The sequence below is a fragment of the Nocardia rosealba genome, assembly GCF_020216065.1.
Classification (GTDB): domain Bacteria; phylum Actinomycetota; class Actinomycetes; order Mycobacteriales; family Mycobacteriaceae; genus Nocardia; species Nocardia rosealba.
In genome coordinates, this window is the sequence record NZ_JAIWNA010000001.1 from 1,199,938 (window position 1) to 1,256,133 (window position 56,196).

Consider the following 56,196-nt stretch of genomic DNA (forward strand, 5'->3'; position numbering starts at 1 on the left):
ACGGAAATGCCGGAACCACAACAACTCCCGGACGACTTGATCGCCGAGGGCCACACCATCCCGGTCGCCCGGGTGCAGGCCATGCACGAGGGCAAACGACGCGCCCGCGCCCGTCGCGCGGAATGAGAATCAGACCGGAGTGAGCGTCGCCGCACCGAAGGACACGTGGAACCGCTCGCACCAGATGCTGACCGACCGCACCGAGGACAGATCGGTCCCGGCGGGCACCTCGTAGTTCTGGTTGCCCTCGTTGCCCTTCAACGCGCCGAGATCGATGTGGGCGCCGTCGTCGAAATTGTGCCAATCGTCAGGGACCACCGGTTGGTCTGTGAGCCAGACCCGCAGGGCGGGACCGTCGGATGTGCGCAGGTCGGCGATTCGCACCACCAGCGTGCCGTCGGCGGCTCGTTGCAACGCGACGGTGCCCGAGGTGTCGTGTTCGTGGGAGAGGAACGTGCCCTGAGCGAGCAGTGGCGGCGGAGCGCCGTCGGCGGCGACCACCGGCGCCTCGTCGACGGTGACCGTGGTAAACAACCGCCACGGCTGGAACAGATACAGCCCGACCGCCACAACTGTGACCAGGCCGATGGTGAGGACACTGAACAGAACCCGGCGTGCGGACATGATGCCTCCTTCGAGGTCCATCATTCTCCGTCCGCCCGCCGGGCGCAGCCTTCGATCAGTTACCGAGCGCGGCCACGCCGGCCTGCGCGAACTTCTCGTCGAGATCACCGCTCGGTGCGCCCGCCACGCCGATGCCCGCGATGGGCGCGCCCTTCGACTTCACCGGGGCACCGCCACCGAGGAACAGGGTGCCGTCGATGTCGGCGAGGTGGGGTGCGGACTCGAGTCGCTTGGTGAGCTCGCTGGTCGGTGCGTTCCACGACACGGAGGTGAACGCCTTCTGCTGGGCGGCGTCGTAGGACTGCGGGCCCGCGCCGTCACCACGCAGGGTGACGATCACATTGCCGTTGCGGTCGACCACGGCCACGCTCACCCGCTGGTTCTCCTTGGCGGCCGCGTCGAGCGCGGTCTGGGCGGCCTTGGTCGCGGCGGCGACCGACAGATGCGTGCTGGTGGCCAGATTGTTGTCGGCCGTCTCGACGACGACGGGGGTGCGGGTGGCAGGGTCGGGATCGGCGGCCTGCACGGTGACCACACCGACGACGCCCGCGCCGACGACGGCGGCGGTGGCACCGGCGACGATGAGACGGTTACGGGTGCTGAACTTGCTGGTCATTGCTGCTCCTGAGCATTTCTCGGCCGTCGGATCTGCGGCGCGGCCTGGTGATATCCATCCTGTTCGCCCGGCGGCTCCGGCGAATCGACGGTGTGGCTGGAGTACGCGGCCGGATCGGACGACACCCGGGTCAACCGATCGGATGACCCGCCGGGCCCCGGCGCCGGGGGAGAATGCCGAGGAGAGGGAGGAGGCCGCATGGACCTCGGTGACCAGCGCGAGGACACCCGTCTGCTCGCGATCATCGTGCACAGCGCGTTCTATGTGCTGCTCGCCGCGTCGCTGCTGCGCTGGCTGATCCGGCACAGCGAGACCCGGTCGACGCCGCTCATCGTCGTCCTCGCGGTGGCGCTCGCGGTGCTCTACGGGCTCAGCGAGTTGCGGGCGTCGCACCGGTTCGTGTGGTTCGCGGGGTTGGTGCTCACCTGGTCGGTGCTGGTGGTGCTCGCGCCGAGTTTCGCCTGGTGCGCGGTGCCGTTGGTGTACACGGGCCTGCGGATCCTGTCCGAACGCACCGCGGTGACGCTGGTGGTGGTGTTGACCGCGCTGGTGGTGGCCAGTCAGGTGCGCATCGCGGGCTGGCTCGATCCGAACCTGGTGCTCGCGCCGCCCGCGGTGGCCGCCGTGACCACCGCGTTGTTCGTCGGTATGCGCAGGCAGGCGACCCGGCAGGCGGCACTCATCGACGACCTCGTGCGAACCCGCCAGGAACTGGCCGACACCGAACGACGCGAAGGCACCCTCGCCGAACGTGAACGGCTCGCCATGGAGATCCACGACACCCTCGCCCAGGGTCTGTCCAGCCAGCGCATGCTATTGCAGGCCGCCGACCTGGTCTGGGATACCGACCGGGGGCTGGCCCGCACGCATCTGCGCTCGGCCGCCGAGATCGCCGAACGCGACCTCACCGAAGCGCGCCGCTTCGTCCACGATCTCGCCCCTGCCGATCTCGCCGCGGGCGGGTCACTGGCCGCCGCCCTGACCGCGCTCGCCGACCGCGAATCCACCGACACCCTCACTGTGCGATGCCATATCGAAGGTGCGCCGGTGCCACTGCCACAGCGCGCGGAGGCCACGCTGCTACGCATCGCCCAGGGCGCGCTGGCCAATGTGCGCGAACACGCGCGAGCGAGCACGGCGACACTCACGCTGACCAGCCTCGACGACCAGATCGTCCTCGATGTGGCAGACAACGGATGCGGTTTCGATCCCGGCGACGTCGGTGACCCGGCCGAGCATCGGGGTCACGGTCTGCCTGCGATCCGGGCGCGCGTGCGTCAGCTGGGTGGTACCTGCGCGATCGAATCGGCGCCGGGGGAGGGGACGGTGCTGTCGGTGTCGATCCCCTTGGCCCAGGTCGCACCGGGCGATGCCCGCTAGCATCGGCCGTTATGACCACCACCGTGCGCCTGCTGATCTGTGACGATCACGCGGTGGTGCGCGCAGGCCTGCACGCCCTGCTGTCGAGCGCACCCGGGATCGAGGTGATCGGGGAGGCCGCCGACGGTCCGGCGGCGGTGGCGCTGGCCGGGCGCCTGCACCCCGACGTGGTGCTGATGGATCTGCAGCTCGGCGGCGAGATGGACGGGGTGGCCGCGACCAGGCTCATCACCGCCCAACCGGCGCCGACACCGCACGTCCTCGTGCTGACCACCTACGACACCGATGCCGACATCACCCGCGCGATCGAGGCGGGCGCCACCGGATACCTGCTCAAGGCCGAACGCCCCGAGGAACTGTTCGCCGCCATCCGGGCGGCCGCGAGCGGGCAGACCGCGTTGTCGGCGCCGGTCGCGGCCAAGGTCATGGCCAAGATGCGCAACCCTGGGCCCACACTCACCGTTCGCGAGCGCGGCATCCTCGGCAAGCTGGCCGAAGGCCTCGGAAACCGGGAGATCGCCCGCGCGCTGCACATCAGCGAGGCGACGGTGAAAACGCATCTCGGGCGCATCTACGACAAGCTCGGCGTGGATACCCGGGCCGCCGCGGTGGCCGTGGCATCGGAGAAGCGGCTCCTCGCCTGAGGACCTTGCGGCCACTACTCATACAAAGGGTTGCCCGAATTGCCTGTAAGAAACGTGATCGGGCCCACTAAATACCTGTGAGGCCGGTCACAAATAGCCGCCTGGAGCACAGTTCTGTGATTACGGATTTATCACGAACGACCAGCGGTGAACAGCGTACGTTTGGACAAACTTTGCTACATAAGCGTCCGTGATCGGTGCGTGATCTTCTGTTGCGAAACAGCTACATTCGATCACGGCTTGAACAACAACCCGAGCCGAATCGAATCGCAGAACGCCGCAAAGCCTGCCCCGCGATTCGAGGATCCCCGACATACCTGTGGGGCAGGGACGCGGTAGTTCGAATACCGAGTCGGTGGGCGCAGGCAGGAAATGCTTATGTCTTTCAATCGCAAGTTCACCACCCGTGCCCTCGGTTTCGCCGCTGTTGCCGGTGCCATGATCGCCGTTCCGGCCGGTCTGACCACTGCCACCGCTTCGGCGAACAACTGGGACGCCGTGGCGCAGTGCGAGAGCAGCGGTAACTGGGGTATCAACACCGGTAACGGCTACTACGGCGGTCTGCAGTTCTCGCAGAGCACCTGGGAGGCCTACGGCGGCACCGGCACGGCCGACAACGCCAGCCGTGAGGAGCAGATCCGCGTCGCCGAGAACGTGCTCGCGGCCCAGGGCCCCGGCGCCTGGCCGACCTGCAGCGCCTACCTGTAAGGTACGCCGCGCAATAAAGACTTTCCTTGTCGGGAAACGGAATACCCGCTATTCGAAGCACACGTCGAATAGCGGGTTTTTTCGTTTATGCCGAATCCAGCCGATATACCGTGAGCGCGGCCGCCAGCATTCGTGAATCCTTCGGATCGGCCGGGTCGAGGCCGGTCAGATCGGCAATGCGGCGCAACCGGTAGGTGAAGGTATTGGGGTGGACATGAATCCGTCGCGAGGCGGTCTTCCGGTCGGCACCGTACTGCAGATGCGCTTCGAGTGCCTCGACGAGATGCGGGCTCGACAACAGTGGAATCACGCGCTGCGCCAACCGCTCTCGCGCCGGGCCCGGCCGGGTGAGCTGATACTCGAGCAGCAGATCGTCGAGGCGGTAACACCCGCCGGGTTTACCCCGGAGCCGAGCCAGCTCGGTCAGTTCGCTCGCGTCGTTGGCGGCGGTGGGAATGTCGTCGCGGGCCACCTCCGAGAACTCCGCGAGAAACACCGGAACCCCGAATTGTTCGGCCAACCGCGTGGCGAGCTGGTCGAAACGCGCGGCGTCGAGGACATCGGCCTCGGAGCGGCTCAGCAGGGCGATGCCGCTGGTGCCGTCGAAGGTGGCGGGGGTGGTCGTTCCGGTCAGCGCGTCGAGGTCGCGTTGCAACACCCGGATGCGGCGGCGCGTCAGCAGGTTGGCCGCGCTGCCGGTGCGCGGCTGCTCGTCGAGGTGGATCGCGAGGACCGTGTACTGCTCGGCCAGCGTCGTGTCGGCCCGCGCCGCGAGTTCCTCGGCCGGTAGCCCGCGCACCAGCGCCGAGCACAACTCGCGCCGTGCCTCGCGTTCGGCGTGGTAGATCGACTGCTCCACCTCGGTGTAGGTCTCGACCACGGTCATGTTGATGTGGCGGAGCAGGTCGAGCAGCCGGCTGAACACGTGGATGAACTCGAACATCTCGCTGGGCTCGGCCTCCGCCGAGGCCGCCGCGAGCAACGACTGCGCCGATGCGTGAATGGCGTCGATTAGCAGCGGCAACGGCAACCGGTCCTCGGCATGCCGCTCGGCGACCGGGGCGACGAACATGGCCACTTCCGACTTGGTGAACTCCCGATTCGAGGCGATCGCGTCGAGCACCGCCCGTCCGCAGGCATAGATTGTCGGCAGCACCTCGGCGGTGAAGTGGCCCGCGGGCAGTTCGGCGGGGGCTTTGGCGGCGAGTCCATCGGCGAGCATGCGCTCGGCGATCTGGGGCCAGCGACTCAACAGACGAGTCGTCAGATCGGGTGCGGCGGACGTGGCTTGTTCGGCGAGCATGCCTGGAATTGTGTCCCAAGACAGGGCGAAAGTGGGCGCTCCAGTCGGCTACGACGAGAACTTGGTTCACGAGACAAGAGCGGTGGCGTTTTCTGGGCGCACGGTGCAGTGACACCCTGTGGCGCCGGTCATAGATTCGCAGAACGCGCATCGGGCCGCCTGCCCGACGACGCTGTTCTACGGAAGTGAAACCTTGATTGCAACGACGCATCCTCTTCGCCGAACCCTATCCGCGTTCGGCATCGCCGCCGCGCTCCTCGCGCTCGGCACCCACTCGGCCGCCGCGACTCCCACACTCGAACCGACCGTCGCCTCGCTGGCCGAATATCTGAACGCCACCGCGCCGACCACCCCCGAGGGCCGCCCCACCGCCATCGCCGATACCGGCAGCGCCTCGGGCAGCGGTTCGGGCTCGTCGAGCCGTGCCTCCGACACCGTCGGTGAGGGCCCCTCGATGTCGGCCTATCTGCCCGCCTTCGCCTACGGCCTGCTGCACCCGGACGCCGCGCCGCCCAAGGCCAACCGCTGGGACTGCAAACCCACCGCGGCCCATCCCCGGCCGGTGGTCCTGCTGCACGGCACCTGGCTCAACGCCTACGACACCTTCTCCTATCTGTCACCGCGGCTGGCCGATGCCGGGCACTGCGTGTTCACCCTGAACTTCGGCAAGTCGACCCTGCTGGAGGCCGGTGGGCTCGGCGCGATCCTGCCCGGCCGCAACGGGGTGGGCCCGATGGTCGAATCCTCGGGCCAGGTGGCCGCGTTCATCGAGCGGGTGCTGGCCGCGACCGGCGCCGAACAGGTCGATATCGTCGGCCACTCCCAGGGCGCGACCATCGCCAACCACTACCTCAAGTTCGATGGGGGACAGGGCAAGGTCGCCACCCTCGTGAGCTTCGGCGGCACCCACCACGGCACCTCGCTGCTCGGTATCGCCTCGCTCGGTCGCATGATCAACAACGCGGGCATCGACATCCTCGGCTTCTACCGGCCGATCATCGGCGCCGCCAATGTGGAACAGGCCATCGGTTCGCCGTTCTACACCACCCTCAACGCCGGCGGCGACACCGTGCCCGGCGTGCGCTACACCGTGGTCGGCTCCCGCTACGACGAAGTGATGAACCCCCTCGACCTGGGCTTCCTGGTCGCCGGACCGGACGCGACCGTCGACAACATCACCCTGCAGGCCGGCTGCGAACAGGACGTCTCCGACCACCTGACGATGATGTACTCCCCCCGAGCCGCCTCCATCGCGCTGCGTGCTCTCGATCCGGCACGTGCACCCGAGCTGGCCTGCACGTTCAACCCGTGGTTCTTCGGCGGCGGCGGCAGCCTATGACCAGTTTGCTCGATCGGGCGGCCACCCTGCGCGGAGCACCGCCGCTGCCGCCCGACGATCCCTTCTACAGCGTCCCACCCGATCTCGAGACGCTCGCCCCCGGCGCGGTGGTGCGGTCGCGCTCGGTGGAGCTGGCACTGTTCGGCCTGGTGCCGCAGCGTATCGCCGCGTGGCAATTGCTCTATCGCACCTGCGATCTCGACGGCAATGCCGAGGTGACGGTGACGACGGTGCTCTTGCCCTGGGGCGCCGACCCGCGCGAGTCCCGTCCGCTCGTCTCGTTCCAGTGCGCGATCGATGCCGTTGCCCCGCAGTGCTTTCCGTCCTACGCCTTGCGCCGGGGCGCGCAGACCATCGGTTCGATCGCCCCGCTGGAACTGCCGATCATCGCGATGGCGCTGCGGCAGGGGTGGGCGGTCTCGGTCCCCGACCACGAGGGGACCGACGGGCGGTTCGGCGCCGCGAGGGAACCCGGTTACCGGGCGCTCGACGGCATTCGTGCGGCGCTGAGTTTCGGTGCGCTCGGGTTGTCGCCGTCGAATCAGGTTGCGCTGTGGGGTTATTCGGGCGGCGGGCTGGCCACGGCCTGGGCGGCCGAGCTGGCCGCCGAGTACGCCCCCGAGCTGGATATCGTCGGCGCCGCCGCCGGGTCGCCCGTGGGTGACCCGGCGGCGGCGTTCCTCCGGCTCAACGGTGGCTGGTTCGCCGGGTTCCCCGCCGTCTTCGTCGCCGGTCTGCGCCGCGCCTACCCGGAGCTGGTCCCCGTGCTGGAGGACCACTTCGACACACGGTTCCGCGCCCTGCTCGGCGAGGCCGAACAACGCAGTACCTTCGCGCTGTTGCTGCGGTTCGCCCGCCGCGATGTCGCCCGCCACCTGCGCGGCGGCATCGCCGAACTGCTCGCCGAACCGGTGCTGCGCCGCGTTCTCACCGACGTCGAGCCCGGCGGCAAGGCCCCGGCCGCCCCGCTGCTGGTGGTGCAAGGCGTGCGCGACGAGGTGATCGCGGTCGCCGACATCGACGCGCATGTCCGGCGCTACGAGCGGGCCGGTGCGGCCGTGCGGTACCTGCGCATCCGCAACGGTTCCCATCTGCCGCTGGAGTTCCTCGTCGTCCCGGTCGTCCTCGACTGGCTCGCCGACCGTTTCGCGGGCAGGCAGGCCGAGACCGGGACGGAGACGGTGACCTCGGTGGCCCGTTCCGTGCGGGCGATGCGCAAGCACCTGGAGTTCCTGCAGGTCGTGCTGACCATGGTCGCCGGCCGGTCGATCGGTGTGGCCGAGGCTCCGTCGACGTCGGCTGCGCAGTCCTCGCCGCTGGTACCGCAAGAAAGGGAAATATTACGCATCAGCTAATTCTCCGCACATTTCCCAAGGTCGTCGGGGCCCAAACATAAAAGGCTGATAAATAACTCTCAGAAACTTCTCATACAATTTTAAGTAACACGCTGTCGCACTTATAACCGCAGGTGGTGATAGGTGAAACTGGGTTACTGTAACGGCTGTCACTAATCCGTAATTTGCGTAACTCGCGGCGTTCGGGGGTCGATATGCCATTCGTAAGCCAGCCTCGGCTGGAGCATGAGAAACAGAGGAGTATTTATGATCCCCGTTATCATCGACACCGGTAGCGCCGCCCTGAACGGTCTTTTCGACACCCTGGGTGCTGCTCTGCACGGTCTGGTCGACACCCTGTGGACCGGCTCCTTCGGCGGCTGATTCGTCAGCGCTTTCGGCCGGTGACGGCCGGGTCGACGGGAACGTCGGCCCACGAGAATGCCCCGCACCTTCCGGTGTGGGGCATTCTCGCGTTCGGGGTCAGTGCGTGTGCGGCGCTTCGGCCGTGTGGGTGTCGCCGCAGGCGCTGCTCTGCCGGTTGCCGATCGCGAGCACCTCCGGGGTGGCGTGGTCGACCTGCAGGGTGACGTGGCTGATGTGATGGTCGTGGTCGAGCATGTGCGCCACGTCTTCGCGCACCGCGTGGCAATCGCGGCCCGGCTGCACCAGGATGTGCGCCGACAGGGCGGGGGAGCCGGAGGTGATCTCCCAGATGTGCAGATCGTGCACGCCGACCACGCCGTCGCGGGCGCGGATATCGGCGTCGATCTGCGCGGGGTCGAGGTAGTCGGGGGCGGCCTCGAGGAAGATGCGGCTCGACGCGCGGATCAGCCCGACACCCGCCTTGATCATCAACGCAACCACGATCAGGGTGGCGACGATGTCGGCGCGTGCCCAGCCCGTCAGGATGATGACCACACCCGCGACGGCGGTGGCGATGAACGCGAACAGGTCGTTGAGGATGTGCTGGTAGGCGCCCTCGATATTGAGGCTCGTCCGATCGGCGCGACTGATCATCCAGGTGGCGAGCACATTCACGGCCACACCGACCAGCGCGGTGACGAGCACGAGGACGCCGTGCACTTCCGGCGGCGCGAACAGTCTGCGGATCGCCTCGTAACCGAGCCACAGTGCGAGCAGGAGCAGGGTGAGCCCGTTGGCCTGGGCGGACAGGATCTCCACCCGCTTCCAGCCGAAGGTCATCCGTCCTTTCGGCGGGCGCGCGGCCAACCGGATCGCCCACAGCGCCAGCGCGATGGACGCGGCGTCGGTGGTCATATGCGCGGCGTCGGACAGCAGTGCCAGCGAATCGGCGACGATACCGACGATGACCTCGCCGATCAGGAACGTGACGATCAGGGCCAGCGCGCCTGCCAGCCAGCGTTTGTCACTGTCGGCCGACACCCCGTGGTCGTGCCCGTGTCCTGCGCCCATGCGATTTTCCCCTCTCCTGTGAACCGAACGGCGCAATCATATGCACGAATCGCTATGTATGCAATTCCTTCGTGACCCGGGAACGGAGCGAGCCCGGCAGCCCTGCTCCCCCCTCCTGGAGCAGGCCCGGCCGGGCTCGCAGGAACTACTTTCCAGCACGGCACCAGCAGGATCCTGAAGAGTCGCTTAAGGCGTTGTCATCGGGCGGTCCGGCCGCGATAACCCGGTATGGCGGACAACTTCTGTAACGCGCACTGCGCGCGACTGTGTACCAGGGACGGGCTGGCCGACGTGCTGGCCGCCGATCGCGGCCTGCTGCACTGGCGGGCCATGCGCAGCCTCGGTGATCGCGGGCTGGCCGAGCATGCCGTCCAGGAGACCTTGTTGCGCGCGTGGCGCGCGTGCGCCGACTTCGACGCGCGCAAGGGCAGCGTGCGCACGTGGCTGCTGGCGATCGAACGCAATGTGGTCGTCGACATCGTGCGGGCTCGGGCCGTGCGCCCGATCGATGTGGGTTTCGACGACCTCGCCGAGCTGGTGCCCTGCGGCAGGCCGGATTTCGCCGACGGGCTCGTCGACGGCTTGCTCGTCGACGAGCTGCTCGCCCGGTTGCCCGAACCTCAGCGTGCGGCCGTGGTCGAAGTGATTCTGCGTGATCGCGGATATCGGGAAGTGGCCGAGGATTTCGGGGTTCCCGTCGGCACGGTGAAGACCCGCGTGCACTACGCGCTCCGCTCGTTGCGGCAGTTGCCGGAGGTTGCCTGACGCACTTGAAAAATCGCCCATCTGGGCACCTGACCAGCGATTATCGGCCTATTGCAGTTCGGTAACGGCGCTTGCCCTGTCGTTGTACACGTGGCAAGAGTTAACTACTGGGTTTGGTGTTACCAATGGGAAGGGAGGGGTGCTCCGTTCCGGAGCGCCGACCGAACATGAAACCAGACATCATCAAGGCCGGTCTCTGCTCCACAGTCTCCGCCGCGGTCGTGGTGTCGCTGTCCGGGCTGCTGCCCGTGACCGCCCACGCCGACCCTGAACCAGCGCAGGGCGATCAGCTCGCCGGGAAGACGATCTTCCTCGACCCGGGTCATCAGGGTCCGGCCCATGCGGAAGATCTCGCCCGTCAGGTCGACAACGGCCGAGGCGGAACCAAGGACTGCCAGACCACCGGCATGACATCACTGGGCGGCGTCCCCGAACACACCATCAACTGGGAAGTGGCCCAGCTGGTGAAGACCTCGCTGCAGGCGCTCGGCGCCGAGGTGGTGCTCAGCCGCGCCGACGACGCCGGGTGGGGCGGCTGCGTGGACGAACGCGCCCGCGCCGCGAACGAATCCGGCGCCGAGGTGGCGGTGAGCATCCACGCCGACAGCGCACCCGCCGACCAGCGCGGCTTCCACCTCATCCTGCCGCAGCTCCCCGTGCCCGATCCGGCCGTCGAGCAGGCCCAATCACGAGCCGGGCTCGCCGCGTCGAGCGCGGTGCGCGACGCCTATGTCGCAGCCGGGATCCCGCCCGCGACCTATGGCGGTGCGAACAACGGGCTGCAGACCCGCGCCGACGTGGCCGGGCCCGCCTTGACCCGGGTACCGCTCGTTTTCGTGGAAATGGGCAACGGCGCCAATGCCGAGGACGCGGCGCTGCTCGAATCGCGCGAGGGACGGCTGCAGCACGCGGTGGCCATCACGACCGGATTGGTCGGCTATCTGCTGAACAAGCCGATCGGGCCCGCGCCTGCCCTGGCGTTGGCACCCAAGCCGATTCCGGGTCGGGCGCCGGTGGCGACCCCGGTTCCCACGCCCGGGCAGGAGCCCGAACCGGGTGCGGCGACGGACTCGACGAGCGAGAAGCCGGGTCAGTCCGATACGACCTCACCGCGTCGTGGTGCGCCGTCTACCAGCAAGTCCGCGCCCGGTGCCACAGGGGAGTCGGGTCAGGGATCGGTGCCGGAGTCCGACGGGACCGGGCAAGGGTCGGCGCCCGAGTCCGGTGGAGTCGGCCAGGGGTCAGCGCCCGAATCCGGTGGAACCAGTGAAGGGTCCGCGCCCGGCGCGGCGTCGGAACCCGAGTCCGGTGGAGTTGGTGAGGGGTCCGCACCCGGTGCGGCGTCGGGGCCCGAGTCCGGAGGTGTCGGCGAGGGGTCGGCACCTGAATCGGACGCGACCGGAAACGGTGCCGGCCCGGAATCCGGGGCCGGCGAGCAGGGATCCGCGCCCGAATCGGGCCCGGCAGGCGCACCCGCGCAGGGGTCGCCGGAGAACGGTGCGGCCGGTGACGAATCCGGCCAGGATCCGGCGCCCGTCGAGGAACCGTCCAGCGATTCCACCACCCCGGCAGCGCCCGCCCCGGCGCGCGCACCGGCCCGGGCCCCGATCGCCGACCCGGCGCCGCTGCCGTACGCCCCGGCCCGCACCGCACCCGGTGCCAACGCCCGCCCGCCCGCCGCGCCGGCCCCCACGCCGAGGGAACGCGGCGGTGCCGCCCCGAAGGCACAGCCGTACCAGGAGGAATCGGTTCCCGACATCACGTCGCTGAGCAGTTCCCTCGGCGGCCCGGTCCTCACGGTGATGAACATGCTGATGCCCATGGCCCAGTCCCTCGGCATGGACAACAGCGTCATCACCAATCAGCTCATCAACCTGGCCTACACCCTCGCCGGCGTCGTCTTCGGCCCGACGAAGTAGTCCACCGAACCCTTCGTTTCAAGATCACCACGCTCTGATGGCGGTCGATGCCGCCACCGGGGCGTGGTGATCGCGCGTCCAGGACCAGGGCGGGGTTCGGCGAAGGTGGAGGGGCGGTGGGAGTGGACGGCAGCGGTGGGATGGCACCATGGGAGCCGTGATTCCTGTGGTGATCGTTGCTGGGTTTCTGGGGTCGGGGAAGACGACTCTGCTGAACTATCTGTTGCGCAACAACCGGGGGACCCGGATCGGGGTGGTGGTCAACGACTTCGGGGCGGTGAACATCGACGCGATGCTGGTCGCGGGGCAGGTCGATGCCATGGTGTCGCTGGGCAACGGGTGTGTGTGCTGCGCGGTGGACGTGTCCGAGCTCGACGATCTGTTCGCGCAGCTGGCGCAGCCGCGCAGCGCGGTGGACGTGATCGTGGTCGAGGCCAGCGGGCTGGCCGAACCGCGCAATCTGATCCGGATGGTCGTGGCGAATCCGAATCCGCGCATCGGATACGGCGGACTGGTCGAGGTGGTCGATGCCGAACAATTCGGTGCAACGAGCACCCGTCACCCGGAGTTGATCTCGCACCTGAAACTGGCCGACCTGGTGCTGGTGAACAAGGCCGACCGCGTCACGCCCGACGCTCTCACCGCCCTGCGGGAACAAATCACCGAGTGGGTCGGCCAGGTCCCCGTCTACGCGACCACGCACGGGCGGGTCGACCCGGGTCTGCTGTTCGACGAGCGCACCCGCGAAGAGCCGAAAGTGGCGCAGCAGTTGAGTTTCGGCGCCCTGCTCGACGACCACGACCACGACGATCCCGACCACCGCCACTTCCACGACGACTATGTGTCGGTGTCGTTCACCAGCGAGCGACCGCTGAATCCTCGTGCCCTGGTGGACTTCCTGGAAAACCCGCCGCGAGGGCTGTTCCGCGCCAAAGGGTGTGTGGCCTTCGCGGTCGAGGGGGAGCGGCGCAAGTTCGAGATGCATCTGGTCGGCCGCCACGTGACGTTCACCCCCGGCACCTGGGCACGCGGCGAACAGCGGGTGTCGAGCCTGGTCCTCATCGGCGCCGGCCTCGACGCGGACGCGGCCCTGGAACGCTTGCGCGCCACCGTCTTCGACGGCGACTCACCCCTGGACGACCAGGCGATGCTCGGCATCTGGCGCTACACCCCGAGCATGGTCTAACCGCAGGCGTTGACCCATTCCGAGAGCCCGTCGGCGAACAGCTGCCGCTTCCAGATGGGCACTTCGTGCTTGATCCGGTCGACGAGCTCATGGCAGACGGTGAACGCCTCGGCCCGATGCGGTGCGGCGACGGCGACCACGATCGCCAGGCCACCGATGTCGAGCGCACCGACTCGATGGGCGGCGGCGACGGGAAGTCCACTGGCCGTTGCGACTTCGGCGCACACCGCGTGGAGGAATCGCTCGGCCTGCGGGTGCGCGGAGTACTCGAGCGACGAAACCGACTGGCCACCATCGTGATTGCGGACCTTGCCGGTGAACACCACCACGGCGCCGAATTCCGGTCCGTCCACGGCCTTTTCGACGGCGGCGGGATCGAGATCGCGGTCACTGATCGCGGCCAGCGCGACCGTGCCCTTGTCATTCATGATTGCCGCCTCCGGCTACTTGCGCGAGCAGATGATCCAGCAGCGGCTCCAGCACGGCGATGCCGTCCTTCACCCCGCCGGGCGAACCGGGCAGGTTCACCACAACGGTGCTCCCGACCAGGCCCGCGACCCCGCGGCTCAGCGCCGCGAGCGGGAATTTCGCCGTCCCACGCTGCCGGATGGCGTCGGCCACCCCGGGCAGCTCCCGATCGAGCACGGCCCGTGTCGCTTCGGGGGTGGCGTCGGTCGGCGAGGCGCCGGTGCCGCCGGTCGTGATGACCAGCGACGGCGCCCCGGTCAGTGCGTCGGCCAAGCCTGCCGCGATGTCGGCGTCCGCGTAAACGAGCGGACCACGCACGGAAAACCCTTGTGCGGCAAGCCATTCGGTGAGCACCGGACCGGTGGTGTCGACGCGTGTCCCAGCCGCCGCGCCGGTGGACGCGACCACGACAGCGGCACTACGAGACCCGGCTGGGGCGCTGTTCATGGCGTGCCGAGAATCAGCGACGGCCGAACGTGATTCGGCAGCATGCGGCGATTCCGAGACGCCGACCGCAGCATCAGCGGCAGGGGCGACGGAGCCAGCTGCCTGCGAGATGCCCACAGTGCCGCCCGATCCGGCGACGGCCGGAGCCTCCGCGGCCTCGGTCGACGCCGGCCGCGCCTCCGGTCGCACCCAATGTCCGTGCTTGCCGCCCTCTTTGGTGACCAGCCGCACCCCGTTCAGCACCGCCGCCGGATCGACCGCCTTCACCATGTCGTGCAAGGTGAGCCCCGCCACGGCGACGGCGGTGAGCGCCTCCATCTCGACCCCGGTCGGCCCGGTGGTCTTGGCGCTCGCCTCGATGGTGATGGTCGTCTCGGTGAACCCGAACTCCACCTTCACCGACGACAGCGCCAGCTGATGACACAGCGGGATCAGCTCGGAAGTCTTTTTGGCACCGGCGATTCCGGCGAGCCGCGCGGTAGACAGCACGTCGGCCTTGGGCATGCCGTCGGCACGGACCAGGCGCACGACTTCGGCCGTGGTCTGCAATTCGCCCGCGGCGACGGCGATCCGGGTGGTGTCGGGCTTGGCACTCACATCGACCATGCGGGCGCGACCTTCACGGTCGACGTGCGACAACTCGCTCATAGCATCAAGATTCGCACAGTGGCACCGGCGGCGAGCGTGGTGACCTCGGCGGGAATGTCGACCAGCGCATCGGCCCAGGCCATACCCGCGATGAGATGCGAGCCGGGTCCGGACACGACCTCCACGCCGTCGTCGCTGGTCAGGCCGCGCAGGAACTGGCGCTTGCCCGCGGGGGAGCGGACCGGGGTGAGCAGGGGGAGCTGCCGGCTCGCGGGCGCGGGCAGCCCGGCGAGCGCCCGGATCACCGGCCGCGCGAAGACCGTGTAGGAAACCATCGTGCTCACCGGATTGCCCGGGAAGCTCAGCACGGGCACACCGTCGACCACCGTGTACCCCTGCGGCCCACCCGGCTGCACCGCGACGGAACCGAACGTCCCGCCCAGCGGTGCCAGCACCTCTTTGACCACCTCGAAGTCGCCCTTGGAGACCCCACCGGAGGTGAACACCACGTCTGCCTTCGCGACCGCCGACCGCAGCACCTGGGCGAAGACGGTCGCGTCGTCGGTGCTGTGGGCGATCTCGAGCACGTCGACGCCGTCGGCGCGCAGGGCGGCGGCCAGTCCGATCCCGTTCGAGTTGTAGATCTGGCCGGGGGCCAGCACCGAACCGGCCGGGCGCAGCTCGTCACCGGTGGTCAGGCACACCGCACGCAATCGCGACAGCACCGGCACACTCGGCAGCCCGACGGCGGCCAGCGCGGCGATATGACGCGGCGCGAGCACCGTGCCCGCCCGGGTGACCAGCTCACCCACTCGCACATCGGTGCCGGCTTCGCGCACGAATTCCCCATGCGCCCGGCCACGTTCGACAACGATGCGGTCGGCGCCCGCCTGCACGTCTTCCACCGGGACGACGCAGTCCGCGCCCGGCGGCAGCGGCGCGCCCGTCATCACCTTCATCGCCGCGCCCTCGGGCAGCGCCTCGGTGCCGGGCCTACCGGCGGCCACCACACCCGCGACCGGCAGCGTCACCGGCGTGACGGCGACATCGGCGGCCCGCACCGCGTACCCGTCCATCGCGGAATTGCGGAAGACCGGCAGATCGATCGGGGAGTGCACATCGGCGGCGAGCACGCGCCCGAGCGCGTCGGGGACCGGCACCTGTTCGGGGGTGCGGTCGGCGAGGTGGGCCAGCAGCGCGGCAACGGTGTCGCGGTACTCGTCCACGCTGCGCGCCGACGCGGTGGCGGGCCGGTGAGTCATGTGCCCAGCCTAATCGTCGTCGCGGTACCCGGTTCGATCGTGTTGCTCACTCTTTCCCCGCGCCCGCGGTGAGCAACGAATCGCCGCACCGGACCCGATGTGACGGCCCCGACGGGTCATACTGGAGGAATGACGCTGGTCGAGATGGGGATCCCCGCTGTGCGCTCGGAGCGGCCGTCTCTCGACGGCAGGCCCGAGACGCCGCTGCTGGTCGACCGATTCGGCCGCGTCGCCCGTGACCTGCGTGTTTCCATCACCGAGAAGTGTTCGCTGCGGTGCACTTACTGCATGCCCGAGGAAGGTCTGCCGCCGATCCCGCGCGAGGAACTACTCACCGCCGACGAGATCGTCCGGCTTGTTTCTCTCGCTGTGAAGGAACTCGGGGTGCGCGAGGTGCGCTTCACGGGCGGCGAACCGCTGATGCGTCGTGAACTCGAGCAGATCATCGCGGGCTGCCACGCCGCCGTTCCCGACACTCCGCTGGCGATGACCACCAACGGTGTCGGCCTCGAACATCGGGTGCGTGCCCTCGCCGAGGCCGGCCTGACCAGGGTGAACGTCTCCCTCGACACCGTCGACCGGCTCGACTTCGCCCGCCTGACCCGCCGCGACCGCCTCGAATCGGTCCTCAACGGCATCCGGGCCGCCCGCGACGCCGGCCTGGCACCGGTGAAGGTGAACGCCGTGCTCATGCGCGACAACCTCGCCGGTGCCGCCGACCTGCTCGCCTGGTGCCTCGCCGAGGAATGTGAACTGCGCTTCATCGAGGAAATGCCGCTCGACGCCGACCACGAGTGGGCGCGCGAACAGATGGTGACCGCCGCCGACCTGCTCGACGTGCTCGGCACCCGCTTCACCCTCACGCCCGCCGGCCGCGCCGACCCCTCGGCGCCCGCGGAGAAATGGTTGGTCGACGGCGGGCCCGCGACCGTCGGCATCATCGCGACGGTGACCCGCAAGTTCTGCGACGCCTGCGACCGCACCCGGCTCACCGCCGACGGCATGCTGCGCTCGTGCCTGTTCAGCGACCAGGAGTTCGACGTGCGCACCGCCCTGCGGGCCGGCGCCGACGACGCCGAGGTCGCCGAGCTGTGGCGCGGCGCGATGTGGCAGAAGTGGGCAGGTCACGGCATCGACGCCGCAGGTTTCGTCCCCCCGGAACGCACGATGGGAGCCATCGGTGGTTGAGGTCCGCTATTTCGCCGCCATCGCCGACGCGGTCGGCAAGAACACCGAAACACTCGACCTCCCCGACGGCGCCACCGTCGCCGACCTACGCACCACCCTCGCCACCACCTACGGTGCCGAGGTGGACACCCTGGTCCGGGTCTGCGCCTTCCTGATCGGCGACGAACTCACCCGCGACCCCGCGGCCATGCTCCGCGACCGGGTAGACGTTCTCCCACCTTTCGCCGGCGGCTGAACCCGGTCCAGCGCAGTAGCACCGACCGTCTGCAAGGTCGCGGCGACGCACGACCGGTCTCAGCGATCGGTCCGGCCGGTGTCCCGGACTCGCTCGGCGAAATCCGCGATGCGTGGGGCGATTTCCGGCAGGTGGGTCTCCAGGGCGAAATGGCCGGTGTCGAACAGGTGCAGTTCGGCCTGCGGCACGTCTGCGAGGTAGGCGTGGGCGCCGGGCTCGGGGAAGAACGGGTCGTGCCGGCCCCAGAGGATCAGGGTGGGTGGTGTGTGCGTCCGCAGCCAGAGCTGCCAGGCGGCGTAGCGTTCGAGATTGCTGTGGTAGTCGAAGGCCAGCGTCAGTTGCGCCTGCTTCCGTCCGGGCGCGTCGAGGAAGTGCTGGTCCAGGGTCCATGCGTCGGGGTCGAGCACATGCTGGTCGGAGACACCGGTTTCGTACTGACCGCGGGTGCCGTCCAAGGTCAGCAGGTCGCCGATCACGTCGCGTGATCCGGGGGTTTCCGGGGTCAGCGCGATGAAATCGCGGGCGCCGTCGGACAGGCCCTCGGTGTAGGCGTTGGCGTTCTGCACGATCAGTCCGGCGATCCAGTCCGGATGACGCTCGGCGATCCGGAAACCCACCGGTCCGCCGAAATCGAAGACGTACATGATGAATCGGTGCAGGCCGAGAGCTTCGAGGAAGCCTTCGGTGATGTCCGCCAGGCGGTCGAACGAATAGGCGAAATCCTCTGGAGCCGAGGTGTGCCCGAAGCCGGGGTAGTCCGGGGCGATGAGGTGGTACCGCCCGCCGAGGGCATCCATCAACCGGCGGAACTGGTGCGAGGCAGAGGGGAAACCGTGCAGCAGTACCAGTGTCGGCGCGTCGCGCGGACCGGTCTCACGGTAGAAGACGCGCACGCCGTCGACCTCGACGAATCGATGTGCGATCACAGGAATCTCGATCACGGAAAACCCTTTCACGGGAAAAGACTCATACGCCTGCAGCGACAGCCGGCTTTCTAACCGTCAATCAGTAGTTGAAAGGTTAGGAGATTCGAGTTGATTCCCGATTCGCGAAAGTTTCTCCGGAAGTCGTGGGCTGCCGCCGCTCACCTCGATGAGTTCGCCGACCCGCCCACGGACCCGATACGCCATGATCCGGGCCGAACGCGACAGCCGCGCGTCTCGAGCCCGCGCGCGGGTCAGCTCGCGACGAGCCCGTCGCGAACCGCCAAGGGGGACAGCCCCTGCCGGCGCCGAACGCGCCCGTCGCAGTGCGCCCTCGTCGCCAGTCGATCGGCCGCCGTCTCCAACGAGACGGCGTTCTGGTCGAAGACGATCTCGATATCGGCCTAGCGCCACCAGGTGTCGAGGGGAGTCACCGGCACGGTGCGCTTGTGGCGGGTGGCGGTGAACAGCGATTCGACCCGCTCGGCGACCTGCTCGCTCACCTCCTTGCCCTCGAGGTAGTCGTCGATCTCGCTGTAGCGCACACCGAGCGCGTCCTCGTCGGGCAAGGCGGGGCGGTCGTCCTCGAGGTCGGCGGTCGGCACCTTCGACCAGGTACTCGGCGGCGCCCCGAGTTCCTGCAGCAGCGCGGCACCCTGACGCTTGGTGAGGCCGGTGAGGGGGGTCAGGTCGACACCGCCGTCGCCGTACTTGGTGAAGAAACCGGTGACCGCCTCGGCGGCGTGGTCGGTGCCGACCACCAGCAGGTTCTCCTGCCCGGCCAGCGCGTACTGGGCGACCATCCGCTCGCGTGCCTTGATATTGCCGCGCACGAAGTCGCGTAGCCGCTCGTGGTCGATGGACCCGGCCACCTCGGCCGACACCGCGTCGACACCGGGGCGCACGTTCACGACGACGCAGCGGTCGGGGTCGATGAAGTTCAGGGCGACCTGCGCGTCGTGCTCGTCGGCCTGCACGCCGTAGGGCAGCCGCACCGCGAGGAAGGTGGCGTCCTTGTCCTCGGCACGCAGTTCCTCCGCGGCCAGCTGGCACAGCCGACCGGCGAGGGTGCTGTCCTGCCCGCCGCTGATACCCAGCACGAAACCCTTGGCGGGAGTGGTGCTCAGGTACTCCTTGAGGAAGTCGACGCGCCTGCGGACCTCCTGCTTCGGTTCGATCTCGGGTTGTACACCCAATTCGGCAATGATCTGTTCACGCAGTGTCCCCATGCCGTCTCACTCTACTTGGGCGACAGGCGAAACAACCCGGCGAACGAGCCATTCCCAGTTGTCGCCGATCTGTGCGCGGGTGTAGCCGAGCACCTCCATCTGATGCAGGACCAGCGCCGCCGAGAGCGTGGCGAGCAGGCCGTCGGCGATCAGAGCGAGCTCGCCACGCACCCCGGCCGCGCGCAGTAGCAGCACGATGTGGGCGCGGTGCAGCGCGTAGGGGCCGTCGCCGAAGCGGCCCTTCTCCTCGGCGGCGCGGTGCAGGTCGCCCTCGAGTTCGATATCGAGCAGCCGGGTTCGGCCGAAGGCGATCAACCGGTCGATCGGCTCGGCCTCGGGCCCGAGCGGGCCCGGTCCGAACATGAACGCCGTCTGGAACTTCTGCTCGGAGTGGTCGAGCAGGGCCAGCATCAGCCCGGAACGATTGCCGAAGCGGCGGAACACCGTGCCCTTGCCCACGCCCGCGCGCTTGGCGAGCGCGTCCATGGTGAGTCCCGCGACGCCGTGCTCGCGCACCAGCTGCTGGGCCGCGTCGAGCAGCAGGGCTCGGTTACGGGCCGCGTCGGCGCGCTCGGCCGGTTCGGCATTGAGGGACGACGGTTGCCCGATCCGCAGCACATCGGGCTCGTCCGACCTCGGTGTGCTGTAGCTCACGCTGCTCACACGCCCCTCCGGGGAAGTATTCGGACCGTGGTCCGGTTATTGTCGGATGAAACTTGGATCTTTCCACTGAGTACACCAGGAGTCGTCATGAGCGAGACCCGCATCCTTACTCTGGTCGGCAGCCTGCGCGCCGGGTCGATCAACCGCCGCCTCGCCGAGGCCGCCGCGCAGACCGCGCCCGAGGGCGTCGGCATCGCCATCTACGAGGGTCTCGCCGAGATCCCGTTCTACAACGAGGACCTCGACGTCCCCGGTTCCGTGCCCGCCGCCGCGCAGGCGCTGCGCGACGCCGTAGCCGCCGCCGACGCCGTCCTGCTGGTGACGCCCGAGTACAACGGCACCCTGCCTGCCGTGCTGAAGAACGCCATCGACTGGGCCTCGCGTCCCTATGGTGCCGGTTCGATCAAGGGCAAGCCGGTCGCCGTGGTGAGTGCCTCGATCAGCGCGCGCGCCGCCGAGTGGGCGCACGGCGACGCGGTGAAGTCCGTCGGCGTCGCAGGCGGTGTGGTCGTGGAGTCGGCCACCGTGCGGTTCGGGACCATCGGTGAGCGGTTCGCGCAGGTACACCCGAGCGAGGACGCCGAGGCGCTGACCCAGCTCGGCGCGGCCGTGCACGAACTGGTCGCCGCCGCGAACGGCACGCTCGTGAACGCGTAAGCTGACAACGCTCCCGACGGGCGCCGCATCGACACGGTCGATGCGGCGCTCTTTCGTTGTCGAGCCGGTTTGCTGAAGACTCGCCGGTAGGCGAAATCGTGATCTGAGCCACTGTTTCGGCTGCTCGCCGCCGGTGCGTCCTGGGACTTACCCGGTGGAAATTACATCTGTGCGACTCGCAACCCCTTGTGTTGTTCCCATCTGTCGGCCACTAGGTGTAGTGTCTTCGGTACTGGAACACGGTGTGAAGCCACTACTGATCGGGCCCAAGGGAAGGGGTTACGAGCAGGGCTTTCTTCGCCAGATCCAGGAGTTTGCGCAGCATCACCGTTCGTGCACTGCATACGGATCACAGGCTGTGGATCAGGCATAGGAGAGAGGGACTCTAATGACCGTCACCGTGTACACCAAGCCCGCTTGCGTTCAGTGCAATGCCACCTACAAGGCGCTCGACAAGGTCGGGGTGGAGTACGACGTCATCGACATCTCGGAGAACGCCGAGGCGCGCGACTACGTCATGGCGCTCGGTTACCTGCAGGCGCCCGTCGTCGTCGCGGGTGAGGATCACTGGTCGGGCTTCCGTCCCGACCGCATCAAGTCGCTCGCCGTCGCGGCCGCCTAGGACTTCGCTCGGAAGGAGCCGCGATGCCCGAACGGACGACTCCGGGCGGGCTGGTCTACTTCTCCAGCGCTTCGGAGAACACCCACCGTTTCGTCGAGAAGCTGGGTCTCCCGGCCACTCGGCTACCACTGCACACCGCTGAATCGCTGCGCGTCGACGAACCCTACGTGCTGATCACCCCCACCTACGGTGGTGGTCGGCACGTCATGGGTGAGCAACGGTCCGACAAGGACCTCGTACCGCGGCAGGTCGCCAAGTTCCTCAACGACCCGCACAACCGTGCCCTGCTGCGCGGTGTGATCGCGGCCGGTAACACGAACTTCGGCGAAACCTACTGTGCTGCAGGCGATGTCATCTCGCGCAAATGCGGGGTGCCGTACCTGTATCGCTTCGAACTTATGGGAACCGCTGAGGACGTCGCGCGCGTCCGAGAGGGATTGGGATTGTTTTGGCAACAGCAACCACAGCACCGGCAGGCAAGTCAGCCCGTCTAGAGCGGTCGGCGGTGCGACCCGACGCCGCGGGCGAGGTGATGGACTACCACGCCCTCAACGCCATGCTGAACCTGTACGGCCCCGACGGCGAGATCCAGTTCGACAAGGACCGCGAGGCCGCGCACCAGTACTTCTTGCAGCACGTCAACCAGAACACCGTCTTCTTCCACAACCTGGACGAGAAGCTGGACTATCTGGTCAAGGAGAACTACTACGAGCCCGAGGTGCTCGACCAGTACAGCCGCGGGTTCGTCAAGCAGCTGTTCCAGCAGGCCTACGCCAAGAAGTTCCGGTTCCCCACCTTCCTCGGCGCGTTCAAGTACTACACCTCCTACACCCTCAAGACCTTCGACGGTAAGCGCTACCTCGAGCGGTTCGAGGACCGTGTCTGCATGGTCGCGCTGACCCTGGCCGCCGGTGACGAGACGCTGGCGAGCAAGCTGGTCGACGAGATCATCGACGGCCGTTTCCAGCCGGCCACCCCCACCTTCCTCAACTCCGGCAAGAAGCAGCGCGGCGAGCCCGTGTCCTGCTTCCTGCTGCGCATCGAGGACAACATGGAGTCCATCGGGCGCTCCATCAACTCCGCGCTGCAGCTGTCCAAGCGCGGTGGCGGTGTCGCCTTGCTGCTGAGCAACATTCGTGAGCACGGCGCGCCGATCAAGAAGATCGAGAACCAGAGCTCGGGTGTCATCCCGATCATGAAGCTGCTCGAGGACTCGTTCTCCTACGCCAACCAGCTGGGCGCGCGACAGGGTGCGGGCGCGGTGTACCTGCACGCGCACCACCCCGACATCTACCGCTTCCTCGACACCAAGCGCGAGAACGCCGACGAGAAGATCCGCATCAAGACCCTCTCGCTCGGCGTGGTGATCCCCGACATCACCTTCGAGCTGGCGAAGAAGAACGAGGACATGTACCTGTTCTCGCCGTACGACGTCGAGCGCATCTACGGCAAGCCGTTCGCCGATATCGACGTCACCGAGAAGTACTACGAGATGGTCGACGACAAGCGCATCCGCAAGTCGAAGATCAAGGCGCGCGAGTTCTTCCAGACCATCGCCGAGCTGCAGTTCGAGTCGGGCTACCCGTACATCATGTTCGAGGACACGGTGAACCGGGCCAACCCGATCAAGGGCAAGATCACCCACTCGAACCTGTGCTCGGAGATCTTGCAGGTCTCCACCCCCTCGGAGTTCAACGACGACCTCTCGTACTCCAAGGTCGGCAAGGACATCTCCTGCAACCTCGGTTCGCTCAACATCGCCAAGGCGATGGACTCACCCGATTTCGGGCAGACCATCGAGACCTCGATCCGTGCGCTCACCGCGGTGTCGGATCAGACCCACATCTACTCGGTGCCCTCGATCGAGCAGGGCAACAACGAGTCGCACGCCATCGGCCTGGGCCAGATGAACCTGCACGGGTACCTGGCGCGCGAGCGGGTGCACTACGGGTCCGAAGAGGGCATCGACTTCACCAACATGTACTTCTACACCGTGGTCTACCACGCGATCCGGGCCTCGAACCTGATCGCCAAGGAGCGCGGTACCGCGTTCGGTGGCTTCGCCGAGTCGAAGTACGCCAGCGGTGAATACTTCGACAAGTACACCGACCAGGTGTGGGAGCCCAAGACCGACAAGGTCGCACAGCTGTTCGCCGACGCGGGCGTGCGCATCCCCACCCAGGACGACTGGCGTGAGCTGAAGGCCTCGGTGCAGGAATTCGGCATCTACAACCAGAACCTGCAGGCGGTGCCGCCGACCGGCTCGATCTCCTACATCAACCACTCCACCAGCTCGATCCACCCGGTGGCGTCGAAGATCGAGATCCGCAAGGAAGGCAAGATCGGCCGCGTCTACTACCCGGCCCCGTATCTCACCAACGACAACCTGGAGTACTACCAGGACGCGTACGAGATCGGCTACGAGAAGATCATCGACACCTACGCCGCGGCCACCCAGCACGTGGACCAGGGCCTGTCGCTGACGCTGTTCTTCAAGGACACCGCAACCACCCGCGACCTGAACAAGGCCCAGATCTACGCCTGGCGCAAGGGAATCAAGACCCTCTACTACATCCGCCTGCGGCAGATGGCCCTCGAGGGGACCGAAGTGGAGAACTGCGTCAGCTGCATGTTGTGAGCTTGCCGAACGACCTCGGTGCGGGTGATCCGCGCCGAGGTCGTTCGTCGTGATCCGGCACTCAGTCGAAGAAGTCGAAGCAGGCCCAGCCGCCACGGACCCACTGGGTGATCAGCTGCCCGAGTGAGGGGCGGGTGCCGTCGGCGTGGCGCAGGCTGAGGCCGAACGAGCATTTGCCGATGGTGGTGCCTGCCAGGTGCTGGACGATCGTGCGGTGCGTGAACGAGGCTCCGAGCCAGGCGAGCAGGCCGTACAGGACGGCGGTCGGGCCTTGGGCGACGTGCCAGGTGGTGAGGCCGATCGCGGCGTGCAGGGCCATGTCGATGAGGAACGCGGGGATCACGCCGGTCTCGGAACCGGTGGATGTGCGTCCGGTGAGCGGGAATTCGTTCTGCGCGGTCGTCGTCTCCGGGACGTAGGTCGATTGTCCGTCGCGCTCGTAGCTGCCGTTCCTCGTCGCGTGCCGGGGCGGTGCTGCGTTGGTCATGCGCCACAGATTGCTCGACTCCGCTTAACGACAACCGTGTGACGACCTTGGCGATGATCCCTTGTGCCGCACCCTCGATCAGGTTATTGTCGTGATGACTAATACTGATGCGGGGGATGACCGTGTTCGATCTGATAGCTGCCTTGCAGGAACCGCTGTTCACGCTGCTCGGCACGCCGGTGAGCTGGACCGAGGTGCTCGGATTCGGTAGCGGTGCGCTGTGTGTCTGGCTGGTGGCTCGCCAGCACATCGCGAACTGGCCGATCGGCATCGCCAACAATGTGTTCTTCATCCTGCTGTTCACGCAGGCCGGGTTGTTCGCCGATGCCGGGTTGCAGGTGGTGTTCATCGCGCTGGCCGTCTACGGGTGGTGGACCTGGGCCACCGGGGCGCCTCGGAGTGAGCGGCTGCCCGTTCGCCGGACCACCCGCACCGAATGGCTCGTGCTCGGGGCGTGCGGTGTGCTCGGAACCGCGGCGATCACCGTATTGCTCGATACCGCAACCGAATCGACGGTGCCGTTCTGGGACGCGCTCACCACCGCGCTGTCGCTGATGGCCACTTACGGGCAGTGCCGTAAACGCCTCGAGTCGTGGTGGTTGTGGATCGCGGCCGATGTCGTCTACATCCCCCTCTATGTCTACAAGGACCTCTATCTCACCGCGATCCTGTACTGCGGGTTCCTTGCGCTGTGTGTGCGCGGGCTGATTGCCTGGCGGCGGGATGTGCGGGCGGAACCGGCGGTTGTCGCGGTATGAGCACCATGAATGCCGCCGTCGGCCAACAAGAATCCGCGCGCAGGTTCACGCACGGTCTGGTGTTGGGCAAGTTCTATCCGCCGCATGCGGGCCACCATCATCTGGTGCGCACCGCCGCCGCGCGCTGTGACCGGCTGACGGTGCTGGTCTGTGCCGCCTCGGTGGAGTCGGTCCCGCTCGCCGACCGAGTGGCATGGATGCGTGAAATACACTCGCAGCCTGGCATTTCCGTGGTGGGTGCCGTCGACGACATACCCATGGACCTCACCGATCCGCAGGTTTGGGATGCGCACATGGCGGTGTTCCGTGCCGCCGTCCCCGAACCGGTCGACGCGGTGTTCACTTCGGAGACCTACGGCGACGAGCTGGCCCGCCGCTTCGCTGCCCAGCCGATCAGTGTCGACCCGCAGCGCCGCCGTTACCCGATCTCGGCGACAGCGATCCGGCGGGATCCGATGGCGCACTGGGAGTTTCTCGCACCACCGGTGCGCGCCGCGCTCACCAGACGCGTGGTCGTCCTCGGCGCCGAGTCCACAGGCACGACAACCATGGCCAAGGCCCTCGCCGAACATTACGGCGCCCCTTGGGTTCCCGAATACGGCCGCGAATACAGCGAGCGGAAACTCGCCACCCTCGGCCCCTCCGCCCACTGGTCCCAGGTGGAATTCACCTCCGACGAGTTCCCCCTGATCGCCGCCCGCCAGCAGGAACGCGAAGACCTCGCCGCCCGCGAGTCAGGCCCCGTACTCATCTGCGACACCGACGCTTTCGCCACCGAAATCTGGCACGAGCGCTACCTCGGCTACACCCACCCCACCCCTGCACGCACCCCCACACCAGCACCTCTGGCTGCTCACCGACCACACCGACGTCCCCTTCGAAGACGACGGCCTCCGCGACGGCGAGCACCTACGCCCTTGGATGACCGAACGATTCCACACCGAACTCACCCGAACCGCCCGACGATTCACCATCCTGACGGGCTCCCATCGTCAACGCCTCACCACCGCCGTAGCCGCCGTCGACCAACTCCTCGCCGAGGGCTGGTCTTTCACCGACCCCCTCCCGGAGAAGCGATAAACGGTGCGCACCTAGAGAGGCTGAGGGTCAGTGCATTCGAAGCTTTCGTCAGTGACAGCCGATGCGGCGTAGACGGTTTCACCCTCCATGGTTGCGGTGATTGCTCTGGGCTCGAGCGAGCGCATGATGCCCAGACAGAACATAACGGTTTCCGGATGGTCGGGCATCGGTGCGATGTCGCCGGGTTCGACGGGGAAGGGGTGGCGGGTACGAAGCGGCATAGCGACGGTGAATGTTTCGGCGAAGGTGCTCTCGGGGCCGAGCGGGAGGAACAGGGGCGAGGGCGGAGCTTGGTAGAGCAGCATGGGGCAATCATCGAAGCCGATAGAGCGTTTGCTGATCTCGACGGTGCCGTCGCTGCGCGGGATCGTGTTATAACTCGCGCGAGTCGGATTGCCCTTGACGTCGGGCATGAACACCGGCAGATACACCGGGAACGTGCTGTGGTTGGTGACTCGGTATTCGACGGTAATTCGTTGCGTGGTCGAGGTGAGCGCCGCGCTGAACTCGATACCTGGGTCGTCGATTGTGCTCGGTGCCGCTTCGCAAGGCAGCGGGTTCGGTGTGGGTGATGCTGTCGGGGTCGGCGGTGGTGTTCGGCATCCGGCCGTGAGGAGGGTGAATGCCAGGGCGGTCGCGGTTGTTTGCCGGGCGCTAGCCGAGTAAGGCGAGCATCTCGAGTGCGGCGCCGAGGCCACGGAACCACTCCTTGATCAGTCGTCCGAGGGTGGGGTAGGTGCCGTCGGTGTAGCGCATGCGGAGGCCGAAGACGGCCTTGCCGAGCGTCGCTCGGGTGAGGCGTTGGATGACGGTGCGGTGCAGGAACGATGCGGTGAGCCAGGCGAGTACGCCGTAGAGCAGCGATATCGAGCCGGGGACGGCGAACCATGTGGCGGCGCCGATCGCGAGGTGCAGCGACATGTCCAAGGGGAACGCGAACCACATTCGGGTGGTGCTGTTGGTCGAATCCTTCGCCAGCAGCGGCCATTCCGCGTCGCGGTCCGGTTTGGCGGGCACTGCCGGGACGAATACCAGCCGACCGTCGCTGTCCCGCTCGTATCTGGCGCTGAGAAGCTTGGTCTCTTTCCGCATCTCCACCGAGTCGCTCATATCGGCAACGTAGGTGGGGGCGCTTAACGGGAACCGTTGATCATGCCAATACCGCCGCCGGACCAGGTCGAGCCCCTTAGTCCACCTGGACTTCGGCGTTCGGCAGCGAATCACTCTCGTGCGCAGGGGGTTTGCTCTCAGCCATCCGCCAAATCTCGCGCCCGGTGAGCTCCGGGAACGCGGTGCTGAGCAGCACGGCGGTGGCGAAGCGGTCGCGGGCGCGGGTGTCGAGGATGGAGCCCGCGTGACGGAGTGCTTCGGCGCGGGCGGCGGTGGTGGCGATGCGCTCGGCGAACTTGTCGGCGCGGGTGCTCGCTCCGCGGGACTGCCAGAACAGCAGGGCGCTGGCCGCACCGGGCAGCAGGCCCGCGGCCACGGTGGCGAGCCCCTGGGGGTCGCCCGGGTCGTCGCCGATCAGGCCGTACATCACCACGCCGATCGCGATCACGCCGCACACCAGCGAGGCGATGGTCGCCAGACGCTGCTGCTGGAGCGCGCTGTGATGATGCTCGATGTCGAGGGCCGAGCGCTCGCGGGCGGCGGCCTCGAGCCAGTCGGCCTTCGGTTCCGCGCCGGCGTCCTCGGTGATCGTCTTACTGAGCTGCTGGACGCGAACGCGTGAGCGTCGCGCGTCGAGGAGTTGGAGCGCGGCCGCGTAGGCGGCGCCCAATGTAGTCGAGCTCGCCGCCAGTAGTTCGACGGGCACAGTGGCACTCATCGTCGGATTCCCCTTCCCGACCTGCCGAGGGGCAGGCCCGGCAGCGATCCTACGTCGCCACCCAGCGGATGTTCGGAGTCGGAAAGCCCGCCGCGGAAGGAAGATTCAGCAGAAGCCGCGCGGTGCCGAGAGGATCCGAACGACGGTGGACCGTACGGGTCTGCCACAACCCGGACGGTCGGCAGTGGTGACCGCGACAGTATCGGGCGACGCGGGGTCGGATCAGGACAATTGCTTGGTAGCTTGGGCGCGTTTTGTCGGGCAGTGGAAGGGACCTGGGATGCGCCGGTTGTCGACGATTGGCCTGGGGATCGTGGTGGCGGGCACGGTCGCCGGATGTTCCGGGGACGACCCGGCGGCGAAGGCGCTGTTCGAGCCGTGCGCGGGGGTGGGGGAGCAGGCGCTGACCCAGGCGGGGGTCGACCCGGCGTCGCGAGTCCCCGCCGGGTCGGCGGAGGTGGGGTGGCAGACGTGCGCGTGGGACGGTGCGACCGCTTCGTTGCGGGTGTACTCGGCGGAGCGTTCGCTCGAGGAGTTCGAGGCCGAGGCCGGTCCGGGCAACTTCTACGACATCACGGTCGCCGGACGTGCGGGACGCAAACTGGTCGACTCGGCCTCGCTGACCACGGTGTGCGATGTCGTCTTCGGCGCCGAACAGGGGGTGGTTCGCATGATCGTGGTGACCAACCCGGGCCAGCCCGCGCCGGATGCCTGCGCGACACTGACCCGGATGGGCGAGGCGATCGTCCCCGCCCTACCCGCCTAGCGCGGGAATCACCTCGCGCTCGAACAGTTCGATACCGGAGGTGTCGTAGGCGGCCTCGGGGAAGTTGAGGATGGCGTAGCCGAGGCCGAGATCCTTGACCGCGCCCAGCCGTTCGGCGATCTGCTCGGGCGTGCCGGTGGCGGCGCTGCTCGCGAAGTTGTCGGTGACGTAGGTCTTGGCCGCGTCGGCGCCGAGGAAGGGTGTGTAGCGGTCGATGATGAGCGAGAGCCGTTCCTGCACTTCGGTTTCCGTGGTTCCCACCACGGCGTTGAAGTTGGAGCTGCGGGTGATGGCGGCGAAGTCGGTGCCCACCTCGGCGCAGTGTTCGCGCAGGATTTCGGACTTGCGGATGAACTCGTCGGGGACGGCGCTGAAGTTGGTGTAGTTCGCGTATTTCGCGGCGATGCGCAGCGTCTTCTTCTCCCCACCACCGGCGACCCAGATGGGAATCCCGTTCTCCTGCAACGGGCGTGGGTGCACGATGGCGCCGTCGACCTGGTAGTACCTGCCGTCGAGGGTGGCGCGCCCGGTCCGCCATGCCTGACGGAAGATCTGCACGCCCTCGTCGAGCCTGCCCAGGCGTTCACCGGCGGGCGGGAAGCCGTAACCGTAAGCGCGCCATTCGTGTTCGTACCAGCCGGCGCCGATACCCATCTCCACCCGGCCACCCGAGATCAGATCGACCGTGGCCGCGACCTTGGCCAGATAGGCGGGGTTGCGGTAGCTCATGGCCGTACACATCTGCCCCAGCCGCACCCGGCTGGTCGAGGCGGCGAAGGCCGACATCAGCGACCACGCCTCGTGGGTCGCCTCGTCGGTGGGCACCGGGGTGGTGTGGAAGTGGTCGTACACCCAGATCGACTCCCACACGCCGCCGCTGTCGAACCGCTCGGCCAGTTCGCGCATCACCGTCCACTGGTCGGCCGGTTCGATGTCGACCAGGTCGAGCCGCCAGCCCTGGGGGACGAAGATGCCGAAGCGCACAGGTTTCTCCTCAGTGTGTTGACAACCGATGTCGCCGCGCCACGCACCGCGGCTTTCGGTCTCCACTGTTCCCATTGCCGCCCACTCCGGCAACTATTGTGCGCGCGCCGCGCCGAATCCCCGACCGGCGGTTTTCGCCTGCGATCAGCCCTCTCAGGCGTTCGGGTCGCCGTAGGACGCGGCGATGTCCTTGGAGCTGGGCCAGCGGCTGTAGGTGGGTGACTGCGGCCAGCCTTCGGGGCTGTCCTGCCACTCCTCCTGGCGCCCGTAGGGGAGGGCGTCGATCAGACCGAAGGTGTAGGCGAGCTGTTCGGTGCCGCGACCGTCGGTGTGCCAGCTGCGGTAGACGGTGTCGCCGTCGCGCAGGAAGGTGTTCACCGCGAAGCCCGCCCCCGGGGCCGCGCCCATATCGGCGCCGAAGGGGCTGTCGGCGGTGGAGTACCAGGTCATGGTGTTGCCGACGCGGCGCTTGTAGGCGAGTACCTCGTCGATCGGGCCTTGGGTCACGATGACGAACCGCGCGTCGTAGGCGTCGAGGAAATCGAGCCGCGCGTACTGGGAGGTGAGCCCGGTACAGCCGGGGCACTGCCAGGTGTTTCCCGGCGTCCACATGTGGTGGTAGGTGATGAGCTGGGTGCGCCCGTCGAACACCTCGGCGAGCGAAACATCGCTGCCGTCTTCGGACTTCAGTGTGTAGTCGGGCAGGCGGACGGCGGGCAGCCTGCGCCGCTGGGCGGCGATGGCGTCGAGTTCGCGGGTGGCGGCCTTCTCGCGGACGCGAAGGGCGTCGAGCTCGGCTTGCCAGGTGTCGTGGTCGACGACGTTCGGGAGTGCGGTCATGGGTTCGGCCTCCGATGTGTACGGCGTGCACATTTGATATGTTCACACCATATACTTCGCGGAAAGGGTGTACAAGGGTTGGCGTATCACCACGGCGATCTCGCGGCCGCGCTGCTCGCGGCCGGCTTGGAACTCACCAGGTCCGGCGGGCCCGAGGCCTTGACCATCCGGGAAGTCACCCGTCGCGTCGGGGTCACGCCCAACGCCGCCTACCGGCACTTTCCCGACCGCAAGGCGCTGCTCGACGCGGTGTCGTCGGCTATCCAGGCCGACATGGCGGCGCGCATGGCGACCGACCGCGTACCCGCCGGGCCACGGGAAAGCCTGCGCGCCGTCGGGCTCGGCTACATCGCGTTCGCGCTCGCCGAGCCGGGCTGGTTCGCCGTCGCGTTCTTCGGCGCGGGAGACACCTCGCCCGCCGTGATCGCCGACTCGCCCGCCTATCTGGCCCTCGCCGAGGCACTCGACATGATGGTCCACATCGGCGACCTCGCCCCGTCGGCCCGCGAGGCCGCCACGTGGAGCTGCTGGTCGACGGTGCACGGCTTCGCTGAACTGGCCCTGCGTGGACCGCTGCGCCACGTCGATGGCGCGAAGGTCTGGCAGTTCGCCGAACAGGCGGTCGACACCGTCATCGCGGGATTGCCTGCCCGTGGTGTGACAGAGGCCACTGTGACCAGTGGTACGACAGCGTAAAGATGAAACGACCAGTCCTCGCATGTATCCTTCGGGGAGAAGTGTGGGCACAGGGCCCGCGGTGACGACGAGGAGGTGGTGTTGCAATGCGCAGCGAACCCCCTAGTCGAAGGCCGCGCGGCGTCGCCCCTTCGCTCTCGCACTGAAACCGGCCGGCTCTCTCGGCGGTGGTGCGTGATGGTCGTGGTGGCGGACGCCCGCGGTAATCCTCGCCGTCTCCCGAAACCATCTCGGCGCATGTACCTACCTCTGTCGTAGGCATGCGCGTTGTCGCGCCAGAGGACTGTCCCATGTCGCAGATCGATCTCGTCGAAGCACGTCACGTACCTGTCGAAGCCGTCGCGCACGAACCGAATCCTGTTGTGGCCGAGGACTATTCGGTGACCGAGGCCTTGGCGATCCTGTCCGAGTCGGTGCGTGACATCGTCGAGACCCACCGCGTGAACAGCGCGATGGACTGGCTCGACAACCGTCCGCCGCACGTGATCGCCGACGCGCTGGCCCGCATGGACGCCGTGCAGGCCGGGGTGGTGTTCCGGCTGCTCGACAAGGACCGCGCCATCACCGTTTTCGAGGAACTCGAGCCGGTCGACCAGCAGCAGATCCTGCAGGGACTGCGCGAGAAGAGCTTTCGCGATCTGGTCGAGGCGATGGACCCCGACGACCGCGCCCGCATGCTGCACGAGGCGCCCGCCAAGGTCGCCAAGAAGGTGCTCGAAGGGCTGAGCCCGCGCGAGCGCCGGATGACCGCCGCCCTGCTCGGCTACCCGGAGGGGTCGGTCGGGCACTACATGACGCCGGAAGTCGTTGCGCTCCCGGGCAATCTGACCGTCGCCCAGGCGCTGGCGTGGGTGCGTGCCAAGGGTGCCAACGCCGAAACCGTGTACACCCTGCCCGTGGTCGACCGGGGGCGCAGGCTCACCGGCATCGTCGAACTGCGCGAGCTGGTGCTGCACGCCCCGGAGGCGATGGTGTCGGAACTGGTGGTCACCGAGCCACCGTTCGTGCGGGCCACCGATTCCGCCGAGAAGGCGGCGCGGTTGATGAGCTCGACCAACGACATCAACCTGGTCGTCGTCGACAGCGAGGACCGGGTGGTCGGGCTGCTCACCATCGACGACGCGATGGAGGTGCTCGAGGCCGCCGACAGCGAGGACGTGGCCAAGCAGGCCGGTTCGGCGCCGTGGGAGGGCCACTACATGGCCGCCAAGGTGTTCCAGCTGGCGCGCTACCGGGCACTGTGGCTGATGCTGCTGCTGTTCGCGGCCACGCTCACGGTGAGCGTCACCGATATCTTCGCCACCACCCTCGAGCAGGCGGCCAGCCTGGCGCTGTTCATTCCGCTGCTCATCGGGGCGGGCGGCAACGCAGGCGCGCAGGCGGCCACGGCGTGTGTGCGTGCCCTGGCCGTCGGCGAGGTGCGGGTGTCGGATCTGTTCAAGGTGATCTGGCGCGAATGCCGGGTCGGCCTGGTCCTCGGAAGCATGCTGGCCGCGGCGGGCCTGCTGATCGGCACCGTGTTCGTCGGTCCCAAGATCGCCATCGTCGTGGCCGTCACGCTGGTACTCATCTGCGGCTGGGCCGCGACCATCGGCGGCACGATGCCGTTGCTGGCCAAGAAGTTCCGCATCGACCCGGCCGTCGTGTCGGCGCCGATGGTGACCACACTCGTCGACGCCACCGGGCTGATCATCTACTTCACCACCGCGAAACTCGTTCTCGGCATCTGAGTTTCAGTGCGGAGGGAAGAGGGCAAGGATGTGACCCATCACGTCGCGGGCCACGTCGTCGGAGGCGGCCGTGACCTCGACGACCGGCAGTCGCGTGCCGAAAGCCGTGCTCTCGGAAGGTAATTCGGGTCCCACGGCGGCGGTGTACATGGGAATGCTGCTGTCGTAGACCGATACGGATCGGTGCACGGTCCGGTCGCCGATCTTCTCCTCGGTGCTGCGTGCGGCGAGATAGGCGGGAACCCGGTATTCGTAACTGACGGTGATGTTTTCGTCGCGATAGCGGAACTGGCACTGGGTGAGCCGCTGCTGACCGATCTCGACCGTTCCGGCCAGCCGGGCGCGCACCGCGCAGGGGTCGGCGCCGAGCAGCACGGTCGACACGGTGTCGGGCGAGGTGCCCTGCGGTGGTGCCTCGCGCCAGCGCCGCACCATATCCGGCAGCAAACCGTCGGCGACGGCGCACGGATCCTGTCCCGGCGGGGTGGTGAGGCCGAGATAGAAGGCGGCGCCGGCCGGGAAGCGGGCGGTTGCCCCGCACGAACGCGGCATGGCGTTATCGCGGTCGGGGACCAGGCGCACCGCCACATCGCCGAGCTGTTTGCTCACGCCTCGTCCCGGTGTGAGCGGCGGCAGCAGCGTCGCATGCCAGGTCAGCGTGGTGCCTTCGCCCGGAGTGTCGGTGCCGAGGATCGCCCGGCACGAGTCGAGGCCGACGGTCACGCTCTGTACCTGCGCCAACGCGGCGAGGGTGTCGCGGGGGAGCAGGGCGCACACGTCGATCTGCCTGGTCGCCTGTGCGACGGTGGCGCGCTGGGCCTCGGTGTCGGCGGGTGCCGACCAGAACTCCGGTGGCGGTGCCGGGATGGCGGGCGGCGGTGGCGGGGTGTCGGCGCGGTCCGGTGCGTCGTCGCCGCAACTCGTGAGGACCAACAGCGCGAGCGCGGCGAGTGTGAAGCTGCGCAACATCGTCACCCCTGTTCTCGAACGCGAGCCGAAACCGGTGCCTGGTCATCGAGTCTGCCCGTGGTGGCAATCGTGGGGCAAACGTTGCCGTGAGTCGTACCCAGAACGTTGTCAGGTGGTCGCTGCGCGCAAGGCGGTAGCCGCGTGTTCCCGGAGCCAGGCGTGGGCGGGATCGTTGTCGTAGCGGCGATGCCAGGACAGATACAGGGGGATCTCGGGCATGGCGACCGGTAGCGGCCGGGTGCGCAGGCCCAGGTCGCGCAGCAGTGGCCGGCTGGTGAGTTCGGGCACAGCGACCACGTAGTCGTAGCCGGACACGAATCGCAGCGCGGTCGCGACGGTGGGGGTTGCCGCGACGACCCGGCGGGTGAGCCCGTCGGTTTCCAGGGCGTCGTCGATGGGGTCGCGCAGCCGTCCCCGGCGCGACACCGTGAGATGCTCGGCCGCCGCGTAATCCGCCACGGTGAACGGGCCGTCGGCGAGCGGGTGGTCGGGCCGCACCGCGAGCACGAGCCGGTCGTGGCCGACGATCCGGTGCCGGAACTCCGGCGACGACGGCGCGCCCGCCCCGGCCTCGAGGTCGATGTCACCTCGGCGTGGATCGCGCGCATCGGTCGCGGCTTCGGCGAGGAAACGCAGGCGGACACCGGGTGCCTCGGCGCGCAGAGCCCCCAGGAGTGGCGGTCCGGCGACGGCGGCGAGGGCATCGTGCCATTTCAGGATGAACGTGCGTGCCAAGCCGGCCAAGTCCACTCCGGTGTCGGGAGTGAGCAGTTCGGCGGCTTGGTGGACCAATTCGTGCACCCGTGCGCGCAGGGCGAGTGCTCGGGGTGTGGGAGTCATGGTGCGGCCGGTGCGTACGAGGATCTGGTCGCCGGTGGCCCGGCGGATGCGGCCGAGGGTGCGACTCATCGCCGGTGCGGACACATGCAGGCGGGCGGCGGCCGCTGTCACGCTGCCTTCCTCGAGCAGGGCGTCGAGAGCGATCAGCAGGTTCAGGTCCAATTGCATGTGGGTTAATCCAGACGTAAGTAGCTTGCACTTGTCGTCAATGATGCGCCGGATTAGCGTAAAAGCCGAGCCGCCGTATCGCGGGTCTCGAATTCTCTTCTCCCCATTACCTTTTCAGGAGTTGTCATGAATGCTGTCGTCACCACGACGGAACTCGAAGCCGTTCTCGGCGCTGTTGTCGGCGCCGTCACGATCGCGGGCGATGCCTTGCGTGAACGCTTCGACCCGGCCGCCCGCCCGGCCGATCTCGACACCCTGGTGCGCGCCATCTACGCCAACGACGAGGCGATTCTGCCGATCCTCCGGGAACATCTGCTCGCGGCGCGCCCAGGATCCCGGCTGGCCGAGGACGAGTTGGCGGGCGGTTCTCTTCCGCCCGGCGAATGGTGGGTGGTCGATGCCGCCGAGGGCAATGTCAACCACATTCACGGTATGAGCGAATGGGCCGTGACAGCCGCGCTCGTCAGCGACAACGAGCCGGTCCTGACCGTGGTCTACGTGCCGCTGAGCGGTGATGTCTACACAGCTGTGCGCGGTGGCGGCGCCCGGCTCAACGGCGAGCCGATCCGGGTGTCGGCCAAAACCGAGCTCACGGCCGCGCTGGTCGGCACCGGTCAAGCCAAGCCAAGGGAGGCGCCCGAAGCGCTGCGCCGGTTGGGTGCGTCGGTGACGACCATGCTCACCAGCGCGCTGGTCGTGCGGGTTTCGGTGCCCGCGACCATGCAGCTCGTCCACGTGGCGGCCGGTCGGATGGACGCGTTCTGGCAGTTCTCCGATGTGCGTTCGGGTCTGCTGCCGGGGGCGCTGCTGGTCGCCGAGGCGGGTGGTGCGGTCACCGACACTGCCGGTCGGCCGTGGAGTCCGGCCTCCGCCGACTTCCTTGCTTCGGCTCCCGGTCTGCACGCGCAGGTCGTCGACGTCCTCAACTGAGCTGCGAAGCGGAGAACACATCATGAAGATCGCAGTACTCGGCGCCACCGGACAGACCGGTCGGTTGCTCGTCACGTGCGCACTGGAGCGCGGTCACGAGGTCGTCGCCCTTGCGCGCAGGCCCGACCAGATCGAAGCCCGCCCCGGATTGCGGGTGGTGCGGGCCGATGTCGCCGAACCGGGGAGTGTCCCCGCCGCGGTGCGGGGTGCCGACGCCATCCTCAGCGGACTCGGCGTCACCAAAAAGCAGGATCCGGCGATCCTGATCGACGGCGCATTGCAGATCGCCGCGGCCGCGCCACGGGTCGTCTGGCTCACCTCGCTCGGCATGGGTGCTACCGAAGGGGCGCTCGGCACCGTCAGCGGTGCGTTGCTGAAGCGGTTGCTCCGCCATGAATGGGAAGCCAAAAACATTGCGGGTCAAGCTATTCGGAATGCAGGCGGAACCACCGTCCACGCCGGGCCGCTCACCGGCAAACCCTACGACGGCAGCGGGCGGCTCATCCGGGCCGACGAGTACCGCCCGCGTATGCTGCCGCCGACCGCGCCCCGTGCGGGTGTCGCGGCGCTCATGGTCGCCGAAGCGGAAGCGCCGCGGTTCGCCGATACCGACACCGTGGCGCTGTTCGGCGGTCGCTGATCCGTGCGCGTCACGGCAGCAGCGGCAGCGCCTCGCGCATCACCTTCTCGGCGACCGACGAGTCGGCGGTGACCGACACCTTCGGCACACGCGGTCCGAGCAGCGCGTCGGTCGGGCCCGGAGTCAGCGCCGGGCCGACGACGGTGGAAAGGGAGGTGATGGACGAGGACGCGGTTTCCGGTTCGAACCGGAACACCTGACGGTTCCCGACCGTGAAGACAGGGGTGTCGTCGGTGACGGACCGTTCGGAACCGTAGTCGTAGGTCACGATCGCCTCATGGCCGTCGACGGTGAGTTTGCAGGTGGTGAGCCGCTGGTCGGCGACCGGAACGAGATACCCGAGCAAAGGCGCGACCGCGCACGGGTCGGCTCCGGTCACCACCGTGCGGTCCGAATCGGGTGAGGTGCCGTGCGGCGGTTCCTTGCGGAACTCGACCAGCGCGATCCGCAACAGGTCCGCCGCGGTTGCGCAGGCATCGCCTGGCGCGCGGACGCTCAGCGACAGATCGGCGCCCGACACGAACAGCGCCCACGCCTGACACGCCGCCCGCGACTGCGGATCCGACGACGTGGCGGGCTCGTCGTCGAACAACACGCGCACATCGCCCATCGACTCCTCGCGCACCGGGCCGTCCATCGCGGGCTCGCCGGAGAACATCACCCCCGTACTCCAGGTCGCGTCGATGCCGGTCAGATGACCGTCGACGGCGATGGCGGCGCGGCACTGATCAGGGCGCACGTCCTCGACCGTGCTCACCGTTCCGAACGGCTCGAGCCAGGCGCGCGGCAGCAGGGCGCACACGTCGATCGCGCGCACCTTGCGCAGGACGGTCACCTTCTCCTCATCGGAAACCGCTGCCCTGGACCAGAATCCGTCGCTGGGCATCGCATCCGGTGCGGGGCCGGGACCGCACGCGACCGAGGTCATCGCGGCGAGGGTCAACAGAAACATCCGTCGCACAGTCGATGTCCCTTCGGATCGGTTCACTCTCTCCCGACGATCTTCCCGCACGGTGATCGTGGGTCGACGGGGCGGTTCCGGATCGGGCGGCGGGTGGTCGTGCTCACCGACGGGGCGGGGTGGTCGGCGCGTGTGAGGAAAACGCTGGCGATGCGATGGTGGTCCGCGCGGGTGCGTGACGCACAATGGGGGCCGCGTGTGTGGTGCGGATGGTCGGCTGGTGAGGTCGGATCGCCCGCATCGCAACACAAGCTGTTGTGCTCCGCGAGGTTGTCACCCACTACGAGTAGTGTTCGTGGGGAACGGCCTCGCACACGGCGGCGGGTGCGGGTCACAGGTCTGGCGGAAAGGTGTGGAGGCGGAATGAAGCTCATCGATCGGGTGTCGGCCATCAACTGGAATCGGGTACCCGATGAGAAGGATGCCGAGGTCTGGGACCGGCTCACCGGCAACTTCTGGCTGCCGGAGAAGGTGCCGGTGTCCAACGACATCCCTTCCTGGAACACGCTGACCACCGAGGAGAAGCAGCTCACCATGCGGGTCTTCACCGGCCTGACGCTGCTCGACACCATCCAGGGCACCGTCGGCGCGGTCTCGCTGATCCCTGACGCGCTCACCCCGCACGAGGAAGCGGTGTACACCAACATCGCGTTCATGGAGTCGGTGCACGCCAAGAGCTACAGCTCCATCTTCTCCACCCTGTGCTCCACCAAGGAGATCGACGAGGCGTTCCGCTGGTCGGAGGAGAACCGCAACCTGCAGCGCAAGGCCGAGATCGTCCTGTCGTACTACAACGGTGACGACCCGCTCAAGCGCAAGGTCGCCTCCACCCTGCTGGAGAGCTTCCTGTTCTACTCCGGCTTCTACCTGCCGATGCACTGGTCCTCGCGGGCCAAGCTCACCAACACCGCCGACATGATCCGCCTGATCATCCGCGACGAGGCGGTGCACGGGTACTACATCGGCTACAAGTACCAGAAGGGCCTCGAGCTGGTCTCGCAGGCCGAGCGCGACGAGCTCAAGAACTACACCTTCGAGCTGCTCTTCGAGCTCTACGACAACGAGGTCGATTACACCCAGGACCTCTACGACGAGGTCGGCCTCACCGAGGACGTCAAGAAGTTCCTGCGCTACAACGCCAACAAAGCGCTGATGAACCTCGGCTACGAGGGCCTGTTCCCCAAGGACGAGTGCGAGGTGAACCCGGCTATCCTGTCGGCGCTGTCGCCCAACGCCGACGAGAACCACGACTTCTTCTCCGGTTCGGGTTCCAGCTACGTGATCGGCAAGGCCGTCAACACCGAAGACGAGGACTGGGAGTTCTAGTTTACCGATCCCACGGTGCCCGCAGTTCCGGATCGTCGAAGGCGTCGGCCGCGTCCCGGTAGAGCTCGCTGATGCGCTGCTTCACCTTGTCGCGGTCGGCGCCGGAGATATCGGCCTGATCCAGCCGCGCCGCCGCATTCGCCACCGCCCGGAACACCCTGGTCGGCTTGCCGTCGATGATGTCGGCAACCGGAAACTTGTAATCCTTCTCGAGCGCCGGATCCCCCGCCGGATCGCGATACAGATAGATACTGGCGAGCTTCTTCGGATCACCCTTCGCCCACTCCAGGGCATCATGCTCGGCCCGATGCCCGGTCCACTCATGATCCCGCGGCGCCCACGGCATATCGACATCGGCGGCATTGTCGGATTCGGGCGGAACCTCACGCTTCGACATAGATCTCTCCTTGACACTCACGGGTCATGGATCAACGCGTGCCATGGTAGCAATGGCCCCGCTACCAGCGGTTTTCCCAGGGCAGGCCGGATTGCGCTATCGGTAGGAAGCCTGTTCGGAGCGGCGGATCTGGTCTACGAACGTTGTGATGGCGGTGGATACGGGGTGGGGGTGGGTCCACCAGACTGCGTGGCCTGCGGTGGGGCCGGCTATGACGGTGGAGAGGCCGTGGGTGCCGGGGAGGGTGGTGGTGAGGGTCGAGGCGTCGTCGGCGGTGCCGCCTGCTTGGTCGGCGTGGCCGCGGAGGACCAGGGCGGGGCAGGGGATTTCGGGGAGGCGGGGGGTGATTTCGTCGCGGGTGGCGAGGTTTGTCCAGGCCGCTGTGGTGCGGGGGCGGTCGGGGTCGGTGAGCCAGCGGCGGATCCAGTGTTCCTGGTCGGCGTCGGTGCCGCCGATGAGCAGGGGTGCGAGGGCGCGGGCCTGGGGTTCGAGGGGGACGCCGGGGTCGGTCCAGGGGGTGGCCATGGCGCGGTACTGGGCGGATTCCTCGACTGTGTTGGCGCGGGCTGTGGTCGAGGCGAGGACCAGGGCCCTGGTGCGGTCGGGGTAGCGCAGGGCGAAACGCAGGGCCGTGTAGCCGCCCTGGCTCATGCCGCCGAGGATGACGGGGTCCGTGATGCCCAGATGGTCGAGTACCGAGGCGATGTCGTCGGCCAGGTCCCAGTAGGTGAACGGTTCGTCGGGGTCGCTGACGGTCTCGCCGAAACCGCGCGCGTCGACGGCGATCACCCGCAGTCCCGCGGCGGTGAGTCGCGCGGTGGTGCGGTCGAACATCGTTGCGTCCATGAGGAATCCGTGCGACAGCACGATCGGCTCGCCGCTGCCGGTGTCGGTGAAATGGATGACGGAACTGTCGCGCTGCACGGGCATGAGCACGAGGGTAACCGTGGGGGCGCGCGGCCGGATCCGTCGGCGAATTGTTGCGCGTTCTGTGCACAGCGGCGACCCGACTCGGGCAAACTTTCGGCAGACGTTTGGTGAGAGGACCCCGATGAACCGTGTTCCCCGCTCAGTTCGCTGGCTCCTCGGTGTCCTCGGAGTCGTGGTCCTGGTGGTCGCGGCGGGGATGGATGCCAACCGGTCAGGGCACGGTGCCGATGCGCGGGCCAAGCTGACGGTCATCGCGCCCGCCGCCGCGGGCGGTGGCTGGGACCTGGTGGCCCGCGAAGCGCAGCAGGCGCTGCGCGGCGACGGGATCGTCAACAACGTGCAGGTGGTGAACGTGCCAGGCGCGGGCGGCACGATCGGGCTCGGTCAGTTGTCCACGCAGACCGGGGTGGCGACGACGATCATGGTCACGGGCACCGTGATGATGGGTGGCATCGCACGCAACGGCTCGCCCGTGGAACTCGCCGATATGACGCCGATCGCCCGGCTCGCCGAGGACTTCGAAGTGATCGTCGTCCCCGCCGACTCGCCCTATCGCACCCTCGACGACCTGATCCGCGACTGGCGAGCCAACCCCGCCACCACACCGGTCGGCGGCGGATCGGCCGGCGGGATCGACCACATGCTCGCCGCCCAGCTGGCCGAGGCCGCGGGCATCCCCGCCGCTCAGGTGCGTTACGCCGCGTACGCCGGCGGCGGCGAGCTGACGATCAATCTGCTCTCGACCGCCCCGGGCACCCCTGGCATCGGGATCAGCGGTTTCAACGACTTCCGCGACCTGATCGAGGACGGCAGGTTGCGACCGCTGGCCGTGGTCGCGCCCGGCCGGCTGCCCGGACTCGAGGCGACCCCGACCATGGCCGAGGCCGGATACCCGCAGGTGGATCTCGTGAACTGGCGCGGGTTCGTGGCCCCACCGGGGTTGAGCGAGCAGGAGCAGAAGGAGCTGATCGACATCGTCACCGAGATGACCCGCACCGAGAGCTGGCGCGACGCCGTCGCCCGCAACCGGTGGCAGGAGACGTTCCTGGCAGGCGAACCGTTCCGCCAGTTCCTCGCCGAGGAACAGACGCGGATCACCGAGATCGTCGAAGACCTGGGGCTGTCGTGAGTACCACCGAACCCGAACCGGCGTCGGTGTCACGCTCGTGGTGGCGGCCCGGCTGGAGCGCGCTCATCATGCCGCTGCTGCTCGTCGCGCTGGCGGCGTTCCTGTTCGCCGGCATCGCCGACATGGAGGTGGCGGACGAGAGCGAACTGTTCGGCCCGAAAACGGTGCCGCTGCTTGCCGCGGTGCTGTGCCTGGTCTTCGCGGTGCTGTTGGCGGTGAGCGTGATCCGCAGGCCGGAGGTCCCGCTCGACGAGAACGGCCGCCCGATCATCGGCCTGTCCAGCAATTGGCGTGGCACCGGGATCACCTTCGCATCACTGGTCATGTTCGCAGTGCTGCTCCTCCCGGCCGGGTGGATCATCGCGGGCGCGGTGACGTTCTGGGGTGTCACCATCGGCCTCGGTAGCAGGCGGTACGGGCTCAATATCCTTGTCGGCCTTGCCCTGTCCTCGACCATCCAGTTGGTTTTCGGCGGTCTGCTCGGTATCAGCTTGCCGCCCGGCGTGATGGGACTGTTCTAGATGAACGAGATCGCGAACCTGTTGGAGGGTTTCGGCAGCGTCCTGACCCCGGTGAACCTGCTCTACGTGGTGCTCGGCTGCGTGATCGGCACCGCTGTCGGCGTGCTGCCCGGGCTCGGTTCGGCGATGGCGGTGGCGCTGTTGCTGCCGGTGACGTTCACGCTCGACCCGCTGGCCGCGCTGGTGATGATGGCCGCCATCTACTTCGGTGGTCTGTTCGGTGATTCGATCTCCGGCATCCTGATGAACACACCCGGCAACTCCACCGCGATAGCGACGTCCATCGAGGGCCACCGGATGGCGCTCAACGGCCGCGCCCCACAGGCCTTGGCGGCCGCGGCGGTCGGAGCGTTCTTCGGCGGGCTGATCGCGACCGTGCTCGTGGTGTTCTTCGCACCGCACCTGGCGGATCTGGCGACCAGGTTCGGTCCGGGAGAGTATTTCGCGCTGGCGGTCTTCGCGTTCGTCGCGATCTCGGTTGTGGTGTCGGATTCGGTGCTCAAAGGCATTGCCGCACTGCTCATCGGCTTGGCGCTGTCTGTGATCGGCACCGATCAGGTGAGCGGTGCGCAGCGGTTCACCTTCGGCAGTGTGGAACTGTTCGACGGGGTGAGCGTCGTGGTGATCACGGTGTCCATGCTCGCCATCGGCGAAGTCCTGTACGTCGCGTCCCGGATCGGGCGACCCGACGACCGCACGCTCATCGCCCCGCAGGGACGGCCCTACCTGACGCGCTCGGAGTTCCGGGAAATGGTGCCCGCCATGGCCCGTGGCACGGCCTTCGGTGTGCCGTTCGGTGTGATTCCCGCAGGCGGCGCGGAGGTGCCGACCTTCCTCGCCTACGGTGCCGAGCAACGATTGGATCGCCGCAGCCGCAAGCCGAAGTTCGGCACGGGCGCGATCCGCGGTGTGGCCGCACCGGAAGCGGCGGGCAACGCCACCGCGGGCACCGCGATGGGCGCGCTGCTCGCGCTCGGCCTGCCGACCTCGGCGACGGCGGCGATGCTGCTCGCCGCGTTCCAGCAGTACGGAATGCAGCCGGGCCCACTGCTTTTCAGCCGCAACGGCGACCTGGTGTGGGCGCTGATGGCGAGCCTGTTCATCGGCATGATCGTGCTGCTGATCCTGAACATGCCCTTCGCCCGGCTCTGGGCGAATCTGCTGAAGATCCCGCGCGAATACCTGTACGCGGGGATCGCCGTGTTCGCGTGTTTCGGTGTGTACGCCGCGGCGGCATCGATCGTCGACGTGGTGTTCATGCTGGTGCTCGGCGCGATCGGTTTCGCTATGCGCCGCTACGACGTGCCGATCGCCCCGGTGCTCATCGCGGTGATCCTTGGTCCGCTGGCTGAGACCTCGTTGCGGGCCGCGATGAACAACTCGGGCAACGACCCCCTGACGCTGGTGAGCACCCCGATCACGATCACGCTGTACGTGCTGCTGGCAGGCGTCGTCGCCATCGGTGTGTTCAACAAACTGAAGCTGCGCCGCGGCGTGCGCGCCGACGCGCCGGAATGACCTCCGGCGAGGCGGACGACCACCACCCTGGAAACTCGGTGGACGTTTGCTGTGCGCCGATCAGTCGGTGACGTAGCCGTTGAGGCTGTTGCGCAGATCTGTGAGCACGGCGCGCGCGGCGGTGAGGCCGGTGGTGTGCCAGATCTTGTCGTCCACAGCGAAGACCCGGCGATCCGTCGCGGCGCCCAGATTCTCGAATTCCTTCGAGCGCAGCACCTTCTTGCCGTGCTCCTCGCCGTCGGGGCCGTCGAACATCACGTAGATGATGTCGCCCTCGGCCTTGGTCGAGAAGTCGTCGGGGGTGATGTCGAACGAGGTGCCGCGCTGCGCCTGCGGACGCTGTACACCGGCATCCGAAAGGACCTGGGCGGCAAAGGTTTCCGATCCCTGCACCTGGATCGTGTCGGCGGTGAAACGCAGCACCGAGGCCTGGGACTGGTTCGCGTGCAGCGCGGTGCCGACGTCCTCGGCCTCGGTGAGATAGGACTGCAGGGCACTGTCGGCGGCGGCGGTGCGGCCCATACCGGCGGCATAGGCGACGAAATCGGACTGCCAGCTGCCGCCGCTGCCGACCAGCACGGTCGGGGCGATCGCTCGCAGCGCCTCGTAACCGCCTGCGGCAGGGGGGACATCGCCGAGGATGAGGTCGGGCTTCAGCTCCGCGATGCGCGCCGGGTCGGGCGCGCCGATCGGGCCGACACTCGGCACCTTCAGCACGCCGTACCCGAGGTACATCGGTTGCGGACGTTCACCGTCGAGCGTCACCGCGCCCGCGACCCGCTCCCACAGACCGAGCGCACACGCCGCGTCGAGAGCGGAACTGGTGAGCACGACGATGCGCTGCGGGTCGGCAGGCACCTCCGTGACCCCGGCCGAATGCGTGACCGAGCGGGTACCCGACCCCACGTCGGGTGCGCTCGGCGTCGGGCATGCGGTCGCCGTATCGCGGTCGGCGCCGACCACACCGGCACCGGCGATATTGGTCGTGGTGCGGATGATCGTGCTCGCGTCGTCGTGCTTGTCCGCGCAACCCGCGCTCACCACGGCGACGCACAGCAACGCGGCGACGACGAGCGCGCCCCGCGAGCGGTCACGACGACCCTGCGTGGCGGTGCGACGGAATCGGGTGCGTTCTCGGGCGCTCACCGGCATGCGCACGAGGGTACTGGGTTGGGTCGGCGGGCCTGCCGGGGGCCGAGGGTCGTTGCGGAACTGATCGTCCGCAGACGTGCGACCACCTATCGCACCTGCTGATGGACCGGTCGAATGCCGCGCGGCTCGGTGGCAGTTCGCGATCAGCCGAAGCCGATGACCTCGGAGTCGTTACTCTGGCGGTCGGTCGAGATCACCAGCAAGGATCCTGAGGTGGTGGCGACCCACGGGTCCGCGTATGGACCGGCGGCCACGAGTACGGCTCGGCTCTCGCGGCCGGTCGACCGGTCCCAGGTCCGCAGCTTGTATCCGTCGTCCCAGTTCAGCATGACGATCTGGTCGGTGAGCAGCGCCGAGCGCTTGTCGTGAAGCACCCGCCGGTCCTGGGGCGTGGACATCTCGAGTTCGGTCGACATGGCGGCGTCGGCTGTCGACTGCACTGCCCAGAGCTCGCGCTGTCCTTGCCGGTCCGGGTTGTAGCTGACCAGGGCTGCGGTGCTGTCCGCTACGTCCACGTCGCTGTCATCGCGCGTCGACACGACGACGCTCGAAGTCAGCGGCTGGTCCGGTCGCACGAAGATTTCGGTGTCCGCCCCCTCCCGCCAGCGCTTCACCCAGACGACGCCGCTGTCGAAAACGCGGACGTCGATATCGGAATCTTGCTTTGCCCCTGGAGTGGGGAAGCTGCGCTTGTCGCGAACCTCTCCGGACATCGGATCGAACGCGGTGACGACCACCGTCGCATCCCCTCCTGCGTCACACATCACCACACGGTAGATCGCTGTCGTAGTGGTGGCGACATGCGGCGGCCTGGCGGTGCAGGCGTCCGATTCGCCTGCGATGCGCCACATTTCACGCCCGGTCCTGGCGTCGTAGCGGGTCACCCGCCCGAGCGAGTCGGAGGCTGTGGCCAGCAAGTGTCCCTCGGCCACGGAACGAGAATCGCGAGCGAAATCCCCTCCGGTCCAGAGCAGTTCGCCGGTGGCGGCGTCGAATGCCAGCCAGCCGATGTTCGCCCAGTTGGTCAGCACGACGTCCTCGGCGCGCAGGTAGATCGTCTGGTCGTACGCGTGCCACACGCTGTCGGTGCTGATATCGCTGCGCCGGTAGTGCCACCGTTCGGTTCCCGTCGCACCGTCGTACTGCGTGAGGCCCGCAGGCGTCGCGACGACGAAACCACTTCGCGTGACGAGGATTCGGTGACCCAGATCGGGATCGGCCGGGATCTGGAGCCGGAACTTCTCGGACCCGAGCACCGCGGGCGCGGCAGCCTCCGGTGCCGCTGCGGCGGTGACGTGATCGCCGGCGACGCTGTCGTCCCCGAAGCGGACCGCGCCGCCCGCGGCGCCGAGCACCGGGATCACGCCGACGACGAGCGCCGCCACCAGCGCCCACCAACGCGGCACCGGGCCGGTCGGCTTCACCACGAACACGAAGATCAGCAATGCGCCCGAGATGGCGAGGGCGAGCGATGCGATCGCTGACGATGCCCGGGGTGTCACGACGAAGTCCGAGGTCAACCGCTGATAGGTCGACGGGATGTCCGCCGCCACCGCGAACCACAGGCCCCCACCGAGGATGAAGAGTATCGCCAGTACCCCGCCCGCACCGACACTCGCGGCACGCTCGTCACCGCGACGCCCGAGAGCGAACACCACCGCACCGGTCAGCGCCGCGGCGCCCGCGACGACGAGGGTTCCCCGGATCAGACGGAACGGGAAATCGGCGGTCTCGCTGAAGTCGCCGTTGAACGGCACCGGAATCGGCGCCGCGACGAACTGGCTGTAGAGCGCCAGCACCACACCTCCGGCGAGGAGTACGGCACCGATCAGACCGGCGAGTATCGGTATCGACCGCAGTGCCCGTGCGCGTTCGGTCGGCTGATCCTCGGACATCTTCCCCCACACAAGAACTCGTTCGCTATCGCCCGCTCGGGCGTGGCGTCGAGACTAGCGCCGGGGGTGGCGACGCGGAAACGTCACCGCCTCGGTCAGCGGGCGGTGCTGCCGATGCTGAAGTGGGCGCCGGTGGGATCGGTGAGACCGACGGTCCTGCCGTAGGGCGTGGTCATCGGCTCGAAGACCAGCTTCGCGCCGAGGGACACGGCGAGCTCGGCCGTCTTGTCGGTGTCGTCGCTGCCGAAATACACCGCCCACGCGCCGGGTACTCCTTCGGGCAGATGGCCTTGCCCGTCCATCACCCCGCCCAGCATGGGGGAGGTGGCGTGCAGGGTGGTGTAGCGGAATTCGTCGGTGTCGGCGACGGTGAAGGTGTCGTGCCAGCCGAACACCTCGCGGTAGAAGTCGAGCGACTGGGGGTAGGAGCGTGTCATGAGTTCGAACCAGGACGGCAGGCCTGCCGCGTCCTGCCAGACTCCGTCGGCGACCCGGCCGATCTCGCCGAAACCGGGGAACGGTCCCGGCTGCCACACGCCGACACCCACGCCGCCCACATCGGCCAGCACGGCCATCGTGCCGATACCGGGGATCTCCATCGCCTTCACGAATACGTTGCCACCCGCTTCGGCGGCCTTCTGTTCGGTGGCGGCCGCGTCGTCGGAGTGCAGGTAGACGGTCCAGCGGTCGGGGTACGGATCGCCCTCGTCCTCGATCCGGCTCATGGCGCCGGCGACGGCGACGCCGTTCTTGCTGAACGTGGTGTACCCGCCGAACTCCGGCCCGCCGCGTTCGGCGGTCCAGCCGAACAGTTCGCCGTAGAAGGCGATGGCGCGGTCGAGATCGGAGGTGTAGAGGTCGATCCAGGTGGGATCGCCGGGTTGCGGGGTGAACTGCATGCTGACTCCTCGGCTGAAGGGACCTTCGCAGACGGTCGCAGGCGAGCACACCGTCTGCAATGAAGACGCGCCGGAGCGTGAAAAGTCATCGCCATCGACCGGCCCGTCATGCGGAGGAGCGTCCGGGTACCTCAGCGGCGGCTGGCCCGTCTGAAGCCGATGGCGGCGGGGACGGCGAACAGCAGGATCGCACCGGCCGACCAGACGAGGGTGAGCAGTAGTGGGCGGGCGACGGGCCCGTGGTCGGCGAGGCCGCGCATTGCATCGACGGCGACCGACATCGGCTGATTGCGGACGAGCGGCTGGATCCAGGTGGGGAAAGCGACGAGCGGCACGAATCCGGTGCTGAAGAACATCATCAGCGAGGTGAGGATGGTGATCCCCTCCACCAGCGAAGACTTCGCCGTGTAGACGGCCACGGCGGTGACGATGGTGGCGAAGGCCAGCCCGAAAACCACCGGGACCAGCAGGAAGACGAGCGCCGCCAGCGGTCCCTGCTGGAATCGGAAGCCGAGCAGCACCCCGACGATCACGACGGTGACGGTACCGAGCAGGATGCGGCATCCCTCGGCGAGGATGCGGGAGGCCAGGCCGGAGGCCCGGTGCACGGGCAGCACCCAGAAGCGGGCGAGCAGTCCGGCGTCGCGTTCGCGGCCGAGCAGTACTCCGCTCGCCACGGCACCGGAAAGGGCGCCGACGATCGCGACCATCGGGACCGAGCTGGACAGCGCGTTCTCCCCGGTGAACCGCTCGATCTGGCCGCCGACCACGATGTCGAGCATCACGAGCAGCAGACACGGGATGAACAACGCCTCGAGCACGGTGATCGGATTGCGGGCCCAGCGCAGTAGCAGGCGCTGGGTCTGGATCGTCGTCTGCCGGACCAGTGCCACCGGTGAGGTTTCCGACTGCGTTGTCATCACGCCCTCCTCGAACTCAGCCGGATCGCCGCCGGGGTGCAGATCAGCAGGATCGCGGCCAGCCACAGCAGCGACGGGCCCATCAGCGACCAGCTCACCGCACCGGTGTCGGCCTTGGTGTCACCGGCGAGCGCGCGTAATCCGGTCGCGAACTGCGAGACGGGCTGGTTGCGCACGAACCACTGGACCCAGGTGGGGAACTGGTCCGCCGGTGCCAGGCCCGTCGAGAGCATGCCGAAGATCAACGGCGGCAGCATCAGCGCCTGCGAGGTGGTCTCCGGGCTTTTGGACAGCGTGCCGATCACGTCGGCACCCAGGGTGAACGCGATGCCGATGAGCAGGGAGAGCGCCAGGAACCCGAGGGTGTGCGCGGCATCGAGCCGGAACCGGAACCCGATCACGTAACCGGACGCGATCGCCGCCGCCAGCGCCAGCAGCAGCCGGAACAGGTTGCCCGACATCCGTGCCGCCACCGGAACCAGCGGCCGCAGTGGCATCGAGGCGAACCGCCGGTCGATCCCGGCGACGGAATCGGTGGCCGATCGGAACGCGGCCGAGATGGCCGTGAACGCCGCCGCCTGCAAGATGACCAGCGGCATCATGTACTGGGCGTAACTACTGAAACCGTTGCCGGAGAACGACATCACCGTCTTCAACGGAATGTAGAAGCTGGCGGTGAAGGCCGCCGGTGCCAGCAGCGAGGCCAGCACCTCACCGGATTTGACCGACGGCACGATCAGCCGGGTGGTCAGTACCCACCACTGCTGCAGCGTGTTCGGGGCGGCGCGCCAGTGCGTCTGCCAGGTGGCGGCGGTCATGAGATGGCCTGCGGTGCGGATTCGGTCGAGGCGAGGTGACCGGTGAGCTGGAGGAACACGTCGTCGAGCGAGGGCCGTCGCAGGGCGATGTCGACGAGTTCGAGCCCGGCGTTGTCGAGCCGCCGCAGGGCTTCGGCGAGCGTTTTCGCACCGTCGGGGGCGGGGATGGTGATGCGGTCCGATTCCGGGGTGAGGGCCGCCAGGTGCTCGGCGGGCAGCAATGTGCCGAGCGCTGCCACGATCGCGGGCAGCTCCTGCAGATCCAGCGGCACGATCTCGCAGTAGCTGCCGCCGGTGCGGTGCTTGAGCTCGTCGGCGGTGCCCGAGGCGATCACCACACCGTGGTCGATCACGATGATCCGGTCGCTGAGGGCGTCGGCCTCCTCCAGGTACTGGGTGGTGAGCAGGGTGGTGATGCCCGCGCTCTTGAAGCTGCGCACCAGATCCCAGACGCCCTGCCTGCTGCGCGGGTCGAGACCGGTGGTCGGCTCGTCGAGGAACGCCACGTCGGGCCGAACCACCAGGCCGCAGGCGATATCGATGCGGCGCCGCATACCGCCGGAGTAGGTGCCGACGCGTCGATCGGCGGCCTGGTCGAGGTCGAATTCGGCGATGAGCTCACTGGCCCGGGCGCGGGCGTCCGTTTTGCGCAGACCCATCAGCCTGCCGAACATCACCAGGTTCTCGTAGCCGCTGAGCATGTCGTCGAGCGCGGCGTACTGACCGGTGAGCATGATCCGTTTGCGCACCGCGGCCGGGTCGGCGACGACATCGTGGCCGGCGACCGTCGCCCGGCCACGGTCGGGCATGACGAGGGTGGACAGGACGTTCACCATGGTCGTCTTGCCCGCGCCGTTGGGGCCGAGGATGCCGAGCACCTCGCCGGGCGCGGCCTCGAAGTCGATGCCGCGCAGGGCGCGCACCTCCCCGAAGGATTTCTCGATCCCCTCGACGACGACGCCACCGGTGGCGGTGCGCGCAGGGCTGTGTACGACAGTGTGTTCGACACTCATATCCGGTCTCCTGCTTCCATGTGGTCGTCGAGCACCGGCGAGATCACCGACAGTGCGTAGGGGTTGGTCAGATCGTCGTGGGACACGTCGACGTCGTGATTGACGATGTCGCCGAGCACGTAGGGCCGCCAGCCGTCGGGTCCCATCCATTCGGCGGGGTCGACGGTGGCGCTGAAGTACAGGACATCGCCCTGGTAGACGGGGCGCCGGTAGCCGGTCCTGGTCCCCGCGGAGGCGTTGTAGGAGCCCGCCATCCGCTCGATGGTCGCGGCATCGATGAGTTCGACGCCGCCGAGCCGGGCGGTGATGAGGTCCGCCGCCTCCTCGGCCGTCGAGGTGGCGGGGACGTCGTCGATGCCGAAGATCGCCCCGAAGGTGTTGACGAACGCACCGGGCGAGAGGCGTTCGATGGTGTCACCGTCGATGTCGGCGGTGTCGGTGTCCAGGAGCGCGACCACCCCGACTCGCTCACCCGCCGCTGCCAATTCGACCGCCATGGCGTGGGCGATCAGGCCGCCGAAGGACCAGCCGAGCAGGTGATACGGGCCGGTCGGATGGACGGCGCGGATCTCGCGCACGTAGCGGTGGGCGAATTCCTCGATGGACCGAGCCGACGGTTCCCGGCCGCTGAGATCGGGCGCTTGAAGGCCGTAGATCGGTCGTCCCGGGCGTAGCTGCTCGGCCAATCCCAGGTAGCTCCAGGACATTCCGGAGGAGGAGTGGACGCAGAACAGGGCGGGGCGGTCGCCGCCAGGCCGGATCGGCAGCAGGACGTCGAGACCGAGGCCCGCCGGTCCTGCCTTGACCGGGGCGGTGCGGGCTGTCATCGCGGCGGCTTCGTCGGCCGAAGCGGTTCGGGCGGCCGGTGTTTCGGCGAAGCGGGCTGCCGCGCGCATCGCGTCAGCCCACAGGGCGGCGAGCTCGGTGACGTCTTCCTCGGCCAGTAGCTCTGCGGCGTAGCCGAATTCGGCGTGCAGACGTTCGCCCGTGACCATCGCGTTGATGTCGACGGCCGACATGATCGGCACATCCTGGTGCTCGGGTGCGGCCAGGTCGCCGAGCGCGTCGGTGGGCAGCCAGCCGAGCCCTTCGAGCCCGACGGGGGTCTCCACGGAGGTGTGCCTGCCGAGGTAGTTCAGGCAGATCTGGCCGGGTAGCCGAGCCGGAAGCTGTTGTGCGGTCGTGGGATTCAGGTAGCGCAACATCCCGAAGCCGATGCCCTTGTCCGGCACCGACAGCAGGTCGTGCTTCACCGCCCGGATGGCCGCACCCATCGCGGTCCCGCCCGTGAACGCCTCGTCGACATCGACGCCGTCGAGATCGAGCCGGACCGGGTACAGGGTGGTGAACCAGCCGATGGTTCGTGACAGGTCGGCGCCCGGCACGATCTCCTCCTGCCTGCCGTGGCCTTCCAGCCGCAGCAGCGCCGAACGCTCGCTGACGCCGCGGCGCAGCCGCCATCGGACCAGGGCCAGGGCGAGGGTGGCCAGCAGCGCGTCGGTGACCGTCCCCAGGAACAGCCGGGGCAGGGTGGTGAGCAGCGCCGCAGTGGTGTCCTCGTCGACCTCGATGCCGAAACGGCGCACCGTGTGTGCCTGATCGATCGCCGGATCGAGGTGCCGCGTGCCGAGCAGCGGGTCGGGACCGTTCACCACCTGCTGCCAGTAGCCGAGCTCGGATTCGCGCCGTTCGGAGTTCGCCTGCTCGGTGAGGGCGTGCGACCAGCGCCGCATCGAGGTGCCGATCTCGGGGAGCACCGGTGTGGTGCCCGCGGCGACCTGAGCCCAGGCGGCGATCAAGTCCTGCACCAGGATTCGCCATGACACGCTGTCGATCGCGAGATGGTGGGCCACCACGATCAGCCGACCGGGCCGGGTGTGCGAACCGGCGTCACCGACGGGATCGAGCCACACGAATTGCAGCACGACACCATCGGCCGGTCGCAGCCGGTTCATCGCGGTGTCGAGTTCGGTCTGCGCGAATTCCCGCAGGTCGACCGGGTCGGCAGCGGAGTCGAACGCGGTGCGATGCACCAGGGCGTCGACGTTCACCGACCCCGGCTCGGCGACCCGCAGCCGCCAGCCGTCCGCGCTCGCCCACAGCCGCGATCGGAGCATGTCGTGCCGGTCGATCACGGCCGTGAGCGTGGCGACGAGCGCGGCCCGGTCGATGCCCACGGGCAGTTCGAGGACTGCCGTCTGGGCGAAGCGATCGAAGTTCCCGCCGCGTTCGACCATGTACCGCACGATCGGGGTCAGCGGAAGGTCTCCGGTGCCACCGCCGGGCAGTTCGGCGAGCGCTTCGACGGTGTCGGCGGCGTCGATCGCGGCGCCGAGGGCGGCCACGGTGCGATGTTCGAACACCTGCAGGGGCGTGCAGTGCACACCGCGCAGCTTGGCCTGGGTCACCAGCTGGATGGCGAGGATGCTGTCGCCGCCGAGCGCGAAGAAGGAATCATCGATGCCCACCTGATCGCGGCCGAGCAGCTCGGCGTACACCTCGGCCAGCACCTTCTCGGTCGGTGTCTCCGGTGCTCGATAGGGCGCCTCGTCGGTGACGAAAACCGGTGCGGGCAGCGCCTTTCGATCCAGTTTGCCGACCGCGTTCACCGGGATCTCATCCAGGACGACGAAGGCTGCGGGCACCATGTACGCGGGCAGGGTGTCGGCCGCCAAGGCGCGGACGCGGTCGATGTCCAGTTCGGCCCCGGGCACGCGCACCAGGTAGGCGGCGAGCGCGGTGGCTCCGGTCGGCCCGGGAACACCAAGTGTCACAGCCACTTCCACTCCATCGATGCCGCTGAGGACCGCGTCGATCTCGCCGAGCTCGATGCGCTGACCACGCACCTTCACCTGGAAATCGGTGCGGCCCAGATATTCCAGGGCGAACCCGGACGCACCACGGGACCAGCGCACCAGATCGCCGGTGCGATAGAGCAGGTCACCGGGGGCGCCGAACGGGTCGGCCACGAACCTGGCCGCCGTGAGCCCCGGCCGGGCGTGGTAACCACGCGCCAAGGCGGTGCCCGCGAGGTAGAGCTCACCCGCGACGCCGACCGGTACCGGGCTCAGCCGGTCGTCGAGCACGAGTGCTGCCGCACCACGCACCGGAGTGCCGATCGTGACCGGCTCCGTCGCCGACAGCGGCCCGGAACCTGTTGCCCAGATGGTGTATTCGGTGGGGCCGTACAGGTTGACCATCGTCCGCCCGTCGGTGCCACCGCACCACCGCGCGACCAGGTCGGGACCGACCGCTTCGCCTGCCACCGCGAGAACCCGCACACTCGACACCTCGGCGGGATCGATGGTCGACAGTGCCGAGGGGGTGATCACCATGTGGGTCACCCCCTCGGCCGCGATGAGTTCGGCCAGGGGTGCCCCACCGAACACGTCCGGCGGAGCGATGACGGCGGCGGCGCCACAGCCGAAGGCCATCAGGGCCTCGAAGATCGAGGCGTCGAAACTCGGTGAGGCGACCTGTAAGACGCGGGCGTGCACGTCCGAACGCAGATCGGCGCGCTGGGCGGCGACAAGATCGGCCAGGCCACGGTGGGTGACGGTGACGCCCTTCGGGATACCGGTCGACCCGGAGGTGTAGATCATCCAGGCCGGGTTCTCGACCCTGATCAGTGCCGGGAGGTCTTCGAGCGCGCTGTCGTCGGCGGCGTCCAGGCGCGCGGCGAAGTCCGGGTCGTCGAGGATCAGCCAGCGGGTGGCGTCCGACAGCGCGGGTCGGTATTCGGCGAGGGTGATCCCGACGCGCGCATCGGAATCGGTGAGCATGTGCTCGATGCGGTCGGCTGGATGCTTCGGATCGACCGGCAGGAACGCCGCGCCTGCCTTCGCTGCGGCCCAGATGCCGAGGTGCAGCTCGGGGCAACGAGGAAGGCCCAGGGCGACAACGGTTTCCGTGCGCGCGCCCGCCGCGATGAGCAGCCGGGCCAGCTGGTTCGAGCGGGCATCGAGGGCGCGGTAGGTCGTCGTGCCGGCGGTGCCGGCGACCAAGGCGGGACGGTCGGGGTAGGTGGTCGCTGTGGTGGTGAGCAACTGGGCAAGGGTGGTTGTTCCGGCGGTGGCGGGCCCGCGCACCGGAACCAGTTCGGCGCGTTCGGCTTCCGCGAGGATGTCGATGTCGGACAGCCGGGTGTCGGGGGCGGTGAGGACGGTGGTGAGTACCTGCTTCCAGCGGTCGGCGAACGAGACGACGGTGGCCGGGTCGAACAGGTCCGTCGCGTAGGTGAGGACGCCGTCGATACCTGCCGCACCGGAATCGGTGAAGCGTTCGCGCAGGTCGAGGGTGAGGTCGAAGGCCGAGGAGCGCCGGTCGAAATCCTCGACCTCGAAACGCAGCCCGGCTAGCTCGAGGACCGGTTCGACGAAGTTCTGCAGCGACAACGACACCTGGAACAGCGGGTGATGCGCGGTGGAACGGGTGGGGTCGAGGGCTTGGACGAGTTGTTCGAACGGCACGTCGGCATGGGCGAACGCGTCGAGGTCGGTGGCGCGGACGGCGGCGAGCAGCTGCCGGACATCGGTGCCGGGGTCGACCGCGGTGCGCAGGGCGAGGGTGTTCACGAACATCCCGACCAGGTCGTCGAGGGCCGCATCGCCCCGGCCGGCGATCGGGGTGCCGATGACGACGTCGTCGGTGCCGCCGAGCCGGGCCAGCAGGACCGCCAGCGCCGCGTGCACCACCATGAAGACGCTCACCTGATTGGCGGCGGCGAAGTCGATCAGTGCCCGGTGCGTTTGCTCGTCGATGCCGAAGTCCACGTCGTCGCTGCGCATCGTCTGCACGGCGGGTCGTGGCCGGTCCGAGGGAAGTTCCAGTGCGTCCGGCGCGCCGGCGAGCGTTTCACGCCAGTATTGAACCTGCTGGGCGGCAAGAGATTCCGGCTCCGAGGGGGTGCCGAGCAGTTCGCGATGCCACAGCGCGAAGTCCGCGTACTGCGCTGCGAGCGGCGGCCGCGACGGTGCCTCGCCCGCGACCCGCGCCGAATACGCGGCGACCAGATCGGCGGCCAAGGGCGCCATCGACGCACCGTCGGCGCTGATGTGGTGCACCACGAGAACCAGGACGTGCTCGGTCACACCATCAGCGGATTCGCTACCCGAGGGCCGGGCAGATGCAGGCGGACGGTCGGCTCCAGCGCGCTGCGTGTGCGCAGAAGGGCGCTGTGGCATGGCCGGAGACGAGCCCGACAGCGCGCTGTCGACTGGTTCGGTGTCCCGATCTCGGCTCACGGCGGCGGGACGAACCGCGAACAGTCCGATGCGCAGGGGTGCCTCGCGGGTGAGGTCGAACCCGGTGCCCGCCAGCTCGTTGATCCGAGCACGCAGTGCGGCACCGTCTTCGGTTTCGATCAGCGGCATCACCGGCGTGGCGGTGTCGATACCGACGACGACCTGACGTGGGCCCTCGGCGTCGGCGGGATAGCGGGTGCGCAGGCTTTCCTGCCGGTCGATCACGTCGATCAGCGCCCCGCGCATGGCCTCGACATCCAGGGTTCCGGTGAGGCGCAGCGCGATCGCGATGTTGTAGGCCGAGGAGGCGGGATCCAGCTGGTTGAGCACCCACATGCGCTGCTGCGCGGGGGACAGCGGGATACGATCCGGGCGCACCCGGGGCGCGAGGGCGGGCCGTCCGGGAGTGCCCTCCGCGGCGGGTATCACCCTGGCCGACAGTTGCGCCACCGTCGGCGCGTCGAACAGGTCGCGCAGGGCGATGGTCGAGCCGAGCGCCGCATTGACCCGCGCCACCACTTTGGTCGCGCTCAGCGAATTGCCGCCCAGTTCGAAGAACGACTGGTCGACGCTCACCCGCTCG

53 protein-coding genes and 2 pseudogenes (2 of these 55 cut by a window edge) are annotated in these 56,196 nt (G+C 68.1%); 27 read left to right on the forward strand and 28 right to left on the reverse strand.

The genetic code is table 11. The features are described 5' to 3' along the window. Positions 1-126, forward strand: the final stretch of a protein-coding gene (locus LDL21_RS05465; RefSeq protein ID WP_225279245.1) for a DNA polymerase domain-containing protein. Its footprint begins 828 nt before the window's first position; only the last 126 of its 954 coding nucleotides appear in the window; its start codon lies beyond the left edge, outside the window; the stop codon is at positions 124-126. A 3-nt stretch (positions 127-129) separates the two neighbouring features. On the opposite strand, the gene LDL21_RS05470 is transcribed toward LDL21_RS05465, so the two are convergent. Then, positions 130-624 carry a DM13 domain-containing protein gene (locus tag LDL21_RS05470; protein WP_225279022.1) on the reverse strand — a complete coding sequence of 165 codons (495 nt, stop codon included), beginning with the start codon at positions 622-624 and terminating at the stop codon, positions 130-132. 55 nt (positions 625-679) lie between these two features. Continuing rightward, positions 680-1,240: a GlcG/HbpS family heme-binding protein gene (locus LDL21_RS05475; protein ID WP_225279023.1), complete on the reverse strand. Its 561-nt coding sequence runs from the start codon at positions 1,238-1,240 to the stop codon at positions 680-682. Positions 1,241-1,438: 198 nt separating this feature from the next. On the opposite strand from LDL21_RS05475, the gene LDL21_RS05480 reads away from it, so the two are divergent. The 3 genes and pseudogenes from LDL21_RS05480 to LDL21_RS05490 all read left to right on the forward strand — a co-directional run. Further along, on the forward strand, positions 1,439-2,620 hold the full coding sequence (locus tag LDL21_RS05480; RefSeq protein WP_225279024.1) for a sensor histidine kinase: 1,182 nt from the start codon (positions 1,439-1,441) through the stop codon (positions 2,618-2,620). Between the two features lie 11 nt (positions 2,621-2,631). Next, on the forward strand, positions 2,632-3,264 hold the full coding sequence (locus tag LDL21_RS05485) for a response regulator (RefSeq protein WP_225279025.1): 633 nt from the start codon (positions 2,632-2,634) through the stop codon (positions 3,262-3,264). Between the two features lie 378 nt (positions 3,265-3,642). Then, positions 3,643-3,969: pseudogene (locus LDL21_RS05490) on the forward strand (transglycosylase family protein); the annotation flags it as partial. Between the two features lie 88 nt (positions 3,970-4,057). Here the strand turns inward: LDL21_RS05490 and LDL21_RS05495 are convergent. Next, positions 4,058-5,275, reverse strand: coding sequence for a PucR family transcriptional regulator (locus LDL21_RS05495; RefSeq protein WP_225279026.1), 1,218 nt, complete (start codon positions 5,273-5,275; stop codon positions 4,058-4,060). Between the two features lie 193 nt (positions 5,276-5,468). Here LDL21_RS05495 and LDL21_RS05500 point away from each other — a divergent pair, with 193 nt between their 5' ends. Together LDL21_RS05500 and LDL21_RS05505 are read left to right on the forward strand one after the other, a co-directional pair. Continuing rightward, complete coding sequence (locus LDL21_RS05500) at positions 5,469-6,614, forward strand: esterase/lipase family protein (RefSeq protein ID WP_225279027.1); 1,146 nt, start codon at positions 5,469-5,471, stop codon at positions 6,612-6,614. Beyond that, entirely contained in the window at positions 6,611-7,969 is a 1,359-nt protein-coding gene (locus LDL21_RS05505) for a lipase family protein (RefSeq protein WP_225279028.1), read from the forward strand. The genes LDL21_RS05500 and LDL21_RS05505 overlap by 4 nt, the downstream gene beginning before the upstream one ends. 462 nt (positions 7,970-8,431) lie before the next feature. Here the strand turns inward: LDL21_RS05505 and LDL21_RS05510 are convergent, their stop codons facing one another. Beyond that, positions 8,432-9,385: a cation diffusion facilitator family transporter gene (locus LDL21_RS05510; RefSeq protein WP_225279029.1), complete on the reverse strand. Its 954-nt coding sequence runs from the start codon at positions 9,383-9,385 to the stop codon at positions 8,432-8,434. Between the two features lie 228 nt (positions 9,386-9,613). On the opposite strand from LDL21_RS05510, the gene LDL21_RS05515 reads away from it, so the two are divergent. The 3 genes from LDL21_RS05515 to LDL21_RS05525 all read left to right on the forward strand — a co-directional run bounded on the left by LDL21_RS05515 (position 9,614) and on the right by LDL21_RS05525 (position 13,255). Next, positions 9,614-10,150, forward strand: a complete 537-nt coding sequence (locus tag LDL21_RS05515; protein ID WP_255674284.1) for a sigma-70 family RNA polymerase sigma factor — start codon at positions 9,614-9,616, stop codon at positions 10,148-10,150. 167 nt (positions 10,151-10,317) lie between these two features. Next, positions 10,318-12,069 (forward strand): N-acetylmuramoyl-L-alanine amidase, encoded by a 1,752-nt coding sequence (locus LDL21_RS29985; protein WP_308017114.1) that lies wholly within the window; start codon positions 10,318-10,320, stop codon positions 12,067-12,069. A 148-nt stretch (positions 12,070-12,217) separates the two neighbouring features. Next, positions 12,218-13,255, forward strand: a complete 1,038-nt coding sequence (locus LDL21_RS05525; RefSeq protein ID WP_225279030.1) for a CobW family GTP-binding protein — start codon at positions 12,218-12,220, stop codon at positions 13,253-13,255. Here the strand turns inward: LDL21_RS05525 and LDL21_RS05530 are convergent. Genes LDL21_RS05530 through LDL21_RS05540 form a run of 3 tightly spaced genes read right to left on the reverse strand, consistent with a single transcriptional unit; the run spans position 13,252 to position 16,020 of the window. Further along, positions 13,252-13,683 (reverse strand): molybdenum cofactor biosynthesis protein MoaE, encoded by a 432-nt coding sequence (locus LDL21_RS05530; RefSeq protein ID WP_225279031.1) that lies wholly within the window; start codon positions 13,681-13,683, stop codon positions 13,252-13,254. The genes LDL21_RS05525 and LDL21_RS05530 overlap by 4 nt on opposite strands. Next, positions 13,676-14,818 carry a bifunctional molybdenum cofactor biosynthesis protein MoaC/MoaB gene (gene moaCB / locus LDL21_RS05535; RefSeq protein WP_225279032.1) on the reverse strand — a complete coding sequence of 381 codons (1,143 nt, stop codon included), beginning with the start codon at positions 14,816-14,818 and terminating at the stop codon, positions 13,676-13,678. Before moaCB ends, LDL21_RS05530 begins: the two co-directional genes overlap by 8 nt. Beyond that, entirely contained in the window at positions 14,815-16,020 is a 1,206-nt protein-coding gene (locus LDL21_RS05540) for a molybdopterin molybdotransferase MoeA (protein ID WP_225279033.1), read from the reverse strand. Before LDL21_RS05540 ends, moaCB begins: the two co-directional genes overlap by 4 nt. A gap of 129 nt (positions 16,021-16,149) precedes the next feature. Between LDL21_RS05540 and moaA the strand changes: the two genes are divergently transcribed. Together moaA and LDL21_RS05550 are read left to right on the forward strand one after the other, a co-directional pair. After that, positions 16,150-17,208, forward strand: a complete 1,059-nt coding sequence (moaA, locus tag LDL21_RS05545) for a GTP 3',8-cyclase MoaA (protein WP_225279034.1) — start codon at positions 16,150-16,152, stop codon at positions 17,206-17,208. Further along, entirely contained in the window at positions 17,201-17,443 is a 243-nt protein-coding gene (locus LDL21_RS05550; protein ID WP_067493080.1) for a MoaD/ThiS family protein, read from the forward strand. The genes moaA and LDL21_RS05550 overlap by 8 nt, the downstream gene beginning before the upstream one ends. A gap of 59 nt (positions 17,444-17,502) precedes the next feature. On the opposite strand, the gene LDL21_RS05555 is transcribed toward LDL21_RS05550, so the two are convergent. The 3 genes from LDL21_RS05555 to LDL21_RS05565 form a co-directional block, all read right to left on the reverse strand. Next, positions 17,503-18,384 (reverse strand): alpha/beta fold hydrolase, encoded by an 882-nt coding sequence (locus LDL21_RS05555; RefSeq protein WP_225279035.1) that lies wholly within the window; start codon positions 18,382-18,384, stop codon positions 17,503-17,505. A gap of 386 nt (positions 18,385-18,770) precedes the next feature. Next, the gene (nadE, locus tag LDL21_RS05560; protein WP_225279036.1) at positions 18,771-19,595 is read right to left on the reverse strand and encodes an NAD(+) synthase; all 825 of its coding nucleotides are present in this window, start codon (positions 19,593-19,595) and stop codon (positions 18,771-18,773) included. Between the two features lie 6 nt (positions 19,596-19,601). Then, positions 19,602-20,213 carry a TetR/AcrR family transcriptional regulator gene (locus tag LDL21_RS05565; RefSeq protein ID WP_372462151.1) on the reverse strand — a complete coding sequence of 204 codons (612 nt, stop codon included), beginning with the start codon at positions 20,211-20,213 and terminating at the stop codon, positions 19,602-19,604. A gap of 132 nt (positions 20,214-20,345) precedes the next feature. On the opposite strand from LDL21_RS05565, the gene LDL21_RS05570 reads away from it, so the two are divergent. The 4 genes from LDL21_RS05570 (at position 20,346) to nrdE (ending at position 24,175) form a co-directional block, all read left to right on the forward strand. Next, complete coding sequence (locus LDL21_RS05570) at positions 20,346-20,915, forward strand: NAD(P)H-dependent oxidoreductase (protein ID WP_225279037.1); 570 nt, start codon at positions 20,346-20,348, stop codon at positions 20,913-20,915. 388 nt (positions 20,916-21,303) lie between these two features. Continuing rightward, positions 21,304-21,537, forward strand: coding sequence for a glutaredoxin-like protein NrdH (gene nrdH / locus LDL21_RS05575; RefSeq protein WP_067493089.1), 234 nt, complete (start codon positions 21,304-21,306; stop codon positions 21,535-21,537). Positions 21,538-21,560: 23 nt separating this feature from the next. Then, complete coding sequence (gene nrdI / locus LDL21_RS05580; protein WP_225279038.1) at positions 21,561-22,031, forward strand: class Ib ribonucleoside-diphosphate reductase assembly flavoprotein NrdI; 471 nt, start codon at positions 21,561-21,563, stop codon at positions 22,029-22,031. Between the two features lie 38 nt (positions 22,032-22,069). Continuing rightward, a complete protein-coding gene (gene nrdE / locus LDL21_RS05585; RefSeq protein ID WP_133733911.1) occupies positions 22,070-24,175 on the forward strand; it encodes a class 1b ribonucleoside-diphosphate reductase subunit alpha in 2,106 nt (701 codons plus the stop codon). Between the two features lie 61 nt (positions 24,176-24,236). Here the strand turns inward: nrdE and LDL21_RS05590 are convergent, their stop codons facing one another. Next, positions 24,237-24,662, reverse strand: a complete 426-nt coding sequence (locus LDL21_RS05590) for an RDD family protein (RefSeq protein ID WP_225279039.1) — start codon at positions 24,660-24,662, stop codon at positions 24,237-24,239. Positions 24,663-24,778: 116 nt separating this feature from the next. Here LDL21_RS05590 and pnuC point away from each other — a divergent pair, with 116 nt between their 5' ends. From pnuC to LDL21_RS05605, 3 genes and pseudogenes are all read left to right on the forward strand, one after another. Continuing rightward, positions 24,779-25,420 (forward strand): nicotinamide riboside transporter PnuC, encoded by a 642-nt coding sequence (pnuC, locus tag LDL21_RS05595; RefSeq protein ID WP_225279040.1) that lies wholly within the window; start codon positions 24,779-24,781, stop codon positions 25,418-25,420. A 5-nt stretch (positions 25,421-25,425) separates the two neighbouring features. After that, a pseudogene (locus LDL21_RS05600) lies at positions 25,426-26,172 on the forward strand (AAA family ATPase); the annotation flags it as partial. A gap of 169 nt (positions 26,173-26,341) precedes the next feature. Further along, positions 26,342-26,500 (forward strand): hypothetical protein, encoded by a 159-nt coding sequence (locus tag LDL21_RS05605; RefSeq protein ID WP_225279260.1) that lies wholly within the window; start codon positions 26,342-26,344, stop codon positions 26,498-26,500. Between the two features lie 11 nt (positions 26,501-26,511). Here the strand turns inward: LDL21_RS05605 and LDL21_RS05610 are convergent, their stop codons facing one another. From LDL21_RS05610 to LDL21_RS05620, 3 genes are all read right to left on the reverse strand, one after another. Beyond that, the gene (locus LDL21_RS05610) at positions 26,512-26,931 is read right to left on the reverse strand and encodes a hypothetical protein (RefSeq protein WP_225279261.1); all 420 of its coding nucleotides are present in this window, start codon (positions 26,929-26,931) and stop codon (positions 26,512-26,514) included. A 223-nt stretch (positions 26,932-27,154) separates the two neighbouring features. After that, entirely contained in the window at positions 27,155-27,610 is a 456-nt protein-coding gene (locus LDL21_RS05615; protein WP_225279041.1) for an RDD family protein, read from the reverse strand. 76 nt (positions 27,611-27,686) lie between these two features. Then, positions 27,687-28,328, reverse strand: coding sequence for a hypothetical protein (locus LDL21_RS05620; RefSeq protein ID WP_225279042.1), 642 nt, complete (start codon positions 28,326-28,328; stop codon positions 27,687-27,689). Positions 28,329-28,617: 289 nt separating this feature from the next. On the opposite strand from LDL21_RS05620, the gene LDL21_RS05625 reads away from it, so the two are divergent. Continuing rightward, positions 28,618-29,094 carry a DUF3558 family protein gene (locus LDL21_RS05625; protein ID WP_225279043.1) on the forward strand — a complete coding sequence of 159 codons (477 nt, stop codon included), beginning with the start codon at positions 28,618-28,620 and terminating at the stop codon, positions 29,092-29,094. Here the strand turns inward: LDL21_RS05625 and LDL21_RS05630 are convergent. Both LDL21_RS05630 and LDL21_RS05635 read right to left on the reverse strand, forming a co-directional pair. After that, positions 29,083-30,078, reverse strand: coding sequence for an LLM class F420-dependent oxidoreductase (locus LDL21_RS05630; RefSeq protein ID WP_225279044.1), 996 nt, complete (start codon positions 30,076-30,078; stop codon positions 29,083-29,085). The two genes, LDL21_RS05625 and LDL21_RS05630, sit on opposite strands and share 12 nt — an antisense overlap. 153 nt (positions 30,079-30,231) lie before the next feature. Beyond that, positions 30,232-30,918: a DUF899 domain-containing protein gene (locus LDL21_RS05635; protein WP_225279045.1), complete on the reverse strand. Its 687-nt coding sequence runs from the start codon at positions 30,916-30,918 to the stop codon at positions 30,232-30,234. Between the two features lie 78 nt (positions 30,919-30,996). Between LDL21_RS05635 and LDL21_RS05640 the strand changes: the two genes are divergently transcribed. Continuing rightward, positions 30,997-31,614 (forward strand): TetR/AcrR family transcriptional regulator, encoded by a 618-nt coding sequence (locus tag LDL21_RS05640; RefSeq protein ID WP_225279046.1) that lies wholly within the window; start codon positions 30,997-30,999, stop codon positions 31,612-31,614. A 290-nt stretch (positions 31,615-31,904) separates the two neighbouring features. Then, on the forward strand, positions 31,905-33,344 hold the full coding sequence (gene mgtE, locus LDL21_RS05645) for a magnesium transporter (protein WP_225279047.1): 1,440 nt from the start codon (positions 31,905-31,907) through the stop codon (positions 33,342-33,344). 3 nt (positions 33,345-33,347) lie between these two features. On the opposite strand, the gene LDL21_RS05650 is transcribed toward mgtE, so the two are convergent. Continuing rightward, positions 33,348-34,313, reverse strand: coding sequence for a peptidase (locus LDL21_RS05650; RefSeq protein WP_225279048.1), 966 nt, complete (start codon positions 34,311-34,313; stop codon positions 33,348-33,350). Positions 34,314-34,421: 108 nt separating this feature from the next. Next, complete coding sequence (locus LDL21_RS05655) at positions 34,422-35,321, reverse strand: LysR family transcriptional regulator (protein ID WP_225279049.1); 900 nt, start codon at positions 35,319-35,321, stop codon at positions 34,422-34,424. Between the two features lie 126 nt (positions 35,322-35,447). Between LDL21_RS05655 and LDL21_RS05660 the strand changes: the two genes are divergently transcribed. Together LDL21_RS05660 and LDL21_RS05665 are read left to right on the forward strand one after the other, a co-directional pair. Beyond that, positions 35,448-36,251: an inositol monophosphatase family protein gene (locus LDL21_RS05660; protein ID WP_225279050.1), complete on the forward strand. Its 804-nt coding sequence runs from the start codon at positions 35,448-35,450 to the stop codon at positions 36,249-36,251. 22 nt (positions 36,252-36,273) lie between these two features. Continuing rightward, positions 36,274-36,891, forward strand: coding sequence for an NAD(P)-dependent oxidoreductase (locus tag LDL21_RS05665; RefSeq protein WP_225279051.1), 618 nt, complete (start codon positions 36,274-36,276; stop codon positions 36,889-36,891). A 10-nt stretch (positions 36,892-36,901) separates the two neighbouring features. Here LDL21_RS05665 and LDL21_RS05670 read toward each other — a convergent pair whose 3' ends face one another. Then, on the reverse strand, positions 36,902-37,843 hold the full coding sequence (locus LDL21_RS05670; protein ID WP_225279052.1) for a hypothetical protein: 942 nt from the start codon (positions 37,841-37,843) through the stop codon (positions 36,902-36,904). 372 nt (positions 37,844-38,215) lie between these two features. Here LDL21_RS05670 and nrdF point away from each other — a divergent pair, with 372 nt between their 5' ends. Next, positions 38,216-39,178 carry a class 1b ribonucleoside-diphosphate reductase subunit beta gene (gene nrdF / locus LDL21_RS05675; RefSeq protein ID WP_067493116.1) on the forward strand — a complete coding sequence of 321 codons (963 nt, stop codon included), beginning with the start codon at positions 38,216-38,218 and terminating at the stop codon, positions 39,176-39,178. A gap of 1 nt (position 39,179) precedes the next feature. Here the strand turns inward: nrdF and LDL21_RS05680 are convergent, their stop codons facing one another. Together LDL21_RS05680 and LDL21_RS05685 are read right to left on the reverse strand one after the other, a co-directional pair. Then, complete coding sequence (locus LDL21_RS05680) at positions 39,180-39,575, reverse strand: hypothetical protein (RefSeq protein WP_225279053.1); 396 nt, start codon at positions 39,573-39,575, stop codon at positions 39,180-39,182. 96 nt (positions 39,576-39,671) lie between these two features. After that, a complete protein-coding gene (locus tag LDL21_RS05685) occupies positions 39,672-40,505 on the reverse strand; it encodes an alpha/beta fold hydrolase (RefSeq protein ID WP_225279054.1) in 834 nt (277 codons plus the stop codon). 121 nt (positions 40,506-40,626) lie between these two features. Between LDL21_RS05685 and LDL21_RS05690 the strand changes: the two genes are divergently transcribed. The 3 genes from LDL21_RS05690 to LDL21_RS05700 are packed head-to-tail and all read left to right on the forward strand — an operon-like array spanning position 40,627 to position 43,673. Further along, the gene (locus LDL21_RS05690) at positions 40,627-41,634 is read left to right on the forward strand and encodes a Bug family tripartite tricarboxylate transporter substrate binding protein (RefSeq protein ID WP_225279055.1); all 1,008 of its coding nucleotides are present in this window, start codon (positions 40,627-40,629) and stop codon (positions 41,632-41,634) included. Further along, complete coding sequence (locus LDL21_RS05695) at positions 41,631-42,155, forward strand: tripartite tricarboxylate transporter TctB family protein (RefSeq protein ID WP_067637040.1); 525 nt, start codon at positions 41,631-41,633, stop codon at positions 42,153-42,155. The genes LDL21_RS05690 and LDL21_RS05695 overlap by 4 nt, the downstream gene beginning before the upstream one ends. Beyond that, positions 42,156-43,673 (forward strand): tripartite tricarboxylate transporter permease, encoded by a 1,518-nt coding sequence (locus LDL21_RS05700; protein WP_225279056.1) that lies wholly within the window; start codon positions 42,156-42,158, stop codon positions 43,671-43,673. A 60-nt stretch (positions 43,674-43,733) separates the two neighbouring features. Here the strand turns inward: LDL21_RS05700 and LDL21_RS05705 are convergent, their stop codons facing one another. The 7 genes from LDL21_RS05705 to LDL21_RS05735 form a co-directional block, all read right to left on the reverse strand. Further along, complete coding sequence (locus tag LDL21_RS05705) at positions 43,734-44,825, reverse strand: ABC transporter substrate-binding protein (protein ID WP_225279057.1); 1,092 nt, start codon at positions 44,823-44,825, stop codon at positions 43,734-43,736. Positions 44,826-44,968: 143 nt separating this feature from the next. Then, positions 44,969-46,720, reverse strand: coding sequence for an outer membrane protein assembly factor BamB family protein (locus LDL21_RS05710; RefSeq protein ID WP_225279058.1), 1,752 nt, complete (start codon positions 46,718-46,720; stop codon positions 44,969-44,971). A gap of 95 nt (positions 46,721-46,815) precedes the next feature. After that, positions 46,816-47,619 carry a VOC family protein gene (locus tag LDL21_RS05715; RefSeq protein WP_181700870.1) on the reverse strand — a complete coding sequence of 268 codons (804 nt, stop codon included), beginning with the start codon at positions 47,617-47,619 and terminating at the stop codon, positions 46,816-46,818. A gap of 131 nt (positions 47,620-47,750) precedes the next feature. Continuing rightward, positions 47,751-48,539, reverse strand: a complete 789-nt coding sequence (locus tag LDL21_RS05720) for an ABC transporter permease (RefSeq protein ID WP_225279059.1) — start codon at positions 48,537-48,539, stop codon at positions 47,751-47,753. Beyond that, positions 48,539-49,357: an ABC transporter permease gene (locus tag LDL21_RS05725; protein ID WP_225279060.1), complete on the reverse strand. Its 819-nt coding sequence runs from the start codon at positions 49,355-49,357 to the stop codon at positions 48,539-48,541. The genes LDL21_RS05720 and LDL21_RS05725 overlap by 1 nt, the downstream gene beginning before the upstream one ends. After that, positions 49,354-50,370, reverse strand: a complete 1,017-nt coding sequence (locus LDL21_RS05730) for an ATP-binding cassette domain-containing protein (RefSeq protein ID WP_225279061.1) — start codon at positions 50,368-50,370, stop codon at positions 49,354-49,356. The genes LDL21_RS05725 and LDL21_RS05730 overlap by 4 nt, the downstream gene beginning before the upstream one ends. Then, positions 50,367-56,196, reverse strand: partial view of a non-ribosomal peptide synthetase gene (locus LDL21_RS05735; protein ID WP_225279062.1) — the 3' end only. 7,499 nt of this gene lie beyond the right edge of the window; the window shows 5,830 of its 13,329 coding nt (coding positions 7,500-13,329); its start codon lies beyond the right edge, outside the window; its stop codon occupies positions 50,367-50,369. Before LDL21_RS05735 ends, LDL21_RS05730 begins: the two co-directional genes overlap by 4 nt.

Bases quoted from the DNA above. Each gene is read 5' to 3' on its own strand.
- LDL21_RS05530 (WP_225279031.1), bottom strand. From the start codon at position 13,683: ATGAATGACAAGGGCACGGTCGCGCTGGCCGCGATCAGTGACCGCGAT.
- LDL21_RS05690 (WP_225279055.1), top strand. From the start codon at position 40,627: ATGAACCGTGTTCCCCGCTCAGTTCGCTGGCTCCTCGGTGTCCTCGGA.
- LDL21_RS05515 (WP_255674284.1), top strand. From the start codon at position 9,614: ATGGCGGACAACTTCTGTAACGCGCACTGCGCGCGACTGTGTACCAGG.
- LDL21_RS05635 (WP_225279045.1), bottom strand. From the start codon at position 30,918: ATGACCGCACTCCCGAACGTCGTCGACCACGACACCTGGCAAGCCGAG.
- LDL21_RS05680 (WP_225279053.1), bottom strand. From the start codon at position 39,575: ATGTCGAAGCGTGAGGTTCCGCCCGAATCCGACAATGCCGCCGATGTC.
- LDL21_RS05570 (WP_225279037.1), top strand. From the start codon at position 20,346: ATGAGCGAGACCCGCATCCTTACTCTGGTCGGCAGCCTGCGCGCCGGG.
- LDL21_RS05605 (WP_225279260.1), top strand. From the start codon at position 26,342: ATGACCGAACGATTCCACACCGAACTCACCCGAACCGCCCGACGATTC.
- LDL21_RS05705 (WP_225279057.1), bottom strand. From the start codon at position 44,825: ATGCCGGTGAGCGCCCGAGAACGCACCCGATTCCGTCGCACCGCCACG.
- LDL21_RS05615 (WP_225279041.1), bottom strand. From the start codon at position 27,610: ATGAGCGACTCGGTGGAGATGCGGAAAGAGACCAAGCTTCTCAGCGCC.
- LDL21_RS05665 (WP_225279051.1), top strand. From the start codon at position 36,274: ATGAAGATCGCAGTACTCGGCGCCACCGGACAGACCGGTCGGTTGCTC.
- LDL21_RS05470 (WP_225279022.1), bottom strand. From the start codon at position 624: ATGTCCGCACGCCGGGTTCTGTTCAGTGTCCTCACCATCGGCCTGGTC.
- LDL21_RS05725 (WP_225279060.1), bottom strand. From the start codon at position 49,357: ATGACCGCCGCCACCTGGCAGACGCACTGGCGCGCCGCCCCGAACACG.
- LDL21_RS05685 (WP_225279054.1), bottom strand. From the start codon at position 40,505: ATGCCCGTGCAGCGCGACAGTTCCGTCATCCATTTCACCGACACCGGC.
- nrdF (WP_067493116.1), top strand. From the start codon at position 38,216: ATGAAGCTCATCGATCGGGTGTCGGCCATCAACTGGAATCGGGTACCC.
- LDL21_RS05715 (WP_181700870.1), bottom strand. From the start codon at position 47,619: ATGCAGTTCACCCCGCAACCCGGCGATCCCACCTGGATCGACCTCTAC.
- LDL21_RS05510 (WP_225279029.1), bottom strand. From the start codon at position 9,385: ATGGGCGCAGGACACGGGCACGACCACGGGGTGTCGGCCGACAGTGAC.
- LDL21_RS05505 (WP_225279028.1), top strand. From the start codon at position 6,611: ATGACCAGTTTGCTCGATCGGGCGGCCACCCTGCGCGGAGCACCGCCG.
- LDL21_RS05720 (WP_225279059.1), bottom strand. From the start codon at position 48,539: ATGACAACGCAGTCGGAAACCTCACCGGTGGCACTGGTCCGGCAGACG.
- LDL21_RS05730 (WP_225279061.1), bottom strand. From the start codon at position 50,370: ATGAGTGTCGAACACACTGTCGTACACAGCCCTGCGCGCACCGCCACC.
- LDL21_RS05480 (WP_225279024.1), top strand. From the start codon at position 1,439: ATGGACCTCGGTGACCAGCGCGAGGACACCCGTCTGCTCGCGATCATC.
- LDL21_RS05495 (WP_225279026.1), bottom strand. From the start codon at position 5,275: ATGCTCGCCGAACAAGCCACGTCCGCCGCACCCGATCTGACGACTCGT.
- nrdH (WP_067493089.1), top strand. From the start codon at position 21,304: ATGACCGTCACCGTGTACACCAAGCCCGCTTGCGTTCAGTGCAATGCC.
- moaA (WP_225279034.1), top strand. From the start codon at position 16,150: ATGACGCTGGTCGAGATGGGGATCCCCGCTGTGCGCTCGGAGCGGCCG.
- nrdE (WP_133733911.1), top strand. From the start codon at position 22,070: ATGGACTACCACGCCCTCAACGCCATGCTGAACCTGTACGGCCCCGAC.
- LDL21_RS29985 (WP_308017114.1), top strand. From the start codon at position 10,318: ATGAAACCAGACATCATCAAGGCCGGTCTCTGCTCCACAGTCTCCGCC.
- nrdI (WP_225279038.1), top strand. From the start codon at position 21,561: ATGCCCGAACGGACGACTCCGGGCGGGCTGGTCTACTTCTCCAGCGCT.
- LDL21_RS05650 (WP_225279048.1), bottom strand. From the start codon at position 34,313: ATGTTGCGCAGCTTCACACTCGCCGCGCTCGCGCTGTTGGTCCTCACG.
- LDL21_RS05660 (WP_225279050.1), top strand. From the start codon at position 35,448: ATGAATGCTGTCGTCACCACGACGGAACTCGAAGCCGTTCTCGGCGCT.
- LDL21_RS05590 (WP_225279039.1), bottom strand. From the start codon at position 24,662: ATGACCAACGCAGCACCGCCCCGGCACGCGACGAGGAACGGCAGCTAC.
- mgtE (WP_225279047.1), top strand. From the start codon at position 31,905: ATGTCGCAGATCGATCTCGTCGAAGCACGTCACGTACCTGTCGAAGCC.
- LDL21_RS05655 (WP_225279049.1), bottom strand. From the start codon at position 35,321: ATGCAATTGGACCTGAACCTGCTGATCGCTCTCGACGCCCTGCTCGAG.
- LDL21_RS05710 (WP_225279058.1), bottom strand. From the start codon at position 46,720: ATGTCCGAGGATCAGCCGACCGAACGCGCACGGGCACTGCGGTCGATA.
- LDL21_RS05525 (WP_225279030.1), top strand. From the start codon at position 12,218: ATGGGAGCCGTGATTCCTGTGGTGATCGTTGCTGGGTTTCTGGGGTCG.
- LDL21_RS05620 (WP_225279042.1), bottom strand. From the start codon at position 28,328: ATGAGTGCCACTGTGCCCGTCGAACTACTGGCGGCGAGCTCGACTACA.
- nadE (WP_225279036.1), bottom strand. From the start codon at position 19,595: ATGGGGACACTGCGTGAACAGATCATTGCCGAATTGGGTGTACAACCC.
- moaCB (WP_225279032.1), bottom strand. From the start codon at position 14,818: ATGAGCGAGTTGTCGCACGTCGACCGTGAAGGTCGCGCCCGCATGGTC.
- LDL21_RS05670 (WP_225279052.1), bottom strand. From the start codon at position 37,843: ATGTTTCTGTTGACCCTCGCCGCGATGACCTCGGTCGCGTGCGGTCCC.
- LDL21_RS05540 (WP_225279033.1), bottom strand. From the start codon at position 16,020: ATGACTCACCGGCCCGCCACCGCGTCGGCGCGCAGCGTGGACGAGTAC.
- LDL21_RS05485 (WP_225279025.1), top strand. From the start codon at position 2,632: ATGACCACCACCGTGCGCCTGCTGATCTGTGACGATCACGCGGTGGTG.
- LDL21_RS05475 (WP_225279023.1), bottom strand. From the start codon at position 1,240: ATGACCAGCAAGTTCAGCACCCGTAACCGTCTCATCGTCGCCGGTGCC.
- LDL21_RS05700 (WP_225279056.1), top strand. From the start codon at position 42,156: ATGAACGAGATCGCGAACCTGTTGGAGGGTTTCGGCAGCGTCCTGACC.
- pnuC (WP_225279040.1), top strand. From the start codon at position 24,779: ATGACCGTGTTCGATCTGATAGCTGCCTTGCAGGAACCGCTGTTCACG.